Consider the following 56,969-nt stretch of genomic DNA (forward strand, 5'->3'; position numbering starts at 1 on the left):
GGCCTGGCGGGGGCCGGGCACGGACACCGTGCCGAAGTCGCGCACCACGACCACGACGTGCTCGCTCATCGCGTCCAGCAGCGTGGCCGAGCGCGGCGCGACCACCATGCCCGCCACCCGGTCGTCCACGCGCAGCGAGTTGAACAGCGAGAACACCCGGTCGCGGCGCGGCGCGGGACCCGCGTACACGGTCATCAGCTCGTGGTAGGCGCCGATCAGCGTGGCGAACGACGACTCGCCGTCGCGCGCCTCGGCCACCACGACCTCGCGGCCGTGCACCAGGAAGCGGTCGGTGGTGACGGCGGGGGCGACGTGCGTGCTCGCGAAGTCGTGGTAGCCGCGCGGACCGATCTGGAAACCGGTGCCGTGGGAACCACCCGCGAACCGCACGGCCGCCGCGACGCTGGAGACCGGGGCGGTGCCGGGCAGCGTGAGGGTGACCCGGTCCCCGCTGGGGGCCACGAGGTCCAGGCGTTGTTCGGCGGTCACGGCGGTGCACGCTAGAACAACCGCGCCGCCGCCCACCACCACGTGCTACCGGGTGTGTGCCTGCCCGAAGCCACGCCGCACCAGTAGGTTTGAACCCGTGTTCACCGCCGGAGGGGCCCTGCTGCTGGTGTTCGCCGCGCTCGGGCACGCCCGGGACCGCCGGGCGCTCGCGGCGCTGGAAGTGGTGGTCGCGCTGTCGGCGGTGGTGACGCCGTACGCGGTGGCCGCGCTCTACGCGGCGTTCGCGGTGTACCTGGTGCGGCTGAAGGTGCGCCGCCCCGGTGCGCCGTGCGGGTGCTTCCGGGACGCCGGTCCGGTGACGTGGGCGACGGTGGGGCGGGCGGTGGTGTTCGCGGTGGGCGCGGCGGTGGAACCCGCGGTGCCGCTGCCGATCGCGTTGTCGGGTGGCTTCGTGCTGGCGATGGCGGGGTACCTGCTGCCGGAACTCGCTGGTGCTTTCGGCGGCTCCCGGGCGGGGCGGGGCGGACGGTAGGTCGGCCGCCGGCCCGAAGTTCCCGCGTCGGGAGCGCGCAACGGGCGCGTTCGGGATTCCGAACGCGCCCGCTCCACGCTTTCCCGCTGCCGCAAACGTGGTGCCGCTGCCGGGGTCAGGCCCGCCAGCCGCGCACCACGTGCCGGCGCAGCTTGCCCGACCCGGTGCGCGGCAACGACGGCACGAACACGACCTCGCGCGGCACCTTGTAGGCCGTCAGGTGCCGGCGCGCCAGGGCGATCAGGTCGTCGGCCAGTTCGGCGTCGGTCGGTTCGCCCGCCGGTTCACCGGTCGGCTCGTCCGTTGGCCGTACGTCGGCCGGTTCGCCGGCCCGCACCACGTAGGCGCGGAGCCGGGCCGCCCCGTCGCGGTCGGCCGCGGCGCACACCGCCGCCTCCCGGACCAGCGGGTGCCCCGCCAGCAGGTGCTCCACCTCCAGCGGGTGGACCTTGATCCCGCCCACGTTCTCGACGTCGTCCAACCGACCGGTGACGCGCACGAAGCCGTCGGCGTCCACCGACGCCAGGTCCCCGGTGGCGTACCAGTCGCGCGTGCGCCGGGGCTCACCGCCCTCGTCGACGCCGAGCACCACGGTCGGCCCGCGCACCTGCAACCGCCCCACCACGTCCGGTTCGACCGGTCCGCCCCGGTCGTCCACCACCCGCACCTCGAACGGCGGCAGCACCCGCCCCACCGTGCCCACCCGCCGCGCGGTCGGGGTGTTGTGGGTGAACGCCTGCCCGACCTCGGTCGAGCCGATGCCGTTGAGCAGCCGGTCGCCCAGCACCTCCATCAACCGCTCCTCCAACGCCGGCAGCAGCACCTCGCCCCCGGCGGCGGCGAGGCGGAGGTTCGCCAACCGCTCGCCGCCCGGGTGCGCGATGAGCCGGGCGTAGAACGTCGGCACGGCGAACAGCGCGGTCACGTCGTACTTGTCGACGATCGCCAGCACGTCGTCCACCACGGGCGGCTCCGGGTTCAGCACCACGCGGCTGCCGCTCATCAGCGGGTAGAGCAGCGAGTTGCCCAGGCCGTACGCGAAGTACAGCTTGGACACCGAGTGGACGACGTCGTCGGGCGACAGGCGCAGCGCGGGCACGCAGAACGACCGGTGGTGGACGAGCGCGTCGCCGTGCGCGTGCGGGCACAGCCGGGGCACCCCGGTGGTGCCGGAGGTGAACGTCGCGTAAGCCTGGTCGCCCGCGTCGCGCGGCACGACCGGCACCGGCCGGGCCCCGCCGAGCCCGGCGGAGGTCGTCGCGGGCGCGGCCGAGGGCGGCACGTCGCCCGGCCGGTGCACGACCAGCGCGGGCCGGGCGGCGTCGAGCACCTGGCGCAGCTCGTCGCGGTGCAGCCGGGGGTTGATCGCGACCGGCACGGCGCCGGCGTGCACCGCGCCCAGGAACGCCAGGACGAAGTCCGGGCTGTCGTCGAGCAGGACCACGACCCGGTCGCCGACCCGCACGCCGTCGCGGACCAGGGCACCGGCCACGCGGGCCGCCCCGTCGTAGACCTCGGCGTGCGTCAGCGCGGCACCGTCGACCTCGTAGGCCGGGCGGTCGAGCCACCCGCCGGCGGCGGCCCCGGTGCGCAGCACCTCGACCAGGTTCATCCCCGTGCCCTCCCCGTCTCCGAACGCCACGCCGACACCACGCCGAGCAGCCCGCCGACCGCGGTCAGCTCCGTCAGCGGCGCGGGACCACCGCGCAACGCGCCGACGAAGTCCGCGCAAGCCCCGCTCACCGACGGCGCGACGAGGTCGACGACCAGGTCGTCGCCCGTCCCCGCCACCGCGATGCGGAACCGGGGTTCCCCCCACCCGATCTCGACCGTTCCGGTGACCTCACCGGCCACCGCCTCGGCCCGGACGAGGTCGGGGGTCGCCTCCACCGCGCGCACCCCCGTCACCGGCACGCCGAGCACCCGCTCGACCGCGTCCAGCGCGTCCGGCCCGAGTTCGGCGACCACGTCCGCACCCGGCACCTCGGGCCGGACCAGCCGCACCTCGAAACCACGCGGGACCCCGGCACCGCCCTCGGTCACCGCCTTGCCCGCCGCGATCAGCTCCGGGTGGTGCGCCCAGGGCAGGTCGACCGAGCACCGGCCGGGCGCCGCCCGCGCGGCCCCGACGAGGCTCGCCAGGTCGTCCACGGCCTGCTTGGCCAGCAGGACGTGCAGCCCCCGGCGCAACGCGGTGACGACCGCGGCGGTGTCCGGCCCGCACACCACGACGCCCTCCGCCGGAACCTCTTCGACCAGTCGCGCCCCGTCGCGCAGCGCCCAGGGCGCTCCGTGCGCCCGGGCAGTCGGCAGCAGGGAGCGGAGGTCCGAGTCGGCCACGCCGACCACGCGCACACCGGGCACCGCGCCCAGGTCCGGCACCGCCGCCGCCGTCCCGACGACCAGGACCCTGACATCAGCGGGCTCCGGCGTGGCCAGCACCCGGTCGCTCGCGAAGAAGCTCAGGTCGGCCGGGGCCTCCGCCGCGTCGTCGAGCACCGCCACCCGGGGCCGGTCCAGGTCGGAGTAGTCCTTCCGGACCGGCACCCACTCCAGCGCGGCGGGCGGGTGCGCCGGTCCCCGCGCGAACAACCCGGCCCACCGGCTGCGGATCACGCGCGTGTGGCGCTTCCAGATGGGCAGCTTGTCGTGCCCGACGTGGTTGAACGTGGTGCCCTCGAAGTGCCGCACGGCCACCGATCCGACGTAGCGCAGCCGCTCGCCCCCGGCGCGCAGCCGGCAGCACAGGTCGACGTCCTCGCACAGCGACACCGGGTCGAACGCCTCGTCGAACCCGCCGACCCGGCGGAAGGAGCTGTGCCGGACCATCAGCGCGGCCGTGGGCGCCCACGTCTGCTCCCGGTGCTCCCGGTGCTCGGGCCCCGGCGGCCGACCGCGCCCGACCGCGCCGATGCGACCGTCGACGGTGGACCCGCCGCCCGCGCACTGCACCAGCTCCACCTCACCGGGGTAGAGCAGCAGCGGCGACACCGCGCCCAACCCCGGGTCCGCGGCCAGCTCGGCGGCCAGCACCTCGACCACCCGCGGGTCGTCGACGAGCACGTCGTTGTCCAGGAAGAACAGGTACTCGCCGCGGGCCGCCGCCGCGCCGGTGTTGCGGCGCTCGCTGCCGCCGCGGTCGTCCTCGTGGCGCAGGACGGTCAGGGGGTGCCCGAGGTCCACCGCGGCCAGGTGCTCGGCGGTGCCGTCGCGCGACCCGTTGTCCACCACCACGACCTCGAAGTCCCCGGACGCGCGGGCGAGCGACGCCAGCGCCCTGCGGGTGTACTCCAGGCGGTTCCTGACCAGCATCACGACCGAGACCAGGCCCGGTACGGGGGTCGGGTGCACGCTGAGCCCTTCGCTGAATGGGTTCCGTCCGGTCACGGCACGGGGTCGGGGCGGTGCGCTCGGGCCCCGGCGTCGGGATCGGTCCGACCGGTCGGGGTTCCACGTCACCGGACGCGCAGCGCCGGCGCCGCCGACCGCCTCCGGCCGTTGTCCGCTCCACTATGGTGGGATCGACAACGGCGAATCAGCGCCGGCCGTGCGGAAAAACGTGAACACAGCACGCCTCCCGGCGGGCCGAATGTTTCCGGGCCCGAGCGTAGGGTCTGTTCAACGCGTGCGCCAGCCCACGAATCGGACTCCCGAAGGGAAAGCGTGGACGAGAACGCGGGTTTCCGCTACGAGCCGCATTCGGCGGACGGTCGCGCACAAACGGGATCGACCATCCGGACGGCATTGTTCTGCCATGCAGCAGGCTTCACCGGTCTGGTATGGCGGTCCTGCGCGGTACAACTGTCAACGCCGCTGCGGGTCGTCGCCCCGGACCTGCGCGGCCACGGCGGCGCGCCACCACTGGCCGAGGACGACGACTGGGGTGTGTTCGCCGAGGACGTCCTGGCCGAGGCCGCGGAACTGGGTCCCGGACCCCTGATCGGCGTGGGCCACTCCCTGGGCGGCACGGCCCTGCTGCTGGCGGAGGCCCGCAGGCCCGGCACGTTCGACCTGCTGGTCTGCTTCGAACCGATCCTCGCCACCCACCACGACCCGACCTTCGCCGAGGCGGCCGCCCGCAGGCGCGCGGTGTTCCCGTCGCGAGCCGAGGCGCTGGCCCGCTACGCCTCCCGCCCGCCGCTGTCGCTGCTGGCGCCGGAGGTCCTGGCCGATTACGTCGACTCCGGCCTGGCCCCCGACCCGGACGGCCGGATGAGACTCCGGTGCGCACCGGAAGTGGAAGCACACCTGTTCCGAACGGCGATCTCGTGCCCGTGGCGCGCGGCGCTGCCCCGGGTGACCTGCCCGACGCTGCTCCTGCGCGGCGGCGAATCGGTCGTGGTGACCCGGAAATCACTCGTGGCGGCGTGCGCGGAACTGCCGGCCGGGCAACTGCGGGAAATACCGGGAATGGACCACCTGGGCCCCCTCACCCGGCCCGCGGTATTCGCGGAAGTGCTCGACGGGCTGTTCGCCGACTTCCTCAAGTCCTCCGATCCGGCCGCACCCACCAACCCAGCCCCGCTCACGCCGACCGACCACCGGAACGCCTGACGCCATACCCACCGGCCGATCCCCCGCATCCCCCTGTTACCGGCGCACCTCCACCTCCACCAGCTTGGCCTCGATCTCGACCGCGTCCGGGTGCGCCAGCGGTTCGAGCACTTCCAGCGCCCGCCCCCACGCCTCGAACGCCCCCGCCCGGTCCCCCGCCGCCCGGAGCGCGTTCCCGAGGTGGTCCAGGCTCGTCGCCTCCAGGTACGGACTGCCCAGCTCGCGGAACAGCGCCGCAGCGTCCCGGTAGCACCGCGCGGCCTCGGCGTGCCGCCCCAGGTTGTGGTGCGCCCGCCCCAGGCAGTGGAGGTTGTGGGCCTTGCCGTCCCGGTCACCGATCCGGTCCAGCAGCGGTGCCGCCTCGATCCCGTGCGCGAGGGCCTGCGCGTGCCGGCCTGCCTTGCCGTGGTACCAGCCGACGGCGGTGAGGGAGAACGCCTCCCACGCCTGGTCGCCGGTCTCGCGGAACAGTTGCAGCGCGTTGCGGGCGTGCCGCAGGGCCCGCACGGGCCGCCCGCGCAGGTCGTAGGCCGCGCCCAGGGAGAAGTGGGTGATGGCCGTGCCCGTGGTGTCGCCGGCCCGCGCGTGGAGGTCGAGCGCGCACCGCAGGTGCGCCAGGGCGTCGTCCTGGTTGCCCAGCAGGATTTCGGCCCGGCCCAGCAGGTGGTGGCAGGTGGCGCGGGCGACGTCGTCACCGAGGCGGTCGGCGGCCTCCAGCGCGGTGCGCTGGGTCTCGGCGCGCTGCGCCCAGTGCCCCCGCCTGCTCAGGTACGTGCTGAGCACCCACGGCAACTGCCACGCGTGCACGTCCAGCCCGGCGCGGGTCGCCTCGGCCGTGGCGGCCAGCAGCGCGTCGTGCTCGGCGCCGAACCACTCCAGGGCCTCGTGGTAGTCGGCGACGGGCAGGCGCGCGACGCCCTCCCCCGCCGCGACCGGGGTGATCGGCGGCCAGTGCGGCGCCAGGTGCCGCTCGGCGGCGAACCCGGTGTGCAGGTAGAAGTCGAGGCACCGCCGCAGTGCCGCGCGCCGCTCGGGCGCGTCGTCCGCCAGCTCGGCCAGCTCGGCCGCGTAGGCGCGGAGCAGGTCGTGCGAGCGGAACCGGCCGGGGCGGTGCTCCTCCACCAGGTGCGTCCGGGTCAGCTCGCCCAGCAGGGCGCGGGCGCGCGACATGCCCAGCCCGGCCAGCGAGGCCACCGCGCACCGGTCCGCGTCGGGCCCGGGGTGCAGGCCCAGGAGCCGGAACAGCCGGGCCGCCTCCGGGCTGAGCGTGCGGTACGACCAGGAGAACACCGCGCGCACGCCCGACGTCGTGCCCCCCGGTTCCAGCGCGTCCAACCGGGCCCGCTCGTCACCCAGGTCGGCGGCCAGCGCGCCCAGCGGGAACGCCGGGTTGCTCACCGCCAGCCCCGCGACCACGGCCAGGGCCAGCGGGAGCCGGGCGGAGTGCGCCACGAGCCGCGCGACCGCCTCGGGTTCGGCGGCCACCCGTTCGGGCCCCAACCGCCTGGCCAGCAGCGCCACCGCCTCGGGTTCGTCGAGCACGCCCAGCGGAACGGGGACCGCGCCCTCCCGGGTGACCAGGTCGGCGAGCCGGTCCCGGCTGGTGACCACCGCGAGGCAGGCCGCGTCACCGGGCAGCAGGGGCCTGACCTGGTCGGCGTCGTAGGCGTTGTCCAGCACCACCAGCACCCGCCGACCGACCAGCCGCCCCCGGTAGAGCGCGGCCCGCGCCTCCACCCCGGCCGGGACCTGCTCCGGTGGCACGCCCAGGGCCTCCAGGAAGCCGCCCAGCACGTCCGCCGGGCACACCGGGCGGCCGGCCCGGTCGAACCCGCGCAGGTCGGCGTGCAGTTGGCCGTCCGGGAACCGCGCGGACTCGCGGTGCGCCCAGTGCAACGCCAACGACGTCTTGCCCGCACCACCGGTCCCGGTCACCACGACCACGCCGGCGGTGCCCACCGCGCCGTCGAGCAGGCCGAGTTCGCGGGTGCGGGAGACGAACCACGGCGACGCCGCCGGGAGCTGTCGAGGCACGGGTTCCGGTGGGTCGTTGCCGGGCGGTGACGTTTCGGCGGCGTTGTCGGGCGGTGGTCTCCCGGCGGCGTTGCCAGGCGGCGACACCCCGGCGGCCTCGTTGAGCGGCGGTACGTCGGCGGCCTTGGTCGGCTGCCGCGCCTCGGCGGCGTCGCCGGACAACGGCACCTCGGCGGCGTAGTCGAGCGGTGGCGCCTCGGCGGCGAGCACCTGCTGGTGCAGGCGTTGCAGCCGGTCACCGGGCTCGACACCGATTTCCGCCACGAGCCGGGTGCGGAACTCGCGGTAGTGCGCCAACGCCTCGACCCGGCGCCCGCACCGGTACAGGGCGAGCACGTGCTGGGCGGCGAGCCCTTCGTCGTACGGGTGCTCCGCGCTCGCGACGGCCAACTCGGGCATCAACTCGGCGTGCCGACCGAGGTCGAGCGCCACCTCACGGCGCCGGACCTCGGCGGCGAACCGCTCCTGCAGCAGCCGGTCGCGCACCGAGGCCAGCCAGGGGCTGTCCAGCTCCCCGAACGGCGTGCCCCGCCACAGCCGCAGGGCGCGGTCGAACAGGTCCAGCACCCGCCATTCCTCATCAGCCTGCCGCGCCTGTGGACCTCCGCCGGCCCTTCGCACCGGCCCTCCCTCGTCAGCCTCCCGCGCCTGCCCGAGCGTGGCGCGGAACAGGTGCAGGTCGACGGCCCCCGGATCGGCGCGCAGCACGTACCCGCCGTGGAGGCGGGCGATGGCGACCCCCGAGACCCCGTCCAGAACGGCCCGGAGCCGGCACAGGTAGCTGTACACCGCGTGCCGGGCGCGTCGCGGCGGTTGCTCGCCCCACACCCGGTCGACGAGCTGGTCCGCGGTCACGGTCCGGCCCAGCTCGACCAGCAGCACGGCGAGCACGGCGCGCTGGCGGGCGTGCCCGACGTCGACATCGCGCCCGTCCACTTGGACGCGGACGTCGCCGAGCACGGCGAAATCCACAGCCACGGCTGCCCCCGAAGACCTGTCCGACCTGGTGATTCCAGGTTAGGGCGGGGAATGCGCGGGTTCATCACTCGAATCGGTGATCTTGACGAGCGTCCTCACGGGAGTGTCCACACGCTGCGTTTCCGACGCCTCCACCACAGGACGAGCCGCCGAAGAGCCGTCACGCTCCTGTCAGGTGCGGCGGGGAATCCTGGGGCCGGCACACGGCGGGATGGGGTTGTGCGGACCGCCTCGGACAACGGCACCGGCCCGTCGTCAATTCGACGAGGAGCGAGGAGCCAGGAGGTCGATGATGGATAAACAAACGGCCTGGACAAGCACCTGGGTGGTGGATAAATGTGGCGGCGGGCCGGTCTCGGCTGGGAAACCGGCATACGACGACCGACGAGGGCTCCGTCCCGCGCGTTCCTGTGGCCCGAGGGTCGCATCACCCACCTGGGCTCGCCGGCCGACGGCGCGGTCAAGCCGGCGCGGTGGACCGCCTCGCCCTTCGGGCGCACGGACCGGCTCCCACCGGTAGTTCAGAGCAAAGTGCCCCCGCACAGCGTCTCGGCGTAGGAAAAAACGTAACCCCGGCCCACCTCGACGGGCGCCAAGAGGCCGAAGTCGTCGTCCGCGCCGAGGAACCGCAGGTCCGCCCGACCCGCCCAGATGTCGGAGAACTCGACGTCGGTCACCTCCGAGGTGACCAGCTGGGCGGGGTGCGAGACCCCGGCCACCCAGTCGGGGAACACGCGGCTGTGCACCAGTGGCACGGCGTGCAGCGCGGGGGGCTCGTCGACCCGCCCCTCCAGGGTCACGGCGGCCTCGGCCACCCGCCGCCCGTGCACGGACACCGTGCCGTGGAACCGCCCGCCGCCGGCCAGGCGCGGGCCCGCCCTGCCGACCGCCGCCGGTCGGGTCTGGTGGATCTCCCCGAACTGCTTGGGCATCCCCTGCACCCAGCCGCGGACCAGGGGGACCGCGCTGTCCACCCAGGCGTAGCAGCACCGCGCCATCGGCCGGTCCCGGTGGGTGCACGCCAGCAGGACCAGGAACTCGGTGAACTGGGTCCGGCCCGGGTCGGGCAGCTCGGCGCCGGACGCGGAGCACCACTGCCACTCGGCGAACACCGCGGCGGCCGCGCCGGGGTCGGGGCCCGGCGTCAGCTCCGGCGGGAGGAAGCGCCCGGCCTCGGCCGGGTCCACCCGGTAGTCGACCATGACGACGTTGCCGGAGAAGTGCCACGGTGGGGGCGTGAGCATGGACGCGGTGCCGGACGGCGACAGCGGCAGGCTGTAGCCGTGCGGACCCGCCGCGGTGGTGGGGCGCATGATCAGCTCCTTCCCCCGGTCAGGGCGGCGGCCAGCCGGCGGCCCGCGGCGGCCAGGGTCCCGGGCGGGGTGAAGCTGTAGGCCAGGCGCAGGCTCGGTGCGGCGGGCGTGCCGAACCGGGTGCCGCCCGCCAGGTGGACGCCTGCCCGCCCGGCGGCGGCCAGCAGGTCGGCCTCGGTGCGCCCGCCCCGCGAGGTCAGCCACAGGAAGAAACCGCCCGCGGGCAGCTCGAAACCGAGGTCGGCGGGCAGTCCGGCGCGCAGGGCGTCGGCCAGCGCGTCCCGCCGCGCCCGCAGCCGGCCGCGCAACCAGCCCAGGTGCCGGTCGTAGGCACCGGTGCGGATCAACTCGGCGACGGCCAGGGACGCGACGTGGTTCATCGAGCCGCCGCTGACGAAGACGCCCTGCGCCACCAGGGCGCGCACGAACTCCGGCGCGGCCAGCAGCCAGCCCAGGCGCAGGCCGGGCGCCAGGGTCTTGGAGAACGTGCGCAGCCGCACGACGCCGCGGTAGCCGGCCAGCCCGGCCAGCGAGCACTCCACCGGGGTGCCGCCCAGCTCCAGGCCGGCGTAGGCGTCGTCCTCGACCACGAGCACGTCGTGCCGGGCCGCCACCGCCAGCAGCTCCCGCCTGCGCTCGGCGGGCACCAGCAGGCCGGTGGGGTTGTGGAAGGTCGGGGTGAGGCAGGCGAACGCGATCCGGCCCCCCGCGGCCCGTTCCGCGACCATCGCGTCGTGCAGCGCCCCGGGGTGCACGCCCTCGCCGTCCATCGCGACCGGGCGCAGCCGCAGGCCGCGGTCGGTGAGGATCCGGCGGCCGAAGTCGTAGCTGGTCTGCTCGACCAGCACCACGTCGCCGGGTGCCGCCAGCCGGGTCGCGAGCAGGTGCAGTGCGTGCGAGGTGCCCGCGGTGACCAGCACGTTGTCCGGGCCGCAGGCGTGCAGCTCGGCCTCGGCGGTCCTGGCGGCCAGCGCCGAGCGCAGGACCAGCGCGCCCTGGTCGGCGCCGTAGGACAGGGCGGCCGCGCCGAACTCGGTGAACGCCCGCTGGTAAGCCTCGGCGAGCAGGTCGACGGGCAGGAGGTCCGGGTCGAGGTAGCCGGGCCTGAGGTCGACCACGCCCGGCGGGGACACCGACTGCACCACGCCGGGACGCCAGTGCCTGCGGTGCGACAGCGGACCGGCGGAACTCCCCGGAGCCGAGGAACCGCCAGAAGCCGAGGAACCGCCAGAAGCCGAGGAACCCCCGGACGCCGCCGGATCCCCGTAGCCCGCAGGACCTCCCGAGCCCGCGGCCTCCCCGGGCCCACCCCCGTCACCCGGCGCGGTCATCGCCCCGGCAGCAGCACCGACCGCAGCGCCCGCGCACCGGCCAGCACCGACGACGTCGGCCGGGCCAGCGCGACGCGCAGGCCGTGCTCCCCCCGCGCGGGGTCGGCCCAGTGGAACTTCCGGCACGGCAGGGCGTGCACGCCGTGCTCGCGCAGCGCCGACCACACCTCCAAAGCCGAGCGCGCGCCCAGCTCGACCCGCTCCACGCTTCCCCGCGAGTGCGGGTGCGGGAACCCGATCCCGGGCACGCCGGCCAACACCTCCCGCACCACCGCCCGGTTCCCGGCGATGAACCGGTGCAGCTCGGCCAACCCGCCACCGGCCGCGTCCTCGGCGAAGCGCCGGACCATCGACAGCACCAGCGGCGAGACGCCCAGCAGGATGTCGGAGTACACCTCGGACAGCGGCAGGCCGACCGGTTCCGGGAACACCAGCCAGCCGACCTTCAGCTCCAGGGTCGGCCACAGCTTCCCGGTGTCCTCGATGACCACCCAGCGGCAGCCGCTCCCGTCCAGCACCGCGTAGTGGTCGTACTGGGCCCTGGTGTCGAAGCCGCGGAAGGACGTGTCCAGGGCCAGCACCACGTCGTGCTCGGCGCACTGGGCGGCCAGGGCGCGCAACCGCTCCTCGGCCAGCACGCGCCCGGTCGGGTTGTTGGGCGTGGTGACGAAGACGCAGCCCACCGACCGGAGCACGGCCGGGTCGAGGTCGCCGCCGTGCAGCGCCTCCTCCTCCAGCGGTCGCAGCGCCAGACCGGCGCCGCGCAGGATGTCCGGGATGTTGTCGAACGTCGGGTGGATCAGCAGCGCGGTGTCGGCCACCGCCGCCAGCGACCTGGCGAAGATCTCCATGGCCACCGAGGACGAGTAGCAGCTCAGCACGCGGGTCGACGGCAACCGGTGCCCGTACTGGCCCAGCAGCTCGAAGTAGGTGCGGTACGCCTCCGCCTCCACCTCCTCCACGGGCCGCGCGAGCACGTCGGCCCACAGGGCCGGCAGTTCCCCGACGATCCGGGACTGCCCCGGGGTCAGCTCCTGGCGGGCGTGCCCGTCGGCCAGGTTGACCGGGCTGCTCAGGGCCAGGTGCTCGAACTGGGTCAGGTTGCCGGGCACGGGGGTCGGCCGGGTGTGCGGCACGGCGGTCACCGGTACCCGCGTCACAGGACGGCCCACGACGAGCAGGTCGTGCCCCGCGCCCGCCCGCCGGGTCCCGCGGTGGTCACGGTGGTCACCCCGCCGGGGAACCCCGACATCGGCGGGCGGAACCGCGCCGGGTCCACCGCCGTCGCACTCGTCCCCCGGGCACCCAGCTCCGCTGCTGGATCCGTCATCGTCATGCGCCGCCTTCCACCAGGGCCGCCGGCTTCGCGCGGCGGGCCGCACTCCAGTCGAGCGGGCCGCCGACCATCCCCGCCCCCTCGATCCGCACCGTCCTCGGGAGGACGGTGCGGATCGAGCCTCCCAAAACCACGGCCCGGCAGCCACATCCTTGAGCCACAGGTGAAATTGGGCGTCGCGGTCACGAGCGCGGCCAGGTCGGCACCAACGGCACCCGGCGGAACCCGGCGGTGCCCGGCATCCCCGGACCGGCCGAACTCGCGGAAGACGCTGCCAATGTCCTTGCGCTGCAACAAGATCTCACGACCGGACCGCCGGCGCTACGACCGGTACACCAGGCGCCGCAGCACCGCCTCGGCCGGTCCGGGCCGCCCGCGCCGGTCGAGCCACCGGGCGCCCAGCACGGTCGCGAGCCAGACCGCGAACGCGACGACCAGCGCGGTCACCGTGCTCCCGCCGAGGGACAGCGCGAAGGGCGCCAGCAGGACGAGCCAGGCCACCGACTGGACCAGGTAGCCCGACAGGGACCGCCGCCCCAGGGCCGCCAGGGCGCCGACCACCGGACCCGGCCGGGCGACCCGCAGGGCGGCCAGGCCGAACAGGGCCGCGTACCCGGGCCCGGCGAACATCCCGCTCGCGCCGTGGAGCAGCAGCGCCAGGCCGGCGGTCGACTCGTCCACGCGCAGCCACCCCGCGCCGACCAGGGCGGCCGGCAGACCGCCGACCACGGCGACGCCGAGGCCGACGACGGCGGTCCGGCCGAGCAGCGCGCGGTGCCGCGCCGGTTCCTCCAGGACGCGGCGGCGGGCCGCCCACATGCCCAACCAGGCGATGATGACGAACGGCAGCACGGTCAGCGTGTGCACCGGCCACTCGGCGAGGCGGTCCACCAGGGACGTCCCGTAGTCCGGCGCGGCCAGGGAGTCGACGCGGCCCACCGGCAGCGGCGCCGCGCCGTCCCCGGACAGGCCGCCGACCACGATCGCGCCGAGGACCGCCACTTCGACCGCCGACAGCGCCCAGAGCACCAGCACGACCCGGTGGAACCGGTCGCCGCGGCGCAGCAGCACCAGCGTCATCACCAGGCCGGTGATGCCGTAGGCGCCGAGGAAGTCGCCGTAGTACAGCAGGGTGGCGTGCACGGCGCCGAAGGCGATCAGCCAGAGGTTGCGGCGCACCAGCACCGCGCGGACCCGCCCCGGTGACGCGCCGGAGGACTCCTGGCGGCGGGCGAGCTGGACGATCCCGTAGCCGAACATCACCGCGAACACCGGGTAGCCGCGGGCGTGCACGAGTTCCAGCAGCAGGAAGTTGAGGCCCCGGTCCAGGCCCGCGGGCGTGGTGTCGAGGCCCGGTTCGCCGGCGAAGGCGACGCCCGCGGCGTTGGCCAGGGCGATGATCAGCAGCATCGCCCCGCGAGCCAGGTCCGGGACCAGCGCGCGGTCGGCGCGCCGGACCGGACCCGGTGCCACATCAGTGCTCATGTCTCCCCCAAGACTAAGTTTCACCGACAAAGTATCACAGACAAACTAATGCCGTCTGGCACAATGGCGGCCGATCTTGCGAGCCTGGACGAGGAGCCATGACCAGCGAGGACGTTCCGGCGCCGCTGCGCCGGCTGTGGCGGGTGTCGGAGCCCTCGCGCCTCGGGCGGCCCGCGGCGCTCGACGTCGACCAGGTCGTCGCCGCGGCGGTGGCGATCGCCGACCGGGACGGGCTCGACGGCGTGACGCTGCCCAAGGTGGCCCGGGCGCTCGGCTTCACCGGGATGTCGCTCTACCGGCACGTCGGCTCGAAGGACGAACTGCTCGCGCTCATGGCCGACGCCGCACTGGGGCTCCCGCCGGACCTCGCCGGCGACGACTGGCGCGCCGGGCTGCGCGACTGGGCCTTCGCGCAGCGCGCCGTGCTGCGGCGCAGGCTGTGGCTGACCCGGGTGCCCCGGTCCGGACCGCCGTCGGGCCCCCACCAGGTCGCGTGGATGGAGGCCGCCCTGGCGGTCCTGGCCCGCACCGGCCTCGACTGGGCGCACAAGGTGGGCATCCTGTCGCTGGTCAGCGGCTACGTGCTCCAGTCGGTGCGGCAGCACGCCGAGCTGGCCGGTGGCCGGGCCGCGGCGCAGGAGCAGGGGCAGGCGCAGGGCCAGGCCGAGGCCGAGCGCGACTACGGCCGCGCCCTGGCCCGGCTCGTCGACCCCGGGCGGTTCCCCGAGACCGCCCGGCTGTTCGCCTCGACCGTGTTCGAGGCGACGCCGCCGGACACCCCGGACGAGGTGGTCGACGACGCCGACTTCGCCCTGGGCCTGGACATCGTCCTCGACGGCGTGGCCGCCCGGGTCGGCGGCTGACGGGCGCTCGGCGCGGCGTCGGGAACCGGCGCGGGGCGGGGCTCAGGGCACTGCCCGCGGCGACGGCACCCCTCCGCACCGGCGAGCCCCACCCCGAACAGGCCGGAGGGCGCGCCCCGGACCCCGGGACGCGCCCTCCGGTCGACTCAGCCGGTCCCGCGGACGAACGCCCACGCGGTGCGGTTGACGGTGTCCTCGGTGCCGGTGAAGCCCTCCCCGGGGTTCAGCCGCTCCTCGACGAAGTCGAGGTCCGGGTCGTCGGCCGTGCCGCCGACGCCGTCGGGGCCGACCGCGAACATCACGGCCGGGTCGCCGCCCGGGTCCATGATGCCCTTGACGTCGTTGAGCAGGTCGGTGTGCCAGCTGCCCGAGATGTGCCCGGCCTCGTGGCTGGTGATGTTGCCGACCGCGCGGCCGATGAACGCCACCCGGTCGCTGCCCGGACCGAGGTAGGAGTTGAGCGAGATCTGCGGCCCGGCGGGCGAGCTGATCTCGTCGAGCAGCACCAGCGCGGTCTCCTCGCGGCCGAAGTTGCCCGCGTCGATGGACTGGGCGATGCCGACGGTCGGGATGCCGGACTCGGCGATCGTGCCGCCGACGACCACCCGGCTCACGTTCGGCTGCCCCCATGGGTCGGCGTGGTCGCGGCTGTTGAGGATGCGCAGCGCGAACCTCGGGTTGGTGCCCTTGGCGAGCATGTCCCGCTCCAGGTTCTCCCGCACGGTCGCGGTGATCGCGGTGATCAGCGCGCGCTCGTCCCGCGCGGTCAGCCCCCACCTCGGCAGGAAGGCCGACAGCGGCGACAGGTCCCGCAGGCCGCCGCCCGTGCCGAAGACCGCGGTGTTGACCCGGGCGCCGTCGAAGTCCAGGAAGATCGTGTGCACGGAGCCGCGGGGCGCGGTCTCCGTGCCGGGGCGGAACGCCTCCAGCTTCACGTCGTACGCGCCCTCGCCCGCCTCGACGCCGAGCAGGTAGCGGCCGGCGCGCGGTGCCACGAAGTCCACCACCGCGTTGCCGCCGCCGGGCATCGGCGAGTCGAAGGCGAAGATGGCGGTGAGGTCCTGGCTGGAGCCGAACACCTCGCGGCCCGCCGGGTCGAGCACCGCCAGCCGCGTCCCACCGCCGGACACGGACGCGCCGAGCACGTCGCCCGCGCGCAGGTCGAACGAGTAGTAGTCGAGGTCCCCGCCGCGCCTGCCGCTGTTGATCGTCAGCTGGTAGGGGCCCTCGGTGAGCACGCCGCCGCCGGTGCCGGGCGTCTTCGGGTCGGTCGGCAGCCCGACCGGGTCCGAGCCCACCATCAGGTAGAAGTCCCGGTTGGGCGGCGGGGTGATGGTGAGCGCGGCGTCGGGCGAACCGGCCGACTCGCTGCTGAGCGTCCACAGGTTGCCGTCGACGTCGAACAGCGCCAGGAAGGTGTCGAGGCCACCGGTCGGCGTCGCGGTGCGGGCGCTGAACGTCGCGCCGTCGGGACCGCTGTTGAACCGGTAGAAGTCGACGTCGCCGGTGCCGTCGCCGGCGCTGCCGTACGGCCCGTCGCCGATGGTGCCGCTGGCGCGGACGGCCTGCCCGCCGCCGACCAGGCCGGTGTCGCCCGCCTGGCCGATGGAGTCGTTGGGCTCCGCGAGCGGCGGCAGCACCGGGATCGTCTCGTCGAACTTGAGGTCACCGGTGAGCGCGACCTTCGAGTTGGTGCCGCGGCCGGTGCCGAAGCCCGCGATGTGCTCGGCCGTCGCCGGGGTGTCGTTGGCGCCGTTGGTGCCGGCCGCCTCCTCCTCCCGGTACGGCAGGGCGGCCTGCGCGGTGACCCGCTGCAGCCGCGCCCGCACCTTGGCCTCGCGGTCGCGGACGACCTCGGCCCAGTCGACCCCCGCCGGCTTCGACGGGAACATGAGCAGCGGGTCGGGTTGGATCATCGGGACTGCCTGCGGCTCCGGCGCGGCGACGGCCTGGCCACCCAACAGCAGCGTGAGGGCCGTCCCGGTCGCGAGCACGCCGAGCAAGCGCTTTTCCATGCGTTCTCCCCCCTGGGTTCGCGGACGTCCAGGAAACCGTTGGCGCGCGGCCGGGGGGCGTGGTTCGGGTGACGTTGGTCTGTTCGTGCCGGCTTTTGGTGCGGACCACGCAGCGGCGGGTGGGGCGTTCGGCGGCTTCGCCGGGGCCGGTCGGCGCCCGCCGGGTCTTCAGCAGGTGCCGCCGAGGGCGCCGGGCACCGAGCGCAGCGCGTCGTACCAGGCGGCGGCCATCTTGCGGTAGCCGTCCGCGTTGGGGTGGATCTCGTCGGGCAGGTCGGTTTCGGGCACCACCGGGTGCATGTCGACCAGGTGGACCTTCCGGCCCGCGGCGGCCTCCCGCCGGACGATGCCGGGGATCGCCGCGTTGTAGGCGCGCACGGCCTCGTCGGCGAAGCCGATCGGGATGATGGTGGCGACAAACAGGTCGGCGTCGGGCGCCTCGGTGGTGATGCGGTCGACGAGCGCGGACAGCCGTCGGGGGGCGCCGGCGGGGTCGTCGCCGTAGATGTCGTTGGTGCCGATGTGCAGCAGGACCACCCGCGGCGCGTGGGTGCGCAGCCAGCCGGTCACCTCCGCGTCGACCTCGGCGACGGTCCACGCCGTGTGGCCCTCGTGGTCGCGGTCGCCCAGGCTGCTCGGGCCGTTGGCGGCCGAGCCGACGAAGTCGACGGCGCAGCCGTCCGCCACGAGCCGCCGCCACAGGTCGACCCGGTAGCCGCCGGGCACGGCGGCGCCGTCGGTGATCGAGTCGCCCAGGGGCATCACGCGGGTGGGCTGCCGGTGGGACGGGGTCCCGGCGGCGCACGCGGCCGTCAGCAGCGCCGCGGCGACCGCGGCGGTGAGCGCCCTCCCCGTCGACACCGGACCGCTCAGCCGTCGGACGTGCAGGTCATGTCCGGCTGCGGGGTCGCGGGGCCGTTGGCGGTGAAGCCGAAGGAGGTGGAGCCGTCCACGGGGAGGGTGGCGTTGTAGTCGGCGCTGGTGACCCGGACGGAGCCCGCGTCCGCGCGGAGGTTGCCGTCCCAGAGCCTGCTGATCGCGTGGCCGGCCGGCTGGAGCCAGGTCACGGTCCACTCGGTGAGCGCGCGTCGACCCGCGTTGCGCACGACGACCCGGACCTGGTAGCCGCCCGGCCAGGAGTTCACGATCTCGAACCGGGCGGTGCAGTCCGGGACGGGTGGGGTGGTGGTGGTCGTGGTCGGGGCGGGCAGCGCGTCGTTCGACGGCGCGTCGCCCCGCAGGGACGCGCCGATCGCGATGCCGCCGGCGACCAGGACCGCGGCACCGGCCAGCAGCGCGATCCGCCGCCTCGACCTGCGGGACGGCGCGGAAGACGGCGCCGAAGACGGCGCGGGGATCGGCAGCGTGGTGCCGGGTGGTCCGAGGTCGTCGACCGGCGGCGCCTGGTCGACCGGCGGCGCGTCACCGGTCGGCGCGTCGTCGGCCGGCACGTCCTCGACCGGGTGCCGCCCCGACACGACCGCGCCCAGCAGGGCGTGCACCTCGGCCATGGTCGGCCGCTCCCCCGGGTCGCGCCGCAGCACGCGCAGCAGCACCTCGCCCAGCGGCCCGGGGAACCGCAGCGGCGCCACCTGCCCCTCCGACACGCGCCGCAGCAGCGCGTACGGGTTGTCGTCGATCGTCCCGAACGGCGGGTGGCCTTCGAGCGCCGCGTACAGGGTCGCGCCGAGCGAGTACACGTCGGACGCGAACACGGCCTGCTCCCCCGCCGCCACCTCCGGCGCGAGGAACGCGGGCGTGCCGACCACGACCCGGGGGTCGGTCACCGTGCCCTCGCCGATCGCGCGGGCGATGCCGAAGTCGGCGATCTTGGCGGTGCCGTCCTCGCCCAGCAGCACGTTGAACGTGGTGACGTCCCGGTGCACGACGCCCACCGCGTGCGCCGCCGCCAGCGCCGAGGCCACCTGCCAGCCGACCCCGGCCACCAGCTCCTCCGGCAGCGGCCCGCGCTCGTCGACCAGCTCGGCCAGCGTCCGCGACGGCAGGTACTCCATCACCAGGCACGGCTTGCCGCCGTGCTCGATGACGTCGTGCACGGTCACCGCGTGCGGGTGCCGCAGCCGGGCCGCGACGCGGCCCTCCCGCACGATCCGCTCCACCGCGTCCGCCGGGCTCCCCGCGCCGAGGAACTTGATCGCCACGACCCGGCCCAACCGCTCGTCGCGCGCCCGCCAGACGACCCCGGTGGCACCGCGTCCGACCTGGTCCACGAGCCGGTACCGCCCGGCGATGACCTCGTCCCGTTCCGACACAGCCAGAAGCTACTTCGCCACCCGGCCCGCCGGCCACCTCCGCGCGGACGGTGATCGATCCGCGGTCCGGTGCCGCCGTCCACCTCCCCGGTCACCGGACCCCATTATTTGAGACGCGGTAAGCCGGAATGACGCTTCACGGTGCGTAAGTCTTTCGCTACAGTCCACCTGGGAGCGCTCCCAGTACTCTCGTCGTCGATCAACGAAGATATGGCGGTACCCATGCTCCCCCGAGCCAGTTCTCCCCCGCGCGGCCGCCGCGGGTCCCTGCCGGCGCTCGTCATCGCGGCCACCGCCGCCGTGACCGCCGTCGCCACCCTCGGCACCCTCCCCGCGCAGGCCGCACCCGGCTGCCGCGTCACCTACCAGGTCGGCAGCCAGTGGCAGGGCGGCTTCAGCGCGACCGTGAACCTCACCAACCTCGGGGACCCGGTCACCTCCTGGCGGCTGACCTGGTCGTTCGCCGCCGGGCAGCGGGTCACCCAGCTGTGGAACGGCACCGCGACCCAGTCGGGGGCGCAGGTGTCGGTGGACAACGCGGGCTGGAACGGCAACCTGGGCACCGGCGCGAGCGCCGGGCTCGGCTTCACCGGCTCGTGGAACAACTCCGCCAACCCCCTGCCCACCGACTTCGCCCTCAACGGCCACCGGTGCAACGGGCCCGTCACCACCACCACGACGACGACCACCACGACCACCAGCACGCCGGACCCGCTCACCCGCGTCCACACCGCGGGCCGCGTCAAGGCCACCACCGGCGCGCTCCAGTACACCTGGCCCGGCGTCTACTTCGAGGGCCGCTTCCGGGGCACCGGCGTGGGCATCGCGCTCGACGACGCCGAGAACGACTACGACGTCCAGGTCGACGGCGCCACCGTCGCCACGCTGGTCACCCCGGGCCGCACCACCCACTGGGTCAACGGCCTGACCAACGCCGAGCACACCGTGCGCCTGGTCAAGCGCACCGAGAGCCCGTGGGCCCCGGGCCGGTTCGGCGGCTTCACCGCCGCGCCCGGCGGCGAACTGCTCGCCAAGCCCGCCGCCCGCACCAGGCAGGTCGAGTTCATCGGCGACTCGCTGACCGCCGGCTACGGCAACACCTCCACCACCCGCGACTGCTCGGCCAACGGCGGCGTCAACCGCAACACCAACGCCGACCTGAGCTTCGGCGCCCTGGCCGCCCGCGGCCTCGGCGCGGACTACCAGCTCAACGCCCACTCCGGCCGCGGCATGGTGCGCAACTACAACGGCGGCGACCCCGGCACCGACTACCGCACCTACTACGACCGGGGCCTGCAGAACGTCGCCGGCGACGTGTGGCAGAACCCCGGCACGTGGCGGCCCCAGCTGATCGTGATCGGCCTGGGCGCCAACGACTTCTCCACCGCCATCAACCCCGGCGAGCCGTGGACCCCGGACAGCCTGGTGGCCGCCTACAAGACCGCCTACCTGGGCTTCATCGACAAGCTCCGCGCCCGGTACGGCCCCGACGCCACCATCGTGGTCAGCGCCAACGCCTACACCGGCACCACGACGTTCCCGCAGGCCGCCCAGCAGGTCGTGCAGGAGCGCAACCAGCGCGGCGACGCCAAGGTCCGCTACTGGTACTACGACGACCCCGGCCTGGACCGCCTGGGCTGCGACTGGCACTTCTCGCTGCGCGACCACCGCCTCATCGCCGGCCTGCTCACCGACTACGTCGCCACCCTGCCGCTCGGCTGGTGACGCGAAACCCCGGGTGCTCCCCCTCCGCTTGGGCCATGCTGGCGTGGTCGAGGCGGAGGGGGACCGGGTGACACCCGAGGACGAGGCGATGGTGATCGGCGGACCGCGCCGGGTCGCCGAGGTGGCCGTGGCGGCGCTGGTCCAGGCGGGCGCGCTGGAGTTCGACGACTACGGCGGCGTGCGCGCCGCGCGCACGGGCGGGGCGACGACGCGGGCGCAGCAGCACGTGCTGGCGCTCGCGCGCCGCCCCGGCCCGCTGGGCGCGCTGGTGGACGCGACGGCCGCGCACGTGCGCGTGGAGCCGTACATCGAGCGGGGGCTGCTGGTCACGCCGCGGCGGTGGCGGGTGCTCACCCCCGTGTTCTGGCTGGGCAACGCGGGCGCGGTCGGCGTGCTGGTGGCCACCGCGCTCGGGCTGCCCTCCCCCCTGGTGCTGCCGCTGCTGCTGACGAGCCTGGCCGCGGCCGCGATCGCGGCCTACCTGCGCGGGCCGCTCGCCGGGGAGGCCCGGGCGTTCCACTCGGCGCTGCGCCGCACGCCGCTGGCCTCCCTGCCGCCGCTCAACCAGGTCGCGCGGGTGGGCCTGGCGGGCGGTGCGGCGGTGACCCCCGGGCGCAGGGCCGTCGGCGAGCTGCTGGGCGTGCCCGGCCCGGCGCTGGCGTCCCTGGCGCCGGGAGACCGCGGCCGTGTGGGCGGCTGGTGGAAGAGCTGGGTGTCGACCCCGGTCTGACCCGAACCCTTCAGAAACTTTCGACACCACGCCCGCGTCCATTCGCCAACGCTGGGCCGAACCAACCAATCCCATTAGGCGCAACAGCCTGGTCGGATTCGGACGATCACCAAGCAAGACCGAAAAGCAGAGATGGGCACCTCCGGCTTCGTTGACAACTTTCGGCGAGCCGGCCGAAACTTCAGGCATCGCAGTACCTGATCGAGCGACTGCCGCCGTCGCTCCCCATCCTGCTCAAAGGAGAGCTTCGATGATCAGATCGGGCCGCTTCAGGATTCGCTCGGCAGTGGTCGTGGTGGCGACGGCGGCGCTGGCCGCGACCGGTGCGCTGGCGACAGCGGCGGCGAACACCGGGACCACGGCGCAGGTCGACGACGTGGTGGCCGCGGCGGTGGAGGACGAGGGTGCCGACTGCCCGGTCGCACTGCCCGGTTCGACCCCCTCGAACTCGCGCCTGCCCGACCCCTTCACCCGCCTCAACGGCACCCGCATCACGTCGAGGTCCGACTGGCGCTGCCGACGCGCGGAGATCCGCGAGATGGCCGAGCGGTACGTCTACGGCGACAAACCGGCCAAGCCCGCCACCGTCACCGGCACCGTGTCCGGTTCGAGCATCACGGTCAACGTCTCCCACAACGGGCGCACCGCCAGCTTCTCCGCCGGCGTACAACTCCCCAGCGGCACCGGCCCGTTCCCGGCCGTGCTGGTCGTCGGCGGCTTCGGCGCCGACACCGCCACCATCCGCGCCGCCGGCGCCGCCGTGATCAGCTACGACCCCATCGCGGTGGGCCGTGAGGGCACCGGACGCGCCAACAAGCAGGGCGCCTTCTACAGCATCTACGGCAACACCAGCACCACCGGCCTGCTCGCCGCCTGGGCGTGGGGCGCCAGCCGCATCATCGACGTCATCGAAGCCTCCGGCGGCACCACCCTGCGCGCCGACGGCGTCGGGGTGACCGGGTGTTCGCGCTACGGCAAGGCCGCCTTCTCCGTCGGCGTGCTCGACCAGCGCATCGCACTCACCATGCCCATCGAGTCCGGCACCGCCGGCCTGCCCATCTACCGGGGCGTCAACGCCGAGGGCGGGCAGACCCTGGCCAGCGCCTACGGCGAACAACCCTGGTTCGGCGACGCCTTCGGCTCCTACACGAACAACCCCAACGCCCTCCCCCTCGACACCCACGAGCTGGTGGCCATGGTCGCCCCCCGCGGCCTGTTCATCATGGACAACCCCCACATCGCCAACCTCGGACCGCGTTCGGCATCCGTGGCGGCGTTGGGCGGCGCCGAGGTCTACAAAGCACTGGGCGCGGGCAACAACATCCTCTACCACTCCAACGTCTCCGACGGCACCCACTGCGCCACCCGGTCGGAGTGGCGCACCCCGCTCCAGCAAGCCATCGGCAAGTTCCTCCGCAACACCGGCAGCTTCACCGGCGGCATCACCATGCACAGCAAGGCCACCGGCAACCTCTCCCAGTGGCGCGACTGGACCACCCCCACCCTGACCGACGGGACCACCACGACGACCACCACGAGCACCACCACGACGACCACCACCACCACTGACACGACCCCGACCACCCCGACCACGCCGACGAACCCGGCGGGCGGCTGCACGGCCTCGGTGTCGGTCAACCAGTGGAACGGCGGTTTCGTGGCCGCGGTCCGCGTCACCGCGGGCTCCTCGCCGGTCAGCGGCTGGACGGTGTCGATGACCCTGCCCCCGGGCGCGACCATCACCAGCGCGTGGAACGCCAACCGCAGCGGCAACTCCGGTGCGGTCGACTTCACGAACGTCAGCTTCAACGGCTCCGTCGCCGCGGGCCAGTCGACCGAGTTCGGCTACCAGGCCACCGGCACCGGCGCGGGCATGACCCCCACCTGCTCCGCCAGGTAGCACCGCGACGCCCGCCGGGGCCCGGTGCGGAGGTGACCGACCTCCGCACCGGGCCCTTTTCCACGCCCGGGACCGCCGACCACGGGGCGTCACTATTCACCCGATGGCGCTGAGGGCGCGAAATACCCCTGGTCACCGGTTCACCGCCGCGCGGTGAACCCCGACGGCGTGACAAAAAGAGCACGACCGCCGCGGGAGGTCGATCCCCAACAGCTGGGGGCAGCTACCAGATGAGCACAACCACGTCGCACACCTCGCCGTCCTGCGCCTTCGCGCCCGTCGAAACCCGGACCGGTCCCGGGCCGGCCCTGCCGGCCAGGGTCGACTGCACCACCACGACCGGGCACCCGGAACCCGTCGACGGCGTGCCGACTTCGCGGGTACACCTGGAGGTCGGCGTGCTCGTGGCGGCGGGGGTGCTGCACGCCCTCGGTGAGGTGGTGCAGGTGGCCGCCGCCTGGTCGCCGGCGTTCGAGCCGGCGCCGGAGCACGCGCACGGGCAGTACCAGGGCTTGTTCAGCACCAGCACCTCGGCGGGGCTCATGGCGGGGTCGGCGGTGGTGGCGCTGCCGGCGGTGGACGGCGGTCTCGCCGGCCGGCTCGCGCTGGGCGGGGTCTTCCCGGTCTCCTCGGCGGCGCTGCCGCTGGTCGTGCGCGACACCGACCGCTGATCGCCGGTCGCGCGGATCGTCGCCCAGCGGCTCCGGCCGAACGCGTGCCGTGCGCGGCCCGGACCGCCGATCGGCGGCTCCTCCCCGGCACCCGACCTGGCCGGGAGCCCCGACCGCGGGCGCTCGGCCCAGCGCCCGCCCGCCCCGTGGCGCAGCGGGCGCGACCGGGTGGCCGAATTCCCGGCCCGGGCGATCTTGACAGGGCTGGTCAACTTGTTCGCTATGGGGGTTTTCGCAGGCCACGAGGGTGGCATCCGCACTCTTGCGGTCAGCGCCGACCGCGGTCGGGTGGTCACCGGCGGCGAGGACGGCACCGTGCGCCTGTGGGACCTGCTGTCCGGGGACGGGCTGGGCGTGCTGCGCGGCCCCGAGGCGCCGGTGCGGGCGGTCGGGGTGTCCGGCGACCTCGTGGTCGCCTGCGACGAGGACGGCGTCGCGTGGAGCTGGGAGGCGGGCCGCGAGGCCGGTCGGCGCCTGGGCGTGCCGCACCGCGGCGCGGTGTCGAGCGCGGCCGTGGCGGCCGACGCCGGGCGGGTGGTGACCGGGTCGCCGGGCGGCGAGGTGGTGCGCTGGGACGCGGCGTCGAAGCGGGCGGAGCCGATGCCCGGCGGTCGCGGCTGGGTGCGGTCGCTGGCGGTCGGGCCGCAGGCGGAGCTGGTCGTCGCCGGGGTGGACGGGGGCGGGGTGCACCTGTGGCGCGGCGGGGACGTGCGGGTGCTCGACCTGGGCACGGTGCACGCCGTCGCGCTGCACGGGGACGAGGTGCTGGCGGGCGGGCCGGGCGGCGTGGTGGAGCTGTGGGGCGTCGGCGGCGAGCGGCTGGCCGCGTTCCCCGGGTTGACCGGGCGGGTGTCCGCGGTGGCGCTCGACGCGGCGTTCGCGGTCGCCGGCGACGCCGGCGGCACGGTCCGGGTGTGGTTCCGGGCCGAGCCTGGCGAGTCGCTGGCCCTGCACGGGCACGGCCGGGCCGTGCGCGCGGTGGCCCTGGTCGGCGAGCGCCTGGTCAGCGCGGGCGACGACGGCGCGATCCTGGTCTGGGACCTGCGGCGCGGCGTGCAGGTCGCGGGCACCGGGTTCAGCGGTCCGGCGCCGTCCCGGCGGCTGGCGGACTTCGCCGGCGACGTGCCCAGCCCGCGCGACCTGCTGGGGTTCACCGAGGACGTGCACGGCCTGGCCGCGCTGCTCACCGACCGGTCCACCGAGCCGCCGCTGTGCGTGGCGCTGCTGGGCGCGTGGGGTTCGGGCAAGTCGAGCTTCCTGCGGCAGCTGCGGGACCGGGTGGACCGGCTGGCGGCCGTGTCGCGCGACAACCCCGGCCGCAGCGCGTTCGCCGCCGAGGTGCGGCAGGTCCACTTCAACGCGTGGCACTACAACGACGACCGGCTGTGGGTGGGGCTGGTGGAGCGGCTGTTCCGCGGGCTGGCGCCGGACGGCGGCGACCTGGGCGCCGAGCAGCGGGGGCTGCGCGAGCGGCTGCGCACCCTGGAGGCGGTGCGGGGCGCGCTGGAGGACGCCTCGCTGACGCGGCTGTTCCGGCTGCTGGTGTCCGGCGTGGACGACAACGTGCGGCGGGCGCGGCGCAGGACCCTGCTGCTGGGCTCGGTGGCGGCGGGGCTGGGGCTCGTGGGCGCGGTGGTCGGCTGGGTCCTCGGGCAGGGCGCGCTGCTCGCGGCGGCGGCCTCGGTGGTGGCGGTGGCGGCCGTGCTCACGCCGGCCATCGCGTTCTTCGGGCTGGTGCTCAAGCCGCTGGCGGGCCTGCCCGCCCTGGTGCGCGGCAAGGCCGAGGAGCGCCGGGCCGAGCTGGACCGCGAGGTGGTCCAGGTGCGGGAGCGGCTCAACCAGCTCGACGCCGCGCGCCGGCTGGCCGACCTGGTCGACGAGGCGCGGACCGCGCGCTACGAGCAGTACCGGGGGCTGCTGGGCCGGGTGCACGAGGACCTGCGGCGGCTCAACGCCGACATGGCCGCGGTCCGGCTGGAGTGGGAGCGCGCCGGGGCGAAGGGGCAGCCGCCGCTGGAACGCGTGGTGCTCTACGTGGACGACCTGGACCGCTGCACGCCGGACAGGGTGATCGACGTGCTGGCCGCGGTGCACCTGCTGCTGGCGCTGCCCATGTTCGTCGTGGTCGTCGCCGTGGACCCGCACTACCTGCGGCACTGCCTGCGCGAGCGCGGCCTGGCACCCGACTACCTGGACAAGATCTTCCAGGTGGTGTTCGCCCTGCGGCCCATGGGCGACGGCGCCCGCGCCCTGGTGGACGCGCTGGTGCCGCGGGTGGCCGTGACCACCGACGCCCCCGCCGGCGACCCGGTGGCGGACGCACCCGCGGTGACGCCCCCGGACCGCGCCCCGGCGCCCCCGCCGGTCGCCACGCCGACCGCCGACCTGCGGCCGGACCGCCTGCTGCTGCGCGCCGAGGAGCGCGAGGCGCTGCACGACGTCGCCGCGCTGCTGGGCACCCCGCGCGCGGTGAAGAAGCTGGTGAACCTGTACCTGCTGGTGCGCACCGGCGGTGACGACCTGCCGCACCGGGACGTGCTGGTGCTGCTGGCCCTGCTGGTCGCCGACCCGCCGCAGGCGCGGCGCGTGTTCGAGGCGGTGCTGGCCGGGCAGCCGGCCGCCGGGGCCGCTTCACCCGGTTGGGCGCACCACCTGGACGGCGATCCCGCGTCGTACCGGGAGTGGGTCGGCACGGTCTCGCGGTTCGGGTTCGAGACCCACGACCTGGTCGCACCGAGGAGGGGGTAGTTCGTGGCAGGACGGTTACCGGCGCTCGTGGCGAGCGCCGCGGTCGGTGCGGCGGCGCTGCTGGCGACCGGGCTGGTGCCCGCGAAGGTCGACCGCACCAACTGCACCAGGGTCGTGGTCAGCTCGTCCACCGAGAAGGGCGACCTGGTCAAGCAGCTGGCCGACCGGTACAACCGCGCCGACCGGGCCGTCGGCGGCCGGTGCGTGCAGGTCGACGCCTACCAGCTGACCTCAGGGCGCGGCCTGACCCAGATCAAGGACGGCTGGAGGTCACCGGTGGACGGCCAGCCCCGGCCGCACGTGTGGCTGCCCAGCACGTCGCTGTGGGTCGACCTGCTGGAGCACCAGGCCGTCAGCCCGATGGTGGTGTGGGGCCGCGACAAGTCGATCGCGCGCAGCCCGCTGGTGTTCGCCATGCCGCGGGTGATGGCCGAGCACCTGTCCGGGCAGGTCGGCGAGATCCGGTGGGAGCACCTCCAGCGGCTGGCCAACGAGGGCTGGGGCGCGTTCGGCAAGCCCGAGTGGGGGCCGTTCGCCATGGGCAAGGACAGCGCGCGGCTGTCGTCCTCCGGCCTGGCCGCCACCATCTCCACCTACGCCGCGGGCATCGCCAAGGACGGCCGGTCCGACTACGACGACGAGGCGCTGCTCGACCCGGACGTGATCAGCTTCGTGAAGAACATCGAGTCGTCCGTGGCCTACTACGACGACGACTCCGTGGTGTTCCTGGGCCACCTGTACCGGGAGGACCGGAAGGGGCGCGACGTGCCCTACATCAGCGGCATGATCATGCAGGAGCAGATGGCGTTCCTCTACAACTCGGGCGCGCCCACCGGCAAGGTGGCCGACGTGGGGCACAACCCGGAGCCCAACGACCCGCTGGTGGCCGTGCAGCCCGGCGAGGGCACGGTCATGCTGGACCACCCGTTCGCCGTGCTGTCCAACGCCGACTCGACCGTCCGGGCCGCCGCCCGGGACTTCCACGACTTCCTGCTGGAGCGGGAGCAGCAGGAGGCGTTCGTGGCCACCGGCTTCCGCCGCCAGGACGGCAAACCGCAGCAGGGCATCGCCGACAAGGTCGGCGACCGCGACCTCAAGGAGGTCAAGCTGATCAAGACCCCGCCGGCCGCGGCCGTGGAGAAGATCCTCGACGGCTGGGACGTCGCCCGCAGGCGCGCCCGGGTGCTGCTCGTGCTGGACGTCTCCGGGTCCATGAAGGAACTGGCCGACCCCGGCTCGATCCACTCCGCGACCCGGTTGGACGTGGTGAAGGCGGCCGTGGAGCGCGGCCTGGGGCTGCTGGACAACGACGACGAGGTCGGGCTGTGGACGTTCTCCTCCGCCGCCGACCCCGCCGTGCCGCCCTACACCGAGGTGGTGCCCATCTCGCCGGTGGGCGCGGTCAAGGAGCGGTTGAAGACCGCGGTCGCCGCGCTCGAACCCAACGGTGACACGGCGTTGTACGACACCGTGCGCGCCGCGCGGCAGGAGGTGCTGGCCGACCTGGACCGCTCGAAGATCAACGCGGTGGTGCTGCTCAGCGACGGCGCGGACACCAGCAGTCGCCAGGTCGGCAAGGAGCAGCTGCTGGCCGAGTCCGACGCGACGCAGTTGGAGACGTCCGTGCGCATCTTCACCATCCCGTTCGGCCACGACGCCGACGTGGCCACGCTCGCCGAGATCGCGGCCGTGTCCAAGGCGGGTTCCTACGACGCGAGCAACCCGGTGGACATCGACCAGGTGTTCACCCGCGTGTTCAACCACTTCTTCCGCAATGAGCGCTGACCAGGGGTGGCGCGACCCGCTCGCGCTGGTGCCGGCACTGGCGTTCGGCGTGGCCGCGGGCCTGCTCACCAGGGACCGCCTGGGGTGGTGGGCCGTGCTCGCGGGCGCGGTGACCGGCCTGCTGGTGCTGCTGACGTACGCGCTGGTGCGGTCGCTCGGGGGGCCGCGGGCGCGCCGGGGCCCGACCGACGTGGAGCGGGCCGGGGTGCTGCTGGCGGAGGCGCGGCGGGCCGGGCGGGACGTACCCGGTTCGGCGCCGGTGATCGCCGCGCTGGACCGGCACCTGGTGCTGGTCGCGGTGCCCGCGGACGAGGTGCCGGTGGCCAAGGTGCTCGGCGAGATGGAGGCGACGAGGGACCTGCTGCGCCGGGCCGCGGCGGGGGACGAGGCGGTGGACGAGGACCTGGCCGTGATGCTGCGCGTGCTGCGGGCGACCCAGCAGGCGGTGGACGGCGACCGGGCCGGGTAGCCGTTCCGGGCGGGGTCCGGAGTCCGGCGCGGCTCCGCTCAGCCGAGCACGTGCTCGGGCGCGGAGAGGACGGCGGTGACGCGGGGCGCCCTGCCCAGCCGCGTCAGGGGGAGCGGCCGGTCGGCCAGGCGCGCGGCGACGGCGCCCAGCAGGCGCACCTCCGACGTCGCGGCCACGCACGCGCCGGGGCCGACCGCGAAGGGCAGGAAGGCGTCGGGGCGGTCCGGCAGGTTCTCCCAGCGCTCGGGGCGGAAGTCGTCCGGGTCCGGCCAGTGGCGCGGGTGCCGGTGCAGGGCGTAGGTCGGGACCACGACGTCGTCGCCCCGCAGCACCGACAGCGTGCCGAGGCGGTGGTCGTGCCGCACCGGGCGGCGGTGCTGCCAGGCCGGTGGCCACAGGCGCAGGGCTTCGAGGGCGACGTGACCGGGGTGGGCGTCCCGCGGGTCGGTCGCGCGGCGGACCGCGATCGGGCCGGTCGGGTGGTGGGCGCAGACCAGCCAGGTCAGTGCGGCCGCGGAGGCGCCGACGAACGCCGTGACAGCACGCAGGTACATCTCACCGCGCACCGCGGGTCCCGCGGGTCCCGCATCGGACGAGCCGGGCGCGGGCTCGTCGGCCGGCGCGGCCGGTGGTCCCGCTTCACCGGGACGGGCGGCCGGGCCGGGCGCACCGGCCAGGTCGGGCAGACCGGGCACGGGCTCGTCGGCCAGCGCGGCGGCGGCCCGCGCGCACAGCCGCTCGAAGGCCCGGTCGTCCGCGCCGCGCCGGGAGCCGGTGACCATGGCGTGGAACACGGTGTCCAGGAACTCGTCGACAACAGCGCGCAGCTCGGCGTGGTCGAGCCCCAACGACCGGCCGTGCGCCTCGGCCACCGCGTGCAGGCAGGCGCGGTGCAGGTCGCCGCGAGCGGCGGCCAGCGACTCGACCGCGAGCTCGGCCGCGCGATCCTCGTCCTCGGCGGCGAGGGCGCGGTGGACCCACCGGTTCCACGCGGTGCACTGGACCGGTGGCAGCGCCACGCCGCCGGGTCGCCAGAACGCGGGCACGTGGTCGAGCCGCTCGTCACCGTCGACCAGGACCTGCCTGGCCAGCCGCGCGTCGCAGACCACGACGCTGCCCGCCAGCGTCCGGAACACCGGCTTGCGCACGCACCGGCGGTGCAGCCGGCGCAGCGCCCGCCAGTCGGCTCGGCGGATCGGACCGAACGACATGCGTCGGCAGACCGAACGGCACGCGTCAGTAGTAGGTGTAGATCGGCCTCCAGGCCAGTCGCCGGATTCCGCGTTCCACCCCGAGCCGGCGCAGCAGCGGCCTGATCATCCTCTTCACTCGTCCCCCTCGATGTTCGGCTGTGCTCACATCCCACTGAACGCGCCTGCGTCCCGGCTGTCAATTACCTCTTGAGGTGATGCGACAGGCAACGCAGAGCAACCATCCACAATGGACAAAGAAACCGGCACCTGTGCCACGACCGTCCACAAAGGACTACAAAGGGAGTGCCGCGGTCCTCACCCCGCAAGCGGTCACGCCCCCTTCTCCTCGATCCTGCGGCGCACCACCTCCACGTAGTCGTCGACCGCGGGTTCGGCGGCCCGGAGGTCGTACGGCGGTTCGCGCAGCAGGTCCCACGCCCGGCCGTACGCCCCGCCCAGCTCAAGGTCCTCGACCAAGCCGTGGTCGCGGGCCTTCTCCGCGTAGGCGTCGAACCGGGCGCGCAGCAGGTCGTAACGGTCCACCAGCCCGTCGAGCACGGCCCGCCACCGCCTGCCCTCGGCCAGCGCGCGGGCGACCTCCCGCTCCGACTCACCCACGTACCGCTCCACCCACGCGGTGTCGCCCGCCGCCCACGCCGACCGCAGCCGGTTCACCGCGCCGCGCAGGCGCGTCGCCCGCGCCCCGAGCACCGGGAGCCCGACGAACCGGGGCACGACGGTCACCTGGTGCTCCTCGATCGCCGCGAGTTCGGCCACCAGGGCGCCCAACGCCCCCAGCCGCACCGGGACGCCGTCCTCGACCGGTCCACCCGCGCCCGGCTTGGCACGCACCACGTCGACCTGCGACGACTCGCGCCGGAACGCCGCCACCACCCGGATGCCCTCGCGCCGGGCCAGCGGCACCAGCACCTCCTCGACCAGGCGGTCCGGCTCGGCGGCGTCGTCGACCGCGTCGACCACGACGGTGCCGCCGAAGCGGACCGCACGCCCGAGCCGTTCGTCCACGCGCCGCCGAACCTCGTCGGCGGTCCGCCCCGACGCGTCGACCGCGAGCACCACGCTGCCGGCGGGCGGGCGGCCGACCTCTCGGGGCGGGTCCGGCAGGCGGGCGGAGCGCTCGCGGTCGGCGAGGGCGACGACCAGCCGCAACGCCGCCGCCCCGGCCGACCCCCGATCCCCGGTGACCACAGGCCACAGCGCGCCGGCGCCCACACCCGTCACCCAGTCGAACAGGGCGTTCGCCAACGACACGTCAACGGCATCAGCGCGAGTGGCGGCCAGGCTCTCGTCGACCGCGGGCACCCCCTGCACCCACCGGCCCAGCAGCGGCAGGTGGCCCAGCACCGTCTCGACCGGGATCATCCACCCGACCAGGCCGGCGTCGCCGCTGCAGTGGCCGACGACCACGCCGACGACACAGCCACTGGCCTCGTCGACGACGGCGCCACCGCGGTAACCCGCCACGATCGGTTCGGCCTCGCCGACGCGGTTCAGCCGAACCCACTCGCCGGCCGAGCCGGCGAGGTGGGCCGGGGTCCACAGGCCGCCGCCCGAGCCGTCCGGGAAGCCGTGGACGCGGACCGCCTGGTGGTCGCCCAGCGGCATGCGGCGCAGCGGCGCGCCGTGCGCGGCGGGTTCGGGCCGCTCCAGGCGCAGCAGGGCGACGTCGCCGCGTTCCCCCTCGGTCGCCGGCACCCACGCGCCCTCGACGACCGACGCGGCACCCCGGGCCGCCTCGGGCACGCCGACGAAGTCGACCACCACCCGCGCGTCCGGCCCACCCGCCTCCCCGACCACGCGCGCGCAGGTGAGCAGGTGTCGTTCGTCGAGCATCGTGCCGCCGCCGCGGAACCGCCCGGATTCGTCGGACAACCGCACCCGCCAGCGTCGCCGCTCGCGCTCGAACCCCATTGGTCGGAGGCTACGCGGACCACCGCGCGGCCCGCTCCGGGTTCGCGCAACGGTCCCGGGCCGGCGCAGTGGTCTCACCCGATCGGCGGAACTCGGGGCATTTGCACGATCACAATTCCGGCGAAAAGAAGCGCCGGAGGAATTCGCGCGCAATCCGGCGGAATTCACGCGCAACCCGATCAGCCGCGCGCGGCCCGACCGGTCAGCGGACGACCAGGGTCGCCGGGCCGAGCCGCAGCACCCCGTCGTCGAGGGGCACGCACCGCTTGCCGCCGCGCCCGCGCAGCGCCTTGAACGCGCCGGGGGCGATCACCGCGTCCATCCACGCGCACGGGTTGGCCGGCCGGTGCACCTCGAACCGCACCGGCCCGTCGCCGGAGTCCAGGCTGAAGACGGCGCGGCGCGCGAGCCCGTCCACGTCGAACCCGCGCAGCACGACGTTGCGCCGCACGACCAGCGGGTCCGGCGCGCCGGCCAGGCCGAGCCGGCCGGCGACGTGCTCCAGCGCCTCGGCGGCGAAGACCGTGACGGCGGCCAGCCGGTGCGCGGGGTGGTTGAAGTAGCGGTCACCCACCAGGCCGAGCCCCGCCCTGACCGCGACCTGGTCCCGGGAGACCGGCCCCGGGTCGGGTCGCGGTCCGTCACCGGGCCGCCCCTCGTAGGCGTGCACGGGCGAGACGTGCAGCGCCACGACGTCGACGGCCGTGCTCACCGCTCGCCGAGCTGCCACTCCGGCCGCACGTAGTGGCACGTGTAGCCGTTGGGGTAGCGCTCCAGGTAGTCCTGGTGCTCCGGCTCGGCCTCCCAGAAGTCGCCGAGCGGGGTCACCTCGGTGACCACGGGGCCGGGCCACTTGCCGGAGGCGTCCACGTCCGCGATGGTCTCCTCGGCCACGACCTTCTGGTCGTCGCCGTCGTAGAAGATCGCCGAGCGGTAGCTGGTGCCGATGTCGTTGCCCTGGCGGTTGCGCGTCGTCGGGTCGTGGATCTGGAAGAAGAACTCCAGGACCTGCCGGTAGCTCAGCCGCGTCGGGTCGAAGACGATCTCGATGGCCTCGGCGTGGGTGCCGTGGTTGCGGTAGGTGGCGTTGGGTACGTCGCCGCCCGTGTAGCCGACCCGGGTGGACACGACGCCCGGGTGGCGGCGGAACAGGTCTTGCACGCCCCAGAAACACCCGCCCGCGAGGACAGCCTTCTCGGTCACAGTGGCCATGTGGTCGCTCCGCTCTTCGACTGGTTGGTGCCCACCACGGTGAACGCTTTCACACCTCGGTGTCATCCCGCTGTGACGTGTGACCCGTGCCGTGGGTCGAGGCCCGCCCGCCCCCGGCCCAGCGCACGCCCCCGGCCCCGCGCATGCCCCCGCCCGCGCACGCCCCCCAGCCCCGCGCATCCCCCCGCCCGCGCACGCCCTCCAGCCCCGCGCAGGTGCCCCAGCCCCGCGCAGGTGCCCCGGCCGGGTGCACCTGTCCCACCTCCGGGTGGAGCACGCGCCGCCGCCCGGCGTGACGGGCGCGGGCGGGGTTAGAACCGAAGCGTCGATTCCCACCCAGCGGGCGCAGAGGGGTTCCACCATGTCCGTCCAGACGTTCGACCAGGCCACCACCGGCTACAGCCTCCGGCAGGCGTACTGCATGGCCCAGGCCGCCAAGCTCGCCTACCAGTCGCCGGCCGAGGTGGAGGCGGCCGCGCGGGAGTGGGGCTTCGACCGCGTGCGCCACCACGAGACGACATTCCGGCCGCCGTTCCCGCTGGAGGACACCCAGGGCTACACGGTGGCCGGGGACCGCATGATCATCACCGCGTTCCGGGGCACCGAGCCGAAGAAGATCCAGGACTGGCTGTCCGACGCCACCACCCCGCCGTGGCCCGGCCCGGCGAACAGGGGTTTCGTGCACTACGGCTTCGGCGAGGCCCTCCAGTCGATCTACCCGCAGGTGCGCGACGCCATCACCGAGTTCCGCGACGCCGACCAGACGATCTGGTTCACCGGCCACAGCCTCGGCGGCGCGCTCGCCTCGCTGGCCGCCATGCGCCTGTACTTCGAGGACCCGGGGCTGCTCGCCGACGGCGTCTACACCTTCGGCCAGCCGCGCGTGTGCGACGCCACCCTGGCCGCGGCGCACGACGAGGCGTTCCGCGACCGCACGCACCGGTTCGTCAACAACAACGACGTCGTCCCGCTGATGCCGCCCGAGCCGGTGTTCAAGCACGTCTCGGCCGTGCACCACATCGACGCGAACGGCAAGGTCCGCGACCGCACGTCGCCGGTGGGCGGCCTGACCGACCGCGCCAAGGGCATGACCGCCGACCCGCTCGCCCCGGCGAGCGACGGCGTCCGCGACCACCTCATGGCCCGCTACCTGGAGGCGTTGGAGAAGAACCTCGACTGACCGCTACCCGACGACGACCCGGTCCCACGTCGCCCGGTGGGCCTCGAAGTGCTCGACGTCGCGCAGGTAGAGGTCCGCGTGGCCCTCCTCGATGTGCCGGGCGAAGTTCGGGTCGCCCCGCGCGGCGGCGGCGCGCATGAACGCCACCAGGGCCAGCAGCCGGGGCCCGAACGCGTCGACCACGTCGCGCCGCTCGTCGCGGGTGCGGCCGTAGGCGTCGAGGAACAGCCTGACCCGCCGGGCCTGCCCCGGCACGTCCGGCACGTCCGGCGCCTCCACCGTGGACACCGGGGCGAACCGGTACACCGCGTAGGCGAGGTCCCAGCACCTCGGCCCGGGGTGGGCACCGTCGAAGTCAAACACGCCGGTCGTCTCACCGCCCTGGAACACGCAGTTGTAGGGCGCGAAGTCGCCGTGGCAGATCACCTCGACGGGCTCGACGGGCGGCGTCTGCCAGGGGTGCGCGGTCTTGTCCGGCAGCGGCGCGGTGGCGTCGTGGAGGCTGCGCAGCAGCCTCGCCGCGCTGGTCAGCGCGCTGTCGCGGCGGGCCTGCTCGGGCACCGGGTACGTGCCGACGACACCGGGCAGGAAGTCCAGCACCTCGCGGCCCTGCACGTCCACCCCGTGCCACCGGGGCACGCCGCGCACCCCGGCGGCGGCGAGCCGGCCGAGCAGCCACTGCACCGCCTCGCTCCACTCGCGCACCGGCCGCCGCACGGTGCGCCCTATTCGGACGACCGTCGTGGTGCCGCCGGACATCTCCTCCCCCTCCACCCGGCCGACGCTAACCGACCACCGCCCGGCGGCAAACCGAATTTCGCCGGGAAAGGCGTCCCGAAGGCGCCAATGCGCCCTGCACAAAACCTTCACGGGAATTCCGGGCCGACAAACGAGTCGGCGGCACCACCCCTACCATGACGCCATGACGAACGGATCGCGAACCGTCCCGACCACCGTGGTCGTGCCGACGTACAACGAGCGCGACAACCTGCCGGTGCTCGCCGGTCGGCTGCTCGACCTCGGCGTCGAGGGCCTGCGCCTGCTCGTGGTCGACGACGACTCGCCCGACGGCACCGGCGAGGTGGCGGACAAGCTGGCCGCCGAGCACCCGGACCGGGTCGCGGTGGTCCACCGCGAGGTCAAGGACGGCCTCGGCCGCGCCTACGTCACCGGCATGGGCCGGGCCCTGGCGGACGGCGCGGAGGTCGTGGTCCAGATGGACGCCGACCTGTCCCACCCGGTCGAGGCGGTACCCCGGCTGCTGGCGCCGCTGGCCGAGGGCGCGGCGGACTTCGTGATCGGTTCCCGGTACGTGCCCGGCGGCAGCCTGGACACCTCGTGGCCGTGGCACCGGCGCGCGCTGTCGAGGTGGGCGAACGTCTACGTCAACGGGGTGCTGGGGCTGGGCGTGCGGGACGCGACCGCCGGGTTCAAGGCGTGGAGCGCGAAGGCGCTGCGCACCGTGGACCTGGACAGCGTGCGGTCGAACGGCTACTCGTTCCAGGTCGAGATGAACCACCGGGCCCTGTCGCGCGGGCTGCGCGTGGTGGAGGTGCCCATCACGTTCACCGAGCGGGTGGAAGGCACCTCGAAGCTCACGCTGGGCGTGCAGCTGGAGTCCGCGCTGGTGCCCTGGCGCCTGCGGTTCAAGCGCTGACGGGCCTCCTCCCCGTCGCGCGGAGTTCACCCGGGCTTGGTGATCTCTTCCGCGTCCCGCTGGACAGGGGCGCGACGATCGAGGGGTCCGCTCCTCACCCTGCCCCGGAGGAACCCCGTGCACACCCTGCCCCGCACGACCTGGACCAGGCGCCTGGCCGTCACGATCAGCGCCGTCGCGTCCGTGCTCGGCCTCACCGTCGTGGTCACCCCGGCCGCCGACGCGTCGGTCTACGGCTCGTGCACCATCTCCCGCTGCGCCGACGCGCGTTCGGCCAGGACGACCTGGTCGTCGAAGGGCTACCCGAGCACCCGCGGCTGGAACAGCTGGCCGAACGGCCAGTGCAACTTCGCCGGCGGCCAGTTCTACAACCGCGAGGGCCAGTTGCCCGGCGGGCACTCCTACCTGGAGTTCGACGTCTACCCGCGGGCCTGCGGCGCGGCCCGCGACGCGTACCGGATCATCGTGGACCGCACCGCGGGCACCGCCTACTTCTCGCCCAACCACTACACCGACTTCTACCGGCTCTGAGCCCGACCGGGCCCGCGGTGCCCACGGCGGCACCGCGGGTCCTACCGCAGCTCGGTCCAGTAGCTGGTCGCCATGCGGTCCGGGCGGCGGCGCAGCGGGTCGCCCAGCAGGCGGGCCACCAGGGCGACCGGCGTCACGACGAACAGGTAGACCACCAGCAGCAGCACCGAGACGACGGCGCGGCGCAGCACGGCCATTTCCCCTCCCGGGAATTCAGTCCAGCGGAATCTCGCGACGCCAGTCGCCCTCTTCGCGCCACTCCGGCTGCTCCTCCTTGAGCAGCAGGAAGTCCCCGATGGCGAGAGCGTCGATGTCGGTGCGCATGAAGCACCGGTAGGCGTCCTCCGGGGTGGCCACGATGGGTTCGCCGCGGACGTTGAACGAGGTGTTGACCAGCACCGGGCAGCCGGTGCGGTCCTTGAAGTCGGTCAGCAGCCGGTGCAGGCGGGCGTCGGCGTCCGCGGTGACGGTCTGCACCCGCGCGGAGTGGTCGACGTGGGTCACCGCCGGGATCGTCGACCGCCTGACCTTGAGCAGGTCCAGGCCGCGCGCGTCGGCGGTGTCCGGCACGGGCAGCCGCCTGGCCTCGGCGACGGGCGCGACCACGAGCATGTACGGGCTCGACCCGCGCAGGTCGAAGTAGTCGGTCACGTCCTCGGCGAGCACGATCGGCGCGAACGGCCGGAACGACTCCCGGAACTTGATCTTCAGGTTCATCGCCGACTGCATCTCCGCGTTGCGGGCGTCGCCGAGGATGGAGCGCGACCCCAGCGCGCGCGGCCCGAACTCCATGCGCCCCTGGAACCAGCCGACCACGCCGCCGTCCGCGAGCAGCCGGGCGACCTCGGCGGACAGCTCGTCCTCACCCAGCTCCCGGTACGGCAGGCCGTGCGCGTCCAGGTAGGCGCGGATCCGCTCGGTGCCGTAGCCGGGGCCCAGCCGGGCGCCGCGCATCGCGTCCCGGCCCGTGCCGACGTGCCCGCGCGGCGGGTCCGCGGCCAGCAGCGCCGCGCCCAGCGCTCCCCCGGCGTCGCCCGCCGCGGGCTGCACCCACACCTCGTCGAACAGCTCCCGCGCGACGATCTTCCCGTTGGCCACGCAGTTCAGCGCGACCCCGCCGGCCAGGCACAGGTTCGCCTCGCCGGTGCGCTCCCGCGCGGCCGTTGCCAGGCCGAGCATGATCTCCTCGGTCACCTGCTGCACCGACGCGGCCAGGTCGAACTCGCGCTCGGTGAGCGGTCCCTCGGGCTCCCGGCGCGGCCCGCCGAACAGCTCCTCGAACGCCCGCCCGGTCATCACCCGACCGCGCAGGAACTCGAACATCGCGGTGTCCAGCCGGAACGACCCGTCGGGCTTGACGTCGACCAGCCGCTCCCGGATCAGCGGCGCGTAGGTCGGCCTGCCGTAGGGGGCCAGGCCCATCAGCTTGTACTCGCCGGAGTCGACCTTGAAGCCGCAGAAGTAGGTGAACGCCGAGTACAGCATGCCCAGCGAGTGCGGGAACCTCAGCTCCGCCACCGGTTCCAGGCGACTGCCGCGGCCGTGCCAGATCGTCGTGGTCGCCCACTCGCCGACGCCGTCCACGCACAGCACGGCCGCCGACTCGAACGGGCTGGGCAGGAACGCGGACGCGGCGTGCGACTCGTGGTGCCGGAAGCACCGCACCGGCGGCGGCGCGCCCAGGTCCAGGTCGCGCAACCGCTCGCGCACCTCGTGCCCGGCCCGCGCCTTCCACGCCAGCCAGCCCGGCACGACGTCGCGGAAGGCCCGCCACGCCGAGGGCGCGGTGGCCACGAACGTGGACACCACCCGGCGCAGCTTCAGCCGCGGGTCCTCGTAGTAGGCGATGGCGTCGAGGTCGTCGAGCTTGGCGCCCGCCTCCTCCAGGCAGTAGCGGACGGCCAGGTCCGGGAACCCGGCGTCGTGCCTGCGCCTGCTGAACCGCTCCTGCTGCGCGGCGGCCACGACGCCGCCCGCGTCGACCAGCGCCGCCGCGCTGTCGTGGTAGAAGGCGGAGATGCCGAGAGCTGTGGTCACCACGGCTCCTCACCGTCGGGCGTACCGTGCGGTACGGGACTTCAGGGTGCTGTAGAGGGTCGCCGCGACGCCCTCCGGCGGGTTGAGCGACCGGTAGCCGACGCGGATGCGCCGCCACACCCCGTCGTCGGCCCGGGGCTGCTCGGCCAGGTAGCTGTCGATGGCGTCCACCGCCCACGCGGAGTGCCCGGTGGAGACGTTGTCGATGGTGTTGTGCAGGTCCACGAACTGGGTGCTGAACCCGTGGTGCAGCAGGGCGAGCCGCGCGTCGCGGTAGCTGCCGCCGACCCCGGACAGCTCCATGGCCAGGTTCAGGCCCAGGATCTCGGGCGCGAACGTGCGCGGGAACCGGGAGACGCACAGCCAGTACACCGGCAGCTCGAACGACTCGTCGTGGAAGCCGGGGTGGGCGCTGAACGCCGGCGAGTCGGTCGGCGGGAGGTCGACGCCCATCTGGCGGACCAGGTCGCGGTAGATCTTCGGGTGGTTCAGCTCCCACACGCCGTTGCCCAGCTCGTCCCAGTAGGTCTGGAACAGGAAGTGGCCGGCCGCGGAGCTGCCCAGCTGGTGGTCGGTGAACCCCTGGAGCCAGCCGCCGTCGATCATGATGAGCGGGGCGAGCTGGAGGGTCGACTCGACCAGTTCCTCGCGCGTGGGCAGGCGTGGTTCGGTCGCGTCGTGCTCGGCGGCGTGCCGGTCGTGCTCGGCGGCGAGCCAGCCGCGCAGGCCGGTCTCGGGGTCCCAGCGGGGTGGGAGCTGCCGGGGGGCGCGGTCGAGGTGGTAGGCGGAGCGGGTCAGCCAGCGGGTCGCGTAGTCGTGCGCGAACCGGCGCAGGCCGGGCGGTTCGGCGCGGCTGAGCAGGGCGCGGTACGCCTCCCTGGCCGAGGGACGACCGAAGTCGTCGCTCGCACCGGCACTAAACGCAACACCAGTCGCAGAGCCGGTATCAAACGCAACACCAGTCGCAGAGCCGGTATCAAACGCAACACCAGTCGCAGAGCCGGCGCCGGCACCCGCGCCAAACGCAACACCGGTCGCAGAGCCGGCGCCGGCACCCGCGCCAAACGCAACACCAGTCGCAGACCCGGCACCGGCCCCGTCCCCGGCGCCCGTCCCCGCGTCCGACCGCCCGGGCGCCCCGTCCGGCCGGTACCAGGACCGCTGCGCCCGGTGCAGCCGCTCGTGCCCGGCCCCACCCGGCGTCTCGCCGTCCGGCGCCAACCCGGCGATCCACCGCCGCAGCACCGCGACCTCGTCATCGGTGAACACCCGGAACATCCGCCCGCGCTCCCCGATCAGCCCGCGCAGCAGCGGGCTCCGGTCGGGCTGCCCGGGCCGGACCAGGGTGCTCCGCGCCAGCGCGCCGAGGAACGCGCCCGGCCCCGCGTCGACGTCGGCGAACCACTCGGCGAGCGGCCTGCCCTCCAGCGGGAAGTCGGCGTGGTAGACGGCCGCCTGCCTGGCCCGCGACCAGATCAGCCGCCACACGTCGTAGTCGGGGTGGGTGGCCAGGTCCGTCTCCCGCAGCAGCGCGTCGCACCACAGCCGCAGCTCGTGCCCGGCCCAGCGGAACCCGTGCCGCAACCGGTCGCCCTCGCCGACCTCCAGCACCGCCTCGGCGGCGGCCCGGGACAGCTCCAGCCCGGTGCGCGGGTCGCCGTGCCGGGCCGCGCCGAGGTCGAGGGTGTCGACGGGCACGCCCAGCACCGCCGGGTCGAGCCCGGCGAGCGGCGGTGGCAGGCCGACCGCGCGCAGGCACAGGTCCGCGCCCAGCAGCTCGGGCCGGAACTCCTCCGGCAGGCGGCTCATGGCCAGCAGCAGGCCCGGGAAGCGGAAGGCGGAGTTCTCCACCTGGTCGCTGCCCGCCAGCCGCACGCCCGGTGCCTCGTCGAGCAGGCGGTGGGCGCGCAGCACCGCCCGGTAGTCGCTGCCGCGGTCCGCGTGCGGGTAGCCGACGCCGATGTCCTGCGCGTAGAGAGACAGTACGCGCAGGACCAGCTCCGACTCGGCGTTGCCCGCGCCGGACAGCCACTGCAGCCACGCGCCCGCGGACAGCGCCAGCGGCGCGCAGTTGTTCAGCACGCGGTCGCGCGCCGAACCCCGGTCCGGGCCGGCCAGGACCTCGCGGAACCGCCGGCCCTCCTCCTCGGCCCAGGCACGGGCCCCGGCCACCAGGGCCGGGATCTCCTCCTCACCGCCGGGGTCGACCTCGGCGAGCGCCGCCCGCACGCGCGGCAGCTCGTCCGCGCGGGGCGACGGGCACTCGGGGTCGAGCGCCCTGAGGTAGGTGGTGCGGTACTCCGAGCCCGACACGGCTGCCCCCCTGCCACCGATCGATCAGAACATCGGGTAGATCGAGTTGTCGTTGCGGCGCTTGCGCTTGCGCCGCCGGAAGAACTGCACGATCCTGCGGAACATCAGCCGACCCCCTCCAGTTCGCGGTCGCCGCCGAGGCCGAGCCCGGTCCGCAGCGCCTCGGCGACCACGCGGTTGCCCTCGTCGTTGAGGTGCACCAGGTCGACGAAGAACCACTCGTCGCCGGACACCGCCGGGTTGGCGTCGAAGAAGGACACCGACCGCTGCGCGCACACCTCGGCCAGGCGGTCGCGGTAGGCCGCGTGCACGGCCGGGTCGAGGATCGGCCGGAACAGGTCCCAGACCGCCGCCATCTTCCGGTCGGCGTCGTCGATCAGCGCCCGCTCCTCCGGCGAGCGCCGCTTGCCCGTCCACAGCGCGGTCGGCTGGAGCACGAAGTGCACCCGGGCACCGGTGGGCGCGGCCAGCTCCAGCAGGCGGTCCAGGTCGCGGGCGCACTGGGCGACCGCCGTGTCGACGCGCTCCTCCGGCGTGGGCGTCCTCGGCTCCTCCGGCTCGGCCGCGCCGGAGGACAGGCCGATGCGCTGCGCGAGCCTGCCCAGCGCCCACTTGGGCTGGCGCAGCTGCTGGCCGGCCTCGGGCACGCCGAGCTGGCTGAAGAACTCGCCGGAGAAGAAGAACTGGCCGTAGTCGGCGCGGGCGTCGGGCAGGCCGGCGACCACCAGGTCGTTGAGGCCGGAGAACACGATGATGTCGCGCACCCGCGGCAACTGGTGCCGGTGCAGCATGAACAGCACCAGCTCCTGGGTGGAGTTGAACGCGGGCGCGCCGAGGTTGAGCCACGGCACCCGCTCGCCGCGCGACAGCGCCGAGGTGATGGTGTGCTCGTCGGCGGTCGCGCCGAAGCCGAACGCGGGCGAGCCGCCGAGCAGCACGTTCACCTCGCCGTCGGGGCGGTTCTCCAGCAGCGAGCACGGCCCGTCGGGGCCGAGGCCGAGGCGGAACCCGCCCGCGTCGGTGTTGACCACCGGTGAGCGGTAGCCGGTCCGGTTGAAGAACACCAGGTACGGCAGCCACCGCACGTCACCGGCGGCGAAGTCCTCGTACTGCTTCATCTGCGGGGCGAGATCAGCCTGGTCCACCGCGTCCCCCTTCGACGGTGTCGTGTCGTCCGGCCGCGTCCCTGCGGCTGTTCGGACCGCCAGGAGCTAACCACCGGGACGTCCGGTTCGTCCGCCTCCCCGCTACGGTGCCCCTGCCCGGGGGACGCGGCGGCGCGACGACCCGGGATCAAGGTGCCTGACCAGGGACGACGCACCGGGGAGGTGAGCACTCCTCGTCGAACGGGTCGAGCCGGTACCACGGGTGCACGCTTCGGACCACCGCAGTCGGTCCGCAGTGGACGGTAGGGGGACCGGCGGTTCTAGGGGTCGGCCAGGGGTTGCGGGGACGCGGCGGGCGAACCGGTCACCCGCCGCACCCGCTCACTCCACAACGGACAGCACGCGGGGCGGAACCCCCAGCGGTCCCGTGGTGGCCGGCAGGCGCCGCCAGCCGCCCGCCTCGGCCTTCCCGACCAGCACCGGGTCCTCGCCCACCACGACCGGGTTGCCGACCGCCTCCAGCATCCCCAGGTCCGACTGGTGGTCGCCGTAGGCGTAGCAGTCGGCCGGGTCCACGCCCAGCTCGGCCATCCTGGCCCGCACGGCGGCGGTCTTGTTCTCCCCGATCATGGGCACCGCGATCGCGCCGGTGTACCGGCCGTCCGGCCCGACCTCGGGGTCGCCGCACAGCGCCTCGTCCGCGCCCACGTCCGCCATCAGCGGGCCCAGCACCGGCAGGAACGAGCCGCTGACCAGCACCACCCGGTTGCCCGCCGCGCGGTGCGCCGCCACGGCCGCGACCGTCGCGGTGAGGAAGCCGTCGGGCCGCCGCCGGTAGGACGCGTACCAGTCCTCGCCCGCGGCGCGCACGTCGGCGGCCGACGCGCCCGCGTACCGCCGGTAGTAGTGCCGGTTGACCTCGGCGCGGGGCACGCCGGCGTCGGCCAGTTCGCGCACCCCGGCCATGAACGACTCGTACGCCGAGCCGTCGTCGCCCTGGGCCGTCATCCAGTGGCGCAGGAACTCGAACATGCTCTTGACCTTGATGACCGTCTCGTCGACGTCGAAGAACGCGACTGCGGGAGGTGTGGACATACCTCAAGTCCACCACTCCAGCGGCCATCAGGCAACTAAGAGAGATAAGAAGGCTGATAAGAGATCTGATGACCCCGGCCCCGGCTCCGAGAGCCCCGCCACCCCGACTCCGCGAGTAGCCGGCACCCGCCCACCCGCCACCCGTCCTGCCGTATAGCTAGGCCGATCGAGTGAACCATTCGCAACGGAGTGTATTGAGCGGGTCGGGCCGGTAGTCCTGGACCCGGGGAGTGGTCGCACGGGGGACGGCGGGTGCATGGCAGCGGTGGTGAGGCTGCTCGGCGAGGTGGCCGCGGACGTGGGCGGGACGGCGGTCGACCTGGGGCCGGCGCGGCAGCGGTGCGTGGTGGCCGCGCTGGCGGTGGACGCGGGCCGGGTGGTGCCCGTCGAGCGGTTGGTGGAGCGGGTGTGGGGCCTGGCACCGCCCCGGCGGGCGCGGGCCACGCTGCACAGCTACGTGTCCCGGCTGCGGCAGGTCCTGGGCCCGGAGCGGCTGGTGCGGCGGGCGGGCGGCTACCTGCTGGACGCGGACCGCACGACCGTGGACCTGCACCGGTTCCGCGAGCTGTGCGCGCGGGCCCGGGCCGCCGGGGACCAGCGGGCCGAGTCGCTGCTGGTCGAGGCGCTGCGGCTGTGGCGCGGCGACCCGCTGACCGGCCTGGCGGGCGAGTGGGCGGAGACCGCGCGGGACCGGTTGCGCCGCGAGCGGCTGACCGCCGAGAACGACCTGGTCGACGTGCGCCTGCGGGCCGGGCGCGGTGGCGAGCTGGTGGCCGAGCTGTCCGCGCGGGTCGCCGAGCACCCGCTGGACGAGCGCGTGGCGGCGCAGTACCTCCAGGCGCTCTACCGCGCCGGGCGCACGGCCGACGCGCTGGCGCACTACCGGCTGCTGCGGACCCGCCTGGCCGAGGAGTTGGGCACCGACCCAGGCGCCGAGCTGCGGCGGCTGCACCAGCAGGTGCTCGACGCCGACCCGGCGCTGACCGCACCGCGACCGACCGGGACCGCACCCGCGCACACCGCACCCGTCACGCCGGTCCCCCGGCAGCTCCCGCCACCGCCGCCCGGCTTCGTCGGCCGCGCCGACGAGCTGGCCGCGCTCAGCGCGCACCTCGACGGCACCGCGCTCGACGGCACCGCGCCCGGCACGCAGCCCGACCCCGCCGGTCAGCCCTACGGCACCGCGCCGCCGGGCCGAACGGTGGTCATCTCGGCCGTGGCGGGCGCGGGCGGCATCGGCAAGACCTGGCTGGCCCTGCACTGGGCCCACCGCAACGCCCACCGGTTCCCGGACGGCCAGCTGTTCGTGGACCTGCGCGGCTTCAGCCCGGCGGGCACCCCGATGGACCCGTCGACCGCCCTGCGCGGCTTCCTCGACGCCCTCGGCGTGGAACCGCGCTCCGTCCCGACCGACCCGCACGCCCAGGCCGGCCTGTACCGGAGCCTGATGGCCGACCGGCGCATCCTCGTCGTGGCCGACAACGCGCGCGACAACGAGCAGGTGGTCCCGCTGCTGCCGGGCAGCCCGACCTGCACCGTCCTGGTCACCAGCCGGCAGCGGCTCACCGGCCTGGTCAGCGGCCACGGCGCGCGGCTGGTGCGGGTGGACGTGCTCTCCGACGACGAGGCGCGCCAGGTCCTGGTGAACCGGCTGGGCGCGGAGCGGGTCGCGGCCGAGCCGGAGGCGGTGGCCGAGCTGCTGCTGTGCTGCAAGGGGTTTCCGCTGGCGCTGGGCGTGGTGGTCGGCCGCGCGGTGGCGCACCCGGAGTTCCCGCTGGCGGCGCTGGCCGAGGAGCTGCGCGAGGCGGTGCTCGACCCGCTGGACGACGACAACCCGCCCGCCGGCCTGCGGGCCGTGCTGTCCTGGTCGGTCCAGGCGCTGGCGGTCGAGCAGGCCCGGGTGCTCGCGCTGCTGGGCCTGGCGCCCGGTCCGGACATCGGCCTGCACGCCGCCGCCGCGCTCGTCGGGCTGCCCGGGTCCGGCACCCGGTCGGTCCTGCGGGCCCTGGAGAACCTGCACCTGGTCGAGCAGCACAGCCCGGCGCGCTGGCGCATGCACGACCTGGTCAAGACCTACGCCGCCGAGCAGGCCCACCGCGAGCTGCCCGAGGCCGACCGGGCCCGCGCGCTGGCCCGGCTGGTCGACCACCACCTGCACACCGCGCACGCCGCCGACCGGCTGCTGCACCCGTACCGGCCGCCGATCCGGCTGCCCGCGCCCCACCCCGGCAGCCGCCCCCGCGACCCGGGCACCGCCGGCGCCGCGCTGGACTGGTTCACCGCCGAGCGGCACAACCTGCTGGCGCTGGTCCGCGAACCGCCCGCGCCCGGCACCGCCGGCCCGGTCTGGCGGCTCGCCTGGGCGCTGGACACGTTCCTGTACCGGCAGGGGCACCTCGACGACGCGGTGGAGGTGTGGCGGGCCGGGCTGGCCGACGCCGAGCGGTACGGAGACCCGGCCGTGCGGACCCTGGCCCACCGCCTGCTGGGCGCCGCGCTGACCTACGCCGACCGGCTCGACCCGGCCGCCGCGCACCTGACCGCCGCCCTGGCGCTGGCCGAGGGCACCGGCGACCTCCTCGCCCAGGCCCACACCCACCGCTCGCTCGCGCAGGTCGCCGAGCGGCAGGGCCGGGGGCGGGACGCGGTGGAGCACGCCACCCGCGCCCTGGGGCTGTACCGGGGCCTGGGCCTGTCGGAGCTGGAGGCGCTGGCGCTCAACGCGGTCGGCTGGTACCTGGCCCGGGTGGGCGACCACGAGCGGGCGCGCGCCCACTGCGAGGCCGCCCTGGAGCTGGCGCGGGGCCGCCACCACGAGGTCGAGGCCGCCGCGCTGGACAGCCTGGCCTACATCGCGCACCGCACCGGCGGGCACGACGTGGCCGTGGAGCACTACCGGCACGCCATCGCCCTGTTCCGCCTCCAGGGCGACGTGCACAGCGAGAGCGGCACCCTCGAACGCCTGGGCCGCGCCTACCGGGCCCTGGGCCGGACCGACGAGGCCCGCCGGGCGTGGCGGCGGGCGGTCGAGCTGTACCGGGCCCAGCACCGCGCCGAGGAGGCCCGCGCGGTGGTGGCGCTGCTGCACGAGCTGGACCGGGACACGTGAGGTGGCAACGGCTTTCGCCTGATTGGTCGGTAGACCGGGCGTGGTGGCGCGAGGAGACTTCGCCGTGGTTTCCGGGCGTTCGACGGTGGGAGGGGCCTGGGATGCAGAAGCCTCAACGGCTCGCGCTGGCAGCGGCGCTGGCCGCGGCACTGGGCATGACCGCGGTGGTCACGGCCCAGGCCCGCTCGGCCGCCGCGGACGGCGGTCACCAGGTGGTGGCGCCGCACCAGCTCACGACCGTCCCGCCATCGCCGTCGGACCCGAAACCCGGCAGCTGAGCGCCGGTCGGCCGGGCACCGGGCCGACCGATCCCGAGCCGGCGCGGCGGGCGCCGAGCCGGACCGACCGACCCCCAGCCGGCTCGGCACCGACCGGCGAACACCAGCCGGCGAACACCGACCGGCGAACACCAGCGCGGCTCCGCCCCCGTCCCCCTGCCGACGAGCCCGGATCAGCCCAGCACCCGGTCCAGGAACCGCGCCAGGTTGCCCGCGGTCCGCTCGACCTTCTCCTCCAGCGGGATCGACTCGTGCAGCCGCCCGCCGGGCCCCACCGGCTTGCGCCCCCGCACGTAGAGCGAGCAGGCCAGGTCCGCGCACAGGTAGGACCCGACCGAGTCGCCCTGCTGCCCTCCCCGACCGGCCTTGCGCGCGGTCATCAGCAGTACGCCACCACCCTCGTGCGTGGTCAGGCACAGCGAGCACATGGTGCGCCGCAGGTGCCCGGCCTGGCTCGCCCGCCGCAGGGCGATCCCGACCAACCGGTCCCCGACCTCGGCAACCAGGTAGGAGCGCTCCGGCGCCGAGGGGTCCCACCACCCCAGGAAGTCCAGGTCGTCCCACGGCCGGTCGGCCAGGTCCCTCGGCACGCTCAGGCGCTTGGCCTCCCCCTTGCTGCAGTTGACGAACGACGCGCGGATGTCGCGTTCGGTGAGCGGTTTCATGGTTGGCACGCTAAGCTTCCTAGGACGTCTAGGCAAATGCTTAACACCCCTAGGCCCAGCGAAGGAGGCGCATGTCACGCGCGGGGTTGACCGCCGAACGGCTGACCGAGGGCGCGGCCGAACTCGCGGACGAGATCGGCTTCGACAACGTGACCGTCACCGCGCTGGCGCGGCGGTTCGGCGTCCGGGACGCAAGCCTGTACTCGCACGTCAAGAACGCCCAGGAGCTGCGCACGAGGGTGGCGGCGCTGGCGCTGTCCGAGCTGGCCGACCGGGTGGCCGCCGCCCTGGCCGGGCGCGCGGGCCGGGACGCGCTGGCCGCCTTCGCCGACGCCTACCGGGCCTACGCCAAGCAGCACCCGGGCCGGTACGCCGCCCTCCGGATCCCGCTCGACCCGACCGGGCCGGCGGCCGACGCGGCCCGCCGGCACTCGGAGCTGACCAGGGCGCTGCTGCGCGAGTACCGGCTGGCCGAGGACGACGAGACCGACGCGGTGCGGATGCTGCACGGCTTCTGCCACGGCTACGTGAGCCTGGAGAAGTCGGGCGGGTTCGACCACCACCCGCGCCACGTCGACGACTCGTGGGCCCGGTCGGTGGCCGCCCTGGACGGCCTGCTGCGCAACTGGCCCGCCTGAGGTCAGGACCCGACCACCGGCGTGTTCTGGCAGGCGGTCAACAACCACTCCCCGTCCTCTCGGGACATCACGTACAGCGGGCTGCCCTCGGACTGGTCGCCGACCGGCTCCCCCGCGGCCGTGGAGTAGCGCTGGCGCACCTTCACGGCCGCGACGTCCGGGCGGATGAACAGCACGTGCACGACCTCGTAGGTCGCCCTGAGGTCCCGCATCGCACCCGGCAGCACCTGCCGGGTGAAGGCCGCGATCTCGTCCCGGCCGGTGAGGCGCTTGCCGTGGGCGGTGGTCCAGATGGCGTCGGACCGGAAGAGGGCGACGAACTCGTCGACCAGCTCGTGCCGCTGCGCGTGCTCGACCCGGGCCACGACCTGCTTGATCGCCTCGACGTCCGCGTTCTGCTCGGTGTTCACGGGTACCAGCCTCGTACCTCGATCTTGGTCGAGGTCAACCGCCGGTGACCCGGCGCACCTCCTCCACGGCCGCCCTGAAACCCGCGAGGGCTTCGCGGTGGAAGCGCGGCCCGTAGGACACCCTGGCCACGCCCACCTCCCGCAGCGCGGCCAGGTCCAGGCGGTCGCCGGTGTTGCCGTTGACCGGGCCGGGCAGCTCGGCCACGAGGGTGGCGATCACGTCCCGGTCGCGCACGCCGATCGGGTAGACGCAGTCGGCGCCCGCCTCCAGGTAGAGCCGCCCCCGCCGCACCGCCTCGGCGACCCGCTCGCCCTCGGGCACCCCGGAGGCGGGCAGGAAGGTGTCGACGCGGGCGTTGACCACGACCGGGACCCCGGCGGCGACCGCGGCGGACCGGACGTCGGCCAGCCGGCGCGCCTGCGCGCCCGCGTCGACCAGGCCGCCGGCGCGGTGGTCGGTGTCCTCCAGGTTGCAGCCGACCGCGCCGACCTCCAGCAGCCGGTCCACCAGCTCCCGGGCGGGCAGCCCGTAACCCGCCTCGGCGTCCACGGTGACCGGGACGGGCACCGCCCGGGCGATCCGCCCCGCCGCGGCGAACATCTCCCGCCACGGCGCGCCCTCCCCGTCGGGGTGGCCGAGCACCGCCGAGACGGCGGCGCTGGCCGTGGCGACCGCGGGGAACCCCGCCTCGGCCACGATGGCCGCGCTGGCGGCGTCCCACGCGTTGGGCAGCACGAGCATCTCCCCGCGGTGCAGCTCGCGGAGCCTCTCGGCACGGGCCGCCAGCACGGCGAAGTCGACGGTCATCGGTTCCCCCCAAGTCGGACAGCGGTCGGACGGGTGGCGGGCATGCCGAGCGCGCAGAGCACGCCGCCGACCGCGAACGCGGTGACCACGCCCATCGCCGCGGTGAAGCCGCGGCTGAACTGCTCGGCCGACGAGTAGCCCCCGACGGCCGCGAAGACGGCGACCGGGACCGCCACGCCGAACACGCCGCCGAGGATGCGCAGCACCGTGAACGCCCCCGACGCCTGGCCGATCTCCTGCGGCCGCACCGCCCCGACCACCGCCTTCTGCGCCGCGGGCACGGCCGTGGTCAGCCCGGCACCGCCGACGACCAGGGCGGGCAGCACCTCGGCGCTGCCCCAGCCCGCCGCGTTCCCGCGGACCAGGGCCCGGACGACGCCGAACGCGCCCGCGGTCACGCCGACCGGCAGGTTCAGCCAGAAGACCCACTGCCAGGCCAGGCCCTCGGCCACCACGCCGCCGACGAACGGGCCGCTGAACGCGGCCAGCCCGGTGACGCCCGGGTGGAGCCCCATCGCCCGACCCCGCCGCGCCGCCGGGAAGGCCGCGCTGACCAGGGTCAGCGGCAGCACCATCGCGGCGCCCGCGCCCCGCACCGCCCGGGCCGCGATCAGGGCACCGATGCCCGGTGCCGGCGCGCAGGCTGCCGACGCGGCGGTGAACACCACCAGCCCGAGCACGAACACCCGGCGGCGGCCGAACCGGTCACCCAGCGCCGCCCCGGTCGGCGGCAGCACCGCGAACGCCGGGTTGTACGCGTCGACCGTCCACTCCAGCGTCTCCACCGGTGCCGCCGGGTCCTGCCGGATCGTGCTCAACGCCGTGGTCACGACCAGGCTGTCCAGCGGCATCACGAACGACGCCGGCGAGGCCGGCCCCGGCACCCACGCCTGCCCGGGGTTCACCCGCCGTTCCCGTCCCACCCGGCGCGCAGGGACCGGGGCAGCCCGAACACCGCCAGCAGCGAGTTGTCCACGAACCGGGTCAGCGCGGCGACCCGGTCACCGCTCAGGGTCAGCACCAGCACCCCGTGGGCGTGCAGCACCGGCGTGCGCGGGTCGCGCAGGTAGCAGCCGAACGCCGGCTGGCCGTTGGCCCGGGTCGGGACCAGCACGTGCCGGCTGCGCCCGCACAGCGACACCGAGCCCAGGAAGTTCCGCACGTCGGCCAGGCCCCGGTACTCCAGCGGCAGCGGCGGCATGGTCAGCCGCACGTCGTCGGTCAGCAGGGCCACCACCGCGTCGACGTCACCGGCCTGGAAGGCGCGGGTGAAGTCGGCCACCACGCGGCGCTCCCGCGGCGAGCCCGGCAGCGGCGCGCTCTCCCGGTCGGCACCGGGCAGCTCCCGCGCCAGCACGGCCCGCGCCCGCTTCAGCGCGCCGTTCACCGCGTTCTCGGTGGTCTCCAGCACGGCCGCCACCTCGGCGGCCCGGAACCCCAGCACGTCCCGCAGCACCAGCACGACGCGCTGCCGCGGCGGCAGCTCCTGGAGCGCGGCCAGGAACGCCAGCGACACCGACTCGCCCAGCTCGTAGCGCGCCTCGGGGCCGGGCGCGAGGTCGGGGACCTCGTCGAGCAGCACGTCCGGGCAGGGCTCCAGCCAGCTCGGTTCCGCGCGGCGGTGCGACGGCTCGGGCAACGGGACCCCCGGCTGGTGGAGAGCGCGCTCGTGCGGCCGGCGGGCGCCGTCCCGCAGCGCGTTGAGGCAGCGGTTGGTCGCGATCCGGTAGAGCCACGTCCGCACGGACGCGCGCCCCTCGAAGCCGCCGATCCCGCGCCACGCCGCCAGCAGCGTCTCCTGCACCAGGTCCTCGGCGTCCTGCACCGAGCCCAGGACGCGGTAGCAGTGCACCTGCAGCTCGCGCCGGTGCGGTTCGACGAGCCGGCGGAACGCCTCGCCGTCACCGCCCCGCGCCAGCGCCAGCAGCTCCTCGGTCGAGCGCGGCGCGCGCTCCCCGGTCCCTCGCATGTGTCGTCCCCTCGTGTGATCGTCCTCGAAGGGGTGGACACCGCCGGCACCGGGAAGTGGTCGCCGCCCGCCGTTCTTCTTTCAGTCCAGGACGGCGGTGGCCTCCACCTCCACCAGGTGCTCGGGCACGTCCAGGGCGGCGACGCCGAGCAGCGTGGCCGGTGGCACGGGGGTTGCCCCCAGCCGCGCGGCGGCCCGCTCGATGCCCGCCAGCAGCAGGGGCATCTTGTCCGGCGTCCAGTCGACGACGTGGACGTTCAGCTTCGCCACGTCGGCGAAGGAGGCACCGACCCCGGCCAGGGCGGTGGCGACGTTGAGGTAGCACTGCTCGACCTGGGCGGCGAGGTCGCCGCCGTCCCAGGCGACCTGCCCGGCGACGAAGACCAGCTTCGAGCCGGTCGCGACCGACACCTGCCGGTAGACGTCGATCTTCGGCAGCCCGTCGGGGTCGATGAAGGTGATGGTCATTGCTCCCGCTCTCTTGTGGTTACCGGGTAACTGTAGGAGAGTGTGCGCTGACCTGGAAGAACGCACTTTTTGGAAACTGAGGAACCTCATGGTGACCAAGCAGTACGCGGGCTCGCCCGACGAAGCGGACCTGCGGCGCGCGGACTCCCTGGCGCGCGAGATCTTCTCCGACGTGGCCAACAAGTGGGCGCTGCTGATCATCGAGGCGCTGGGCGAGCGCACCCGGCGGTTCGGCGAGCTGCGCGACGAGGTGGAGGGCGTCAGCCACAAGATGCTCACCCAGAACCTGCGCATGCTGGAGCGCAACGGCCTGGTGGAGCGCACCGTGCACGCCACCGTGCCGCCCCGGGTCGACTACACCCTCACCGAACCGGGCCGGGCCCTGCGGCGGACCGTGGACCTGATGTGCGACTGGACCCACCGGTACCTCGGTCACATCGAGGACTCCCGCCGCCGGTTCGACGGGTGACCTCAAGTCGCCGGGCCACCACGACGGCGAGCGCGGCGAGCGCGAGCCAGGACGTGACCACGGCGACCAGGCCCGGCCAGCCCCACGAGCCGTAGGCGGCGCTGCCCGCCGTGCCACCCGCGCTGCTGCCCACGTAGAACGCGAACAGGTACATCCCCGACGCCGGCCCCTTGACCCGCGCACGCGCGCCGACCCACCCGCCGGCCACCGAGTGCGCGGCGAAGAACCCGCCGGTGAACAGGGCGAGCCCCACCGCGACGAGCACCAGCTCGTCCGGCAGGGTGGTCAGCGCGCCCAGCGCCGTGACCCCCAGCGCGGTCAGCGCGACCGGCGCCCGCCCGTGCCGGTCCGCCAGCCGCCCGGCCACCGCCGAGCACGCGCCGCCCGCGGCGTAGGCGAGGAAGACCAGCGACGCGGCACCCGCCGACACGCCCAGGGGCCCGGTCAGCCGGAAGGCCACGACGTTGAACAGCGACACGAACGCCGCCACCCCCAGCACCGCGACCGCGTACTGGCACAGCAGCACCGGGTCCGACAGCGCCACCCGCAGCCCGCCCGGCCGCCGCACCACCGGCTTCCCCCGCGGCAGCAGGGCCGCCACCGCCGCGCAGCCCAGGCCGAAGGCGCCGACCAGGGCGAGCCCGGCGCGCCAGTCCAGCCAGTCGGAGGCCACGCCCGCCAGCAGCCGCCCGACCATGCCGCCCGCGCTGTTGCCCGCGATCAGCGCGCCGATCGCCGCCCCGACCGCCGCGGCCTCGTCGGCGAGGTAGGCCATCGCCACCGCGGGCACCCCGGCGGTGGCCACGCCCTGGAGGACGCGCAGCGCGAGGAACGCGGGGTAGGTCGGCGCGAGCGGCAGCAGCAGCCCGAGCACGGCCGAGGCGAACACCGACCACACGATCACCCGCCGCCGCCCGACCCGCTCGGCCAGCACCGCCACCGGGATCACCGCGACGGCCAGGGAGCCGGTGGCCGCGCTGACCGCCAGCGACGCCGACCCCGGCGTGAGCCCGAACTCGGCGGCCAGCAGCGGCAGCACCGGCTGCGGCGCGTAGAGCAGGGCGAACGTGGCCAGCCCGGTGGCGGTGGTGGCGGCGGCAAGTCGACTCGGCACGTCTCCGACGCTAATTCATGCGTCCAATGCAGAATTGGTCGGTGATTCATGCACCGGTGGATGACTTGGCCCCGAAACTGGCCGTCCTGCGGGCCCTGGCGCGCGACGAGCACGTGACCCGCGCGGCCGAGGAGGTCGGCGTGCCCCAGCCCACGGTCAGCCGGTGGCTGGCCGCCATCGGCGAGCAGCTGGGTGCCCCGGTGGTGGTGCGCAGCGGCCGGCGCGTCCGCCTGACCCGCGCGGGCCGCCTGCTGGCCGACTCCGCCGACCGCGCCCTGGCGGTGCTGGAGGCCGGCCACCGGGCGGCGGCCGAGGAGGTCGACCCGGAACGCGGGCAGGTGGCCCTGGGCTTCCTGCACCTGCTGGGCCGCGCCCTGGTCCCGGAACTGGTGCGCGGCTTCCGCGCGTCCCACCCGCACGTGCGGTTCCGGCTGGTCCAGGACTCCCGCCAGGTCCTGCTCGACCACCTGGCCGACGGCGTCGTGGACCTGGCCCTGGTGGCACCCCCGCCGCCCGACTCCGAGCACGCCGTGCTGGGCGAGCAGGAGCTGGTGCTGGTCCTGCCGCCCGGCCACCCGCTGGCCGACCGGGACGCGGTGCGGGTGGCCGACCTGGCCGACGAGGACTTCGTGGGCCTGGAACACGGCTACGGCCTGCGGCAGATCACCGACGAGCTGTGCGCGGCGGCGGGCTTCGCGCCCAGGTTGGCGTTCGAGGGGCAGGAGGTGGAGACGCTGCGCGGACTGGTGGCGGCCGGGCTGGGCGTCGCGCTGCTGCCCCGGGCCGAGCACGGGTCGGGCGCGGTGGAACTGCCCCTGCGGCCCCGGGCCCACCGCCGGATCGCGCTGGTGTGGGCGGGCGAGTACCTGCCCCCCGCGGTGCGCGCTTTCCGGGACCATGCTTTGGCGGGGGTGGAGGAGAGGCGGTAGGTGGGCGGGGTCGGCGGCCCGCTCCGGCCATCCCCACCGCGAACCGGGACGGCTCCGCCATGCCCACCACCAGCACGTCGGTCTTCTCGGTGACTCCCGTTACCGGCTGTCCCCCGACATCCGCGAGGCGTTGATGAGCCTCATGCCGTGCAGGGACGTGTTGTACGGGTGGAAATCCCCTTCGCCCGGCGGCTGGACGTAGGTGGAAAACCGGTCGGTGACCACCCCGTCCTCCACCAGGGTCATCACCACTCGGTTCGGAACACGTGCGCGTGCTTCGGCGCGGTGGACGGTCAACAACCCATCGGTGCACGTCGACCAACGGTTACCTGAGCGCCCTTCGCCGGTGTGGCGGTGAAACGAACGACGCGCCGCGGCGGTGGACACGTCGTGGACGAAGGTCATCCGCGCGGACGGTGCCGTGGACGCGTCCAGGTGGAGAGGTGATGCCCCCGAACAGCCGGAACACGGCCCACTCGGCTTGCTGCCCACCCGAGCCAGCGACGGCCGGACCATGATCGGCCACGTGGTCGTCCGCCGAGCCGGATCCGGTGGGGACGACCCGGGCGCAACACCAGGCCCGCCGATGAGGGCCGCGCGGCCCCTGGGGTTCGATGGCGCCGGGCAGGTCGTTCCCGATCACCGGTCCCGGCCGTTGCGAACCCCGGAACGCGACTGATCCGGGTGCGGCCGACCACCCCACCCGGCGGTCATTTGTGCGGTTCCCCCGACGGATATCCCAGTCGATCAACGAATTCCCCTAGGCCAACCGGGTGCGATTTCCCCGGCCGCTCGATCACGGGCGCTCCGGCGCTGCAAGGTCGTGCGATCGGTCCGCGCTTCGTGGTGAGGGGTGGCTATGGCTGACCCGTTGTCGGGCATCGGGCACATGATCGACCGCTGGGAGCAGGAGGCCGAGCAGAAGGCCGCCCGCTACCAGGAGATGTCGCGCGAGGTGCAGCAGATCTCCATCACCGCGTCCGCGGCCGACGGCGCGGTCACCGTGACGGTCGGGGCCAACGGCATCCCCAGCGCGGTGACCATGACCGACGGCGTGCGCAAGCTCGCCCCGGACCGGATCGCGGCCGCCGTGATGGAGGCGATGACCCGCGCCCAGTCCCGGTACCCCGAGCGGCTGGCCGAGGTCATGGCCGCGACCGTCGGCGAGAACCAGACCACCCGGTACCTGCTCGACCAGGCGCGGGAGCACTTCCCGGCCGCCGAGGGCGACGGGCCGCCGCGCCCGCCGCGGCCCGCCGGTGACGACGATGACGACTTCGGCGACGCCTCCTACCTCCAGGGTGGTCGCTGATGGGCGAGGGTTACGGCCTGCTGGTCGGCGAGCTGGACGTGCACGCGGGGAAGGTGGACGCGCTGGCCGGCCGGTTGCAGGCGGCGGTGGACGCGGCCCGCCAGGTGACCATGTCCGACAGCGCCTACGGGGTGATCTGCCAACCGTTCGCCGCGTTGTTGCAGCCGTTCGAGCAGTCCGGTGTCGACGCCCTGGCCAAGGGCGTGGAGACGATGCGGGACGTGGCCGGCGAGGTGCGCGCGACGGCCGGCGACTACCGCGGCCGCGAGGAGTCCGGTGCCGCCGCCTTCGACGGGATCGAGGTCTGATGACCGGCAACCTCGTCGCCCGCCCGTCGGACGACACGAACGCCACCACCGGCATCGGCATCCTGGAGTCGGCCGACGGGCTGGCGCAGGGCGTCGCGAGCGGCGACTGGGTGGCCGCCGGGCTCGGTGCGGCCGGGGTCGGGCTGGAAGTGCTCAGCATGGTTATCGACCCGGTCGGCACCATCGCCTCCTACGGCGTGGGGTGGCTGATCGAGCACGTCCAGCCGCTCAAGGAGGCGCTGGACTGGCTGGCCGGCGACCCGCCGGTGATCCGGTCGTTCAGCGAGACCTGGGGCAACGTGGCGACCGAGGTGTCCGCGATCGCCCAGGACTACGCGAACGAGGCGCGCGGCGGCACCGCCGGCTGGACCGGTGCGGCCGCGGACGCCTACCGGGCGCACTCGGCGCAGGTGGCCGACGCGGTGGCGGGCGCGGCCTCGCTGGCGGGCGGCGTGTCCGCCGGGGTGATGATCATGGGCGAGGTCGTGGCCGCGGTCCGCGAGCTGGTCCGCGACATCGTGGCCGAGCTGGTCGGGCGGCTGATCGCGTGGGCGCTGGAGGTCGCGGCGACGCTGGGGCTGGCCACGCCCGTGGTGGTGGGGCAGGCGATCACCGCCATCTCCCGCGTGGTCAAGCGGATCGGCGACCTGGTGCGGAAGCTGGTCACCACCATCGGCAACGTCACGCCGCGCATCCGGCAGGTGATCTCGAAGTTCGACGAGATCATGGCGGCGCTGGGCAAGCTGGGGCGCCGGGCCGACGGCGGACCCACCCCCCGCTCCCCGGACGGCCCGTCGGGCGGTCCCGGTGCGCCGGACGCGCCCCACACCCCCGGCACGACCAGCCCTTCGGGCACCACCACCCCATCCGGCACCACCACACCGTCCGGCACGACCACCCCATCCGGCACCACCAGTCCATCCGGTACGGCCACTCCGGACGCCCCGACCACCCCCAGGCCCGACGGCCCCGGGAGCACGGACCCGGCCGCCTCCCCGAGCGGCGGTCCCACCAGCCGAGGCCCCGACGGCAACCGCTCCCGCG

51 protein-coding genes (2 of these 51 running past the window's edge) are annotated in these 56,969 nt (G+C 74.8%); 21 read left to right on the top strand and 30 right to left on the bottom strand.

Annotated elements, in window-relative coordinates:
• Nucleotides 1-489, bottom strand: the 5' portion of a protein-coding gene (locus EKG83_RS31255; protein ID WP_033429323.1) for a hypothetical protein. The gene continues 219 nt to the left of window position 1, outside the view; only the first 489 of its 708 coding nucleotides appear in the window; the start codon lies at nt 487-489; its stop codon lies beyond the left edge, outside the window.
• 97 nt (nt 490-586) lie between these two features.
• Here EKG83_RS31255 and EKG83_RS31260 point away from each other — a divergent pair, with 97 nt between their 5' ends.
• The gene (locus EKG83_RS31260) at nt 587-982 is read left to right on the top strand and encodes a MauE/DoxX family redox-associated membrane protein (protein ID WP_051765019.1); all 396 of its coding nucleotides are present in this window, start codon (nt 587-589) and stop codon (nt 980-982) included.
• Between the two features lie 115 nt (nt 983-1,097).
• Here the strand turns inward: EKG83_RS31260 and EKG83_RS31265 are convergent, their stop codons facing one another.
• A complete protein-coding gene (locus EKG83_RS31265; protein ID WP_051765017.1) occupies nt 1,098-2,624 on the bottom strand; it encodes an AMP-binding protein in 1,527 nt (508 codons plus the stop codon).
• Complete coding sequence (locus EKG83_RS31270; RefSeq protein ID WP_033429322.1) at nt 2,591-4,333, bottom strand: glycosyltransferase; 1,743 nt, start codon at nt 4,331-4,333, stop codon at nt 2,591-2,593. Before EKG83_RS31270 ends, EKG83_RS31265 begins: the two co-directional genes overlap by 34 nt.
• A 393-nt stretch (nt 4,334-4,726) precedes the next feature.
• Between EKG83_RS31270 and EKG83_RS31275 the strand changes: the two genes are divergently transcribed.
• Complete coding sequence (locus EKG83_RS31275; protein ID WP_194282953.1) at nt 4,727-5,536, top strand: alpha/beta fold hydrolase; 810 nt, start codon at nt 4,727-4,729, stop codon at nt 5,534-5,536.
• A 36-nt stretch (nt 5,537-5,572) separates the two neighbouring features.
• On the opposite strand, the gene EKG83_RS47170 is transcribed toward EKG83_RS31275, so the two are convergent.
• The 6 genes from EKG83_RS47170 to EKG83_RS31315 form a co-directional block, all read right to left on the bottom strand.
• Entirely contained in the window at nt 5,573-8,548 is a 2,976-nt protein-coding gene (locus tag EKG83_RS47170) for an AfsR/SARP family transcriptional regulator (RefSeq protein WP_033429321.1), read from the bottom strand.
• A gap of 521 nt (nt 8,549-9,069) precedes the next feature.
• Nucleotides 9,070-9,861: an enduracididine biosynthesis enzyme MppR gene (gene mppR, locus EKG83_RS31295; protein ID WP_033429320.1), complete on the bottom strand. Its 792-nt coding sequence runs from the start codon at nt 9,859-9,861 to the stop codon at nt 9,070-9,072.
• A gap of 2 nt (nt 9,862-9,863) precedes the next feature.
• A complete protein-coding gene (locus tag EKG83_RS31300) occupies nt 9,864-11,006 on the bottom strand; it encodes an aminotransferase class I/II-fold pyridoxal phosphate-dependent enzyme (protein WP_033429319.1) in 1,143 nt (380 codons plus the stop codon).
• A gap of 182 nt (nt 11,007-11,188) precedes the next feature.
• Nucleotides 11,189-12,364: an enduracididine biosynthesis enzyme MppP gene (gene mppP / locus EKG83_RS31305; RefSeq protein WP_228122285.1), complete on the bottom strand. Its 1,176-nt coding sequence runs from the start codon at nt 12,362-12,364 to the stop codon at nt 11,189-11,191.
• A complete protein-coding gene (locus EKG83_RS31310) occupies nt 12,349-12,522 on the bottom strand; it encodes a flavin reductase family protein (protein WP_153278564.1) in 174 nt (57 codons plus the stop codon). The genes mppP and EKG83_RS31310 overlap by 16 nt, the downstream gene beginning before the upstream one ends.
• A gap of 327 nt (nt 12,523-12,849) precedes the next feature.
• On the bottom strand, nt 12,850-14,013 hold the full coding sequence (locus tag EKG83_RS31315) for a DUF418 domain-containing protein (protein ID WP_033429318.1): 1,164 nt from the start codon (nt 14,011-14,013) through the stop codon (nt 12,850-12,852).
• A 98-nt stretch (nt 14,014-14,111) separates the two neighbouring features.
• On the opposite strand from EKG83_RS31315, the gene EKG83_RS31320 reads away from it, so the two are divergent.
• A complete protein-coding gene (locus EKG83_RS31320) occupies nt 14,112-14,876 on the top strand; it encodes a TetR/AcrR family transcriptional regulator C-terminal domain-containing protein (protein WP_033429317.1) in 765 nt (254 codons plus the stop codon).
• 146 nt (nt 14,877-15,022) lie between these two features.
• Here the strand turns inward: EKG83_RS31320 and EKG83_RS31325 are convergent, their stop codons facing one another.
• From EKG83_RS31325 to EKG83_RS31335, 3 genes are all read right to left on the bottom strand, one after another.
• A complete protein-coding gene (locus tag EKG83_RS31325; RefSeq protein WP_153278565.1) occupies nt 15,023-16,891 on the bottom strand; it encodes a PPC domain-containing protein in 1,869 nt (622 codons plus the stop codon).
• Nucleotides 16,892-17,059: 168 nt separating this feature from the next.
• A complete protein-coding gene (locus EKG83_RS31330) occupies nt 17,060-17,752 on the bottom strand; it encodes an SGNH/GDSL hydrolase family protein (RefSeq protein ID WP_051765011.1) in 693 nt (230 codons plus the stop codon).
• An 8-nt stretch (nt 17,753-17,760) separates the two neighbouring features.
• Nucleotides 17,761-19,164: a serine/threonine-protein kinase gene (locus EKG83_RS31335; protein WP_033429315.1), complete on the bottom strand. Its 1,404-nt coding sequence runs from the start codon at nt 19,162-19,164 to the stop codon at nt 17,761-17,763.
• Nucleotides 19,165-19,386: 222 nt separating this feature from the next.
• On the opposite strand from EKG83_RS31335, the gene EKG83_RS31340 reads away from it, so the two are divergent.
• The 7 genes from EKG83_RS31340 to EKG83_RS31370 all read left to right on the top strand — a co-directional run bounded on the left by EKG83_RS31340 (nt 19,387) and on the right by EKG83_RS31370 (nt 29,192).
• Nucleotides 19,387-20,889, top strand: a complete 1,503-nt coding sequence (locus EKG83_RS31340; RefSeq protein ID WP_033429314.1) for a cellulose binding domain-containing protein — start codon at nt 19,387-19,389, stop codon at nt 20,887-20,889.
• Between the two features lie 67 nt (nt 20,890-20,956).
• Entirely contained in the window at nt 20,957-21,619 is a 663-nt protein-coding gene (locus EKG83_RS31345; RefSeq protein WP_153278566.1) for a hypothetical protein, read from the top strand.
• 250 nt (nt 21,620-21,869) lie between these two features.
• Nucleotides 21,870-23,519 carry a glucuronyl esterase domain-containing protein gene (locus tag EKG83_RS31350; protein ID WP_033429312.1) on the top strand — a complete coding sequence of 550 codons (1,650 nt, stop codon included), beginning with the start codon at nt 21,870-21,872 and terminating at the stop codon, nt 23,517-23,519.
• 230 nt (nt 23,520-23,749) lie between these two features.
• On the top strand, nt 23,750-24,190 hold the full coding sequence (locus EKG83_RS31355; protein ID WP_033429311.1) for an MFS transporter: 441 nt from the start codon (nt 23,750-23,752) through the stop codon (nt 24,188-24,190).
• Nucleotides 24,191-24,412: 222 nt separating this feature from the next.
• Complete coding sequence (locus tag EKG83_RS31360) at nt 24,413-26,938, top strand: P-loop NTPase fold protein (protein WP_033429310.1); 2,526 nt, start codon at nt 24,413-24,415, stop codon at nt 26,936-26,938.
• 3 nt (nt 26,939-26,941) lie between these two features.
• On the top strand, nt 26,942-28,723 hold the full coding sequence (locus tag EKG83_RS31365; protein WP_033429309.1) for a substrate-binding domain-containing protein: 1,782 nt from the start codon (nt 26,942-26,944) through the stop codon (nt 28,721-28,723).
• Nucleotides 28,713-29,192 carry a hypothetical protein gene (locus EKG83_RS31370; protein WP_033429308.1) on the top strand — a complete coding sequence of 160 codons (480 nt, stop codon included), beginning with the start codon at nt 28,713-28,715 and terminating at the stop codon, nt 29,190-29,192. Before EKG83_RS31365 ends, EKG83_RS31370 begins: the two co-directional genes overlap by 11 nt.
• A 38-nt stretch (nt 29,193-29,230) precedes the next feature.
• Here the strand turns inward: EKG83_RS31370 and EKG83_RS31375 are convergent, their stop codons facing one another.
• The 4 genes from EKG83_RS31375 to msrA form a co-directional block, all read right to left on the bottom strand.
• Nucleotides 29,231-30,403 carry a cytochrome P450 gene (locus tag EKG83_RS31375; RefSeq protein WP_051765006.1) on the bottom strand — a complete coding sequence of 391 codons (1,173 nt, stop codon included), beginning with the start codon at nt 30,401-30,403 and terminating at the stop codon, nt 29,231-29,233.
• Between the two features lie 312 nt (nt 30,404-30,715).
• Nucleotides 30,716-32,317: a trypsin-like serine protease gene (locus EKG83_RS31380; RefSeq protein ID WP_033429307.1), complete on the bottom strand. Its 1,602-nt coding sequence runs from the start codon at nt 32,315-32,317 to the stop codon at nt 30,716-30,718.
• A gap of 202 nt (nt 32,318-32,519) precedes the next feature.
• On the bottom strand, nt 32,520-33,029 hold the full coding sequence (locus tag EKG83_RS31385; RefSeq protein WP_033429306.1) for an MOSC domain-containing protein: 510 nt from the start codon (nt 33,027-33,029) through the stop codon (nt 32,520-32,522).
• A complete protein-coding gene (gene msrA / locus EKG83_RS31390) occupies nt 33,026-33,529 on the bottom strand; it encodes a peptide-methionine (S)-S-oxide reductase MsrA (RefSeq protein WP_033429305.1) in 504 nt (167 codons plus the stop codon). Before msrA ends, EKG83_RS31385 begins: the two co-directional genes overlap by 4 nt.
• 361 nt (nt 33,530-33,890) lie before the next feature.
• Between msrA and EKG83_RS31395 the strand changes: the two genes are divergently transcribed.
• Nucleotides 33,891-34,709 (top strand): lipase family protein, encoded by an 819-nt coding sequence (locus tag EKG83_RS31395; RefSeq protein WP_033429304.1) that lies wholly within the window; start codon nt 33,891-33,893, stop codon nt 34,707-34,709.
• Between the two features lie 3 nt (nt 34,710-34,712).
• Here the strand turns inward: EKG83_RS31395 and EKG83_RS31400 are convergent, their stop codons facing one another.
• Nucleotides 34,713-35,414, bottom strand: coding sequence for a phosphotransferase (locus EKG83_RS31400; RefSeq protein WP_407690736.1), 702 nt, complete (start codon nt 35,412-35,414; stop codon nt 34,713-34,715).
• 217 nt (nt 35,415-35,631) lie between these two features.
• Between EKG83_RS31400 and EKG83_RS31405 the strand changes: the two genes are divergently transcribed.
• Both EKG83_RS31405 and EKG83_RS31410 read left to right on the top strand, forming a co-directional pair.
• Entirely contained in the window at nt 35,632-36,366 is a 735-nt protein-coding gene (locus tag EKG83_RS31405) for a polyprenol monophosphomannose synthase (protein WP_033429302.1), read from the top strand.
• Between the two features lie 117 nt (nt 36,367-36,483).
• Nucleotides 36,484-36,897: a ribonuclease domain-containing protein gene (locus EKG83_RS31410; RefSeq protein WP_033429301.1), complete on the top strand. Its 414-nt coding sequence runs from the start codon at nt 36,484-36,486 to the stop codon at nt 36,895-36,897.
• Between the two features lie 41 nt (nt 36,898-36,938).
• Here the strand turns inward: EKG83_RS31410 and EKG83_RS47175 are convergent, their stop codons facing one another.
• From EKG83_RS47175 to EKG83_RS31435, 5 genes are all read right to left on the bottom strand, one after another.
• Entirely contained in the window at nt 36,939-37,094 is a 156-nt protein-coding gene (locus EKG83_RS47175; protein WP_170191785.1) for a hypothetical protein, read from the bottom strand.
• Between the two features lie 16 nt (nt 37,095-37,110).
• A complete protein-coding gene (locus EKG83_RS31415) occupies nt 37,111-38,934 on the bottom strand; it encodes a carbamoyltransferase family protein (protein ID WP_228122287.1) in 1,824 nt (607 codons plus the stop codon).
• 9 nt (nt 38,935-38,943) lie between these two features.
• Nucleotides 38,944-41,247, bottom strand: a complete 2,304-nt coding sequence (locus tag EKG83_RS48495) for an iron-containing redox enzyme family protein (RefSeq protein ID WP_228122288.1) — start codon at nt 41,245-41,247, stop codon at nt 38,944-38,946.
• A 104-nt stretch (nt 41,248-41,351) separates the two neighbouring features.
• Entirely contained in the window at nt 41,352-42,392 is a 1,041-nt protein-coding gene (locus EKG83_RS31430) for an SGNH/GDSL hydrolase family protein (protein ID WP_228122289.1), read from the bottom strand.
• A 342-nt stretch (nt 42,393-42,734) separates the two neighbouring features.
• Nucleotides 42,735-43,448: an HAD family hydrolase gene (locus tag EKG83_RS31435; protein ID WP_051765004.1), complete on the bottom strand. Its 714-nt coding sequence runs from the start codon at nt 43,446-43,448 to the stop codon at nt 42,735-42,737.
• Nucleotides 43,449-43,704: 256 nt separating this feature from the next.
• Here EKG83_RS31435 and EKG83_RS31440 point away from each other — a divergent pair, with 256 nt between their 5' ends.
• Together EKG83_RS31440 and EKG83_RS31445 are read left to right on the top strand one after the other, a co-directional pair.
• On the top strand, nt 43,705-46,557 hold the full coding sequence (locus tag EKG83_RS31440; RefSeq protein WP_033429298.1) for an AfsR/SARP family transcriptional regulator: 2,853 nt from the start codon (nt 43,705-43,707) through the stop codon (nt 46,555-46,557).
• Nucleotides 46,558-46,658: 101 nt separating this feature from the next.
• On the top strand, nt 46,659-46,835 hold the full coding sequence (locus tag EKG83_RS31445) for a hypothetical protein (protein ID WP_153278567.1): 177 nt from the start codon (nt 46,659-46,661) through the stop codon (nt 46,833-46,835).
• A 173-nt stretch (nt 46,836-47,008) separates the two neighbouring features.
• On the opposite strand, the gene EKG83_RS31450 is transcribed toward EKG83_RS31445, so the two are convergent.
• Nucleotides 47,009-47,500 carry an FBP domain-containing protein gene (locus tag EKG83_RS31450; RefSeq protein WP_033429297.1) on the bottom strand — a complete coding sequence of 164 codons (492 nt, stop codon included), beginning with the start codon at nt 47,498-47,500 and terminating at the stop codon, nt 47,009-47,011.
• A 71-nt stretch (nt 47,501-47,571) separates the two neighbouring features.
• Between EKG83_RS31450 and EKG83_RS31455 the strand changes: the two genes are divergently transcribed.
• Nucleotides 47,572-48,138: a TetR/AcrR family transcriptional regulator gene (locus EKG83_RS31455; RefSeq protein WP_033429296.1), complete on the top strand. Its 567-nt coding sequence runs from the start codon at nt 47,572-47,574 to the stop codon at nt 48,136-48,138.
• 2 nt (nt 48,139-48,140) lie between these two features.
• Here EKG83_RS31455 and EKG83_RS31460 read toward each other — a convergent pair whose 3' ends face one another.
• From EKG83_RS31460 to EKG83_RS31480, 5 genes are all read right to left on the bottom strand, one after another.
• Entirely contained in the window at nt 48,141-48,548 is a 408-nt protein-coding gene (locus EKG83_RS31460; RefSeq protein WP_033429295.1) for an SgcJ/EcaC family oxidoreductase, read from the bottom strand.
• Between the two features lie 34 nt (nt 48,549-48,582).
• Entirely contained in the window at nt 48,583-49,356 is a 774-nt protein-coding gene (locus EKG83_RS31465; protein WP_033429294.1) for an isocitrate lyase/PEP mutase family protein, read from the bottom strand.
• The gene (locus tag EKG83_RS31470; protein WP_033429293.1) at nt 49,353-50,261 is read right to left on the bottom strand and encodes an MFS transporter; all 909 of its coding nucleotides are present in this window, start codon (nt 50,259-50,261) and stop codon (nt 49,353-49,355) included. Before EKG83_RS31470 ends, EKG83_RS31465 begins: the two co-directional genes overlap by 4 nt.
• Complete coding sequence (locus tag EKG83_RS31475; protein WP_051765002.1) at nt 50,258-51,325, bottom strand: sigma-70 family RNA polymerase sigma factor; 1,068 nt, start codon at nt 51,323-51,325, stop codon at nt 50,258-50,260. The genes EKG83_RS31470 and EKG83_RS31475 overlap by 4 nt, the downstream gene beginning before the upstream one ends.
• A gap of 81 nt (nt 51,326-51,406) precedes the next feature.
• Complete coding sequence (locus EKG83_RS31480) at nt 51,407-51,793, bottom strand: RidA family protein (protein ID WP_033429292.1); 387 nt, start codon at nt 51,791-51,793, stop codon at nt 51,407-51,409.
• 88 nt (nt 51,794-51,881) lie between these two features.
• Here EKG83_RS31480 and EKG83_RS31485 point away from each other — a divergent pair, with 88 nt between their 5' ends.
• Nucleotides 51,882-52,262, top strand: a complete 381-nt coding sequence (locus tag EKG83_RS31485; RefSeq protein ID WP_033429291.1) for a winged helix-turn-helix transcriptional regulator — start codon at nt 51,882-51,884, stop codon at nt 52,260-52,262.
• Here EKG83_RS31485 and EKG83_RS31490 read toward each other — a convergent pair.
• Nucleotides 52,156-53,376, bottom strand: a complete 1,221-nt coding sequence (locus EKG83_RS31490; protein WP_084716164.1) for an MFS transporter — start codon at nt 53,374-53,376, stop codon at nt 52,156-52,158. The two genes, EKG83_RS31485 and EKG83_RS31490, sit on opposite strands and share 107 nt — an antisense overlap.
• 26 nt (nt 53,377-53,402) lie before the next feature.
• On the opposite strand from EKG83_RS31490, the gene EKG83_RS31495 reads away from it, so the two are divergent.
• The gene (locus EKG83_RS31495; protein ID WP_051765000.1) at nt 53,403-54,305 is read left to right on the top strand and encodes a LysR family transcriptional regulator; all 903 of its coding nucleotides are present in this window, start codon (nt 53,403-53,405) and stop codon (nt 54,303-54,305) included.
• Between the two features lie 99 nt (nt 54,306-54,404).
• Here EKG83_RS31495 and EKG83_RS31500 read toward each other — a convergent pair whose 3' ends face one another.
• Nucleotides 54,405-54,710 (bottom strand): hypothetical protein, encoded by a 306-nt coding sequence (locus EKG83_RS31500; RefSeq protein ID WP_153278568.1) that lies wholly within the window; start codon nt 54,708-54,710, stop codon nt 54,405-54,407.
• Nucleotides 54,711-55,164: 454 nt separating this feature from the next.
• Here EKG83_RS31500 and EKG83_RS31505 point away from each other — a divergent pair, with 454 nt between their 5' ends.
• The 3 genes in view from EKG83_RS31505 to EKG83_RS31515 are tightly spaced (each overlapping or abutting the next) and all read left to right on the top strand, a layout consistent with a single transcriptional unit that may run on beyond the window.
• Nucleotides 55,165-55,617 (top strand): YbaB/EbfC family nucleoid-associated protein, encoded by a 453-nt coding sequence (locus EKG83_RS31505; RefSeq protein ID WP_033429290.1) that lies wholly within the window; start codon nt 55,165-55,167, stop codon nt 55,615-55,617.
• Entirely contained in the window at nt 55,617-55,925 is a 309-nt protein-coding gene (locus EKG83_RS31510; protein ID WP_033429289.1) for a type VII secretion target, read from the top strand. The genes EKG83_RS31505 and EKG83_RS31510 overlap by 1 nt, the downstream gene beginning before the upstream one ends.
• Nucleotides 55,925-56,969, top strand: the beginning of a protein-coding gene (locus EKG83_RS31515) for an RHS repeat-associated core domain-containing protein (RefSeq protein ID WP_051764998.1). 3,530 nt of this gene lie beyond the right edge of the window; only the first 1,045 of its 4,575 coding nucleotides appear in the window; the start codon lies at nt 55,925-55,927; its stop codon lies off the right edge, out of view. The genes EKG83_RS31510 and EKG83_RS31515 overlap by 1 nt, the downstream gene beginning before the upstream one ends.

The organism is Saccharothrix syringae, assembly GCF_009498035.1.
GTDB lineage: Bacteria > Actinomycetota > Actinomycetes > Mycobacteriales > Pseudonocardiaceae > Actinosynnema > Actinosynnema syringae.

What these genes read in the sequence shown, in the direction of transcription:
- EKG83_RS31480 (WP_033429292.1), bottom strand. Translation starts at nt 51,793, where the DNA reads ATGACCATCACCTTCATCGACCCCGACGGGCTGCCGAAGATCGACGTC.
- EKG83_RS31350 (WP_033429312.1), top strand. Translation starts at nt 21,870, where the DNA reads ATGATCAGATCGGGCCGCTTCAGGATTCGCTCGGCAGTGGTCGTGGTG.
- EKG83_RS31360 (WP_033429310.1), top strand. Translation starts at nt 24,413, where the DNA reads ATGGGGGTTTTCGCAGGCCACGAGGGTGGCATCCGCACTCTTGCGGTC.
- EKG83_RS31315 (WP_033429318.1), bottom strand. Translation starts at nt 14,013, where the DNA reads ATGAGCACTGATGTGGCACCGGGTCCGGTCCGGCGCGCCGACCGCGCG.
- EKG83_RS31325 (WP_153278565.1), bottom strand. Translation starts at nt 16,891, where the DNA reads ATGGAAAAGCGCTTGCTCGGCGTGCTCGCGACCGGGACGGCCCTCACG.
- EKG83_RS31355 (WP_033429311.1), top strand. Translation starts at nt 23,750, where the DNA reads ATGAGCACAACCACGTCGCACACCTCGCCGTCCTGCGCCTTCGCGCCC.
- EKG83_RS31510 (WP_033429289.1), top strand. Translation starts at nt 55,617, where the DNA reads ATGGGCGAGGGTTACGGCCTGCTGGTCGGCGAGCTGGACGTGCACGCG.
- EKG83_RS31395 (WP_033429304.1), top strand. Translation starts at nt 33,891, where the DNA reads ATGTCCGTCCAGACGTTCGACCAGGCCACCACCGGCTACAGCCTCCGG.
- EKG83_RS31435 (WP_051765004.1), bottom strand. Translation starts at nt 43,448, where the DNA reads ATGTCCACACCTCCCGCAGTCGCGTTCTTCGACGTCGACGAGACGGTC.
- EKG83_RS31340 (WP_033429314.1), top strand. Translation starts at nt 19,387, where the DNA reads ATGCTCCCCCGAGCCAGTTCTCCCCCGCGCGGCCGCCGCGGGTCCCTG.
- EKG83_RS31405 (WP_033429302.1), top strand. Translation starts at nt 35,632, where the DNA reads ATGACGAACGGATCGCGAACCGTCCCGACCACCGTGGTCGTGCCGACG.
- EKG83_RS31450 (WP_033429297.1), bottom strand. Translation starts at nt 47,500, where the DNA reads ATGAAACCGCTCACCGAACGCGACATCCGCGCGTCGTTCGTCAACTGC.
- EKG83_RS31440 (WP_033429298.1), top strand. Translation starts at nt 43,705, where the DNA reads ATGGCAGCGGTGGTGAGGCTGCTCGGCGAGGTGGCCGCGGACGTGGGC.
- EKG83_RS31320 (WP_033429317.1), top strand. Translation starts at nt 14,112, where the DNA reads ATGACCAGCGAGGACGTTCCGGCGCCGCTGCGCCGGCTGTGGCGGGTG.
- mppR (WP_033429320.1), bottom strand. Translation starts at nt 9,861, where the DNA reads ATGCGCCCCACCACCGCGGCGGGTCCGCACGGCTACAGCCTGCCGCTG.
- EKG83_RS31455 (WP_033429296.1), top strand. Translation starts at nt 47,572, where the DNA reads ATGTCACGCGCGGGGTTGACCGCCGAACGGCTGACCGAGGGCGCGGCC.
- EKG83_RS31380 (WP_033429307.1), bottom strand. Translation starts at nt 32,317, where the DNA reads ATGGGGTTCGAGCGCGAGCGGCGACGCTGGCGGGTGCGGTTGTCCGAC.
- EKG83_RS31495 (WP_051765000.1), top strand. Translation starts at nt 53,403, where the DNA reads ATGCAGAATTGGTCGGTGATTCATGCACCGGTGGATGACTTGGCCCCG.
- EKG83_RS31485 (WP_033429291.1), top strand. Translation starts at nt 51,882, where the DNA reads ATGGTGACCAAGCAGTACGCGGGCTCGCCCGACGAAGCGGACCTGCGG.
- EKG83_RS31370 (WP_033429308.1), top strand. Translation starts at nt 28,713, where the DNA reads ATGAGCGCTGACCAGGGGTGGCGCGACCCGCTCGCGCTGGTGCCGGCA.
- EKG83_RS31445 (WP_153278567.1), top strand. Translation starts at nt 46,659, where the DNA reads ATGCAGAAGCCTCAACGGCTCGCGCTGGCAGCGGCGCTGGCCGCGGCA.
- EKG83_RS31375 (WP_051765006.1), bottom strand. Translation starts at nt 30,403, where the DNA reads ATGTCGTTCGGTCCGATCCGCCGAGCCGACTGGCGGGCGCTGCGCCGG.
- EKG83_RS31310 (WP_153278564.1), bottom strand. Translation starts at nt 12,522, where the DNA reads ATGACGGATCCAGCAGCGGAGCTGGGTGCCCGGGGGACGAGTGCGACG.
- msrA (WP_033429305.1), bottom strand. Translation starts at nt 33,529, where the DNA reads ATGGCCACTGTGACCGAGAAGGCTGTCCTCGCGGGCGGGTGTTTCTGG.
- EKG83_RS31465 (WP_033429294.1), bottom strand. Translation starts at nt 49,356, where the DNA reads ATGACCGTCGACTTCGCCGTGCTGGCGGCCCGTGCCGAGAGGCTCCGC.
- EKG83_RS31505 (WP_033429290.1), top strand. Translation starts at nt 55,165, where the DNA reads ATGGCTGACCCGTTGTCGGGCATCGGGCACATGATCGACCGCTGGGAG.
- EKG83_RS31500 (WP_153278568.1), bottom strand. Translation starts at nt 54,710, where the DNA reads ATGACCTTCGTCCACGACGTGTCCACCGCCGCGGCGCGTCGTTCGTTT.
- EKG83_RS31475 (WP_051765002.1), bottom strand. Translation starts at nt 51,325, where the DNA reads ATGCGAGGGACCGGGGAGCGCGCGCCGCGCTCGACCGAGGAGCTGCTG.
- EKG83_RS47175 (WP_170191785.1), bottom strand. Translation starts at nt 37,094, where the DNA reads ATGGCCGTGCTGCGCCGCGCCGTCGTCTCGGTGCTGCTGCTGGTGGTC.